Origin of the sequence: Paenibacillus sp. D9 (assembly GCF_001188365.1) — a bacterium.
Lineage (GTDB): Bacteria > Bacillota > Bacilli > Paenibacillales > Paenibacillaceae > Paenibacillus_O > Paenibacillus_O humicus.
This window is the reverse complement of the sequence record NZ_JZEJ01000001.1, coordinates 2,301,612-2,356,714: the sequence shown is the minus strand read 5'-3', so window position 1 is coordinate 2,356,714 and position 55,103 is coordinate 2,301,612. Positions and strand designations below refer to the sequence as shown.

61 protein-coding genes (1 of these 61 only partly in view) are annotated in these 55,103 nt (G+C 59.3%); 39 read left to right on the top strand and 22 right to left on the bottom strand.

Features of this window, described 5'->3' with window-relative positions; genetic code table 11:
* Positions 1–66, bottom strand: the 5' portion of a protein-coding gene (locus tag VE23_RS10830; protein ID WP_021879724.1) for a helix-turn-helix domain-containing protein. 300 nt of this gene lie to the left of the window's left edge; 66 of the gene's 366 nt are visible here — the first part of the coding sequence; the start codon lies at positions 64–66; the stop codon falls past the left edge of the window.
* Between the two features lie 494 nt (positions 67–560).
* On the opposite strand from VE23_RS10830, the gene VE23_RS10825 reads away from it, so the two are divergent.
* The 3 genes from VE23_RS10825 (at position 561) to VE23_RS10815 (ending at position 3,500) form a co-directional block, all read left to right on the top strand.
* The gene (locus VE23_RS10825) at positions 561–1,325 is read left to right on the top strand and encodes an HNH endonuclease (RefSeq protein WP_048747329.1); all 765 of its coding nucleotides are present in this window, start codon (positions 561–563) and stop codon (positions 1,323–1,325) included.
* A gap of 315 nt (positions 1,326–1,640) precedes the next feature.
* Positions 1,641–2,408: a CAP domain-containing protein gene (locus VE23_RS10820; protein ID WP_232316882.1), complete on the top strand. Its 768-nt coding sequence runs from the start codon at positions 1,641–1,643 to the stop codon at positions 2,406–2,408.
* 375 nt (positions 2,409–2,783) lie between these two features.
* Positions 2,784–3,500, top strand: a complete 717-nt coding sequence (locus VE23_RS10815; protein WP_232316880.1) for a 3D domain-containing protein — start codon at positions 2,784–2,786, stop codon at positions 3,498–3,500.
* A gap of 59 nt (positions 3,501–3,559) precedes the next feature.
* On the opposite strand, the gene VE23_RS10810 is transcribed toward VE23_RS10815, so the two are convergent.
* The gene (locus VE23_RS10810) at positions 3,560–4,471 is read right to left on the bottom strand and encodes a polysaccharide deacetylase family protein (protein ID WP_232316878.1); all 912 of its coding nucleotides are present in this window, start codon (positions 4,469–4,471) and stop codon (positions 3,560–3,562) included.
* A 154-nt stretch (positions 4,472–4,625) separates the two neighbouring features.
* Positions 4,626–5,882 (bottom strand): methyl-accepting chemotaxis protein, encoded by a 1,257-nt coding sequence (locus tag VE23_RS10805; RefSeq protein WP_048747327.1) that lies wholly within the window; start codon positions 5,880–5,882, stop codon positions 4,626–4,628.
* Between the two features lie 315 nt (positions 5,883–6,197).
* Between VE23_RS10805 and VE23_RS10800 the strand changes: the two genes are divergently transcribed.
* Complete coding sequence (locus VE23_RS10800; RefSeq protein ID WP_021879718.1) at positions 6,198–6,623, top strand: hypothetical protein; 426 nt, start codon at positions 6,198–6,200, stop codon at positions 6,621–6,623.
* A 151-nt stretch (positions 6,624–6,774) separates the two neighbouring features.
* On the opposite strand, the gene VE23_RS10795 is transcribed toward VE23_RS10800, so the two are convergent.
* The 3 genes from VE23_RS10795 to VE23_RS10785 form a co-directional block, all read right to left on the bottom strand.
* Positions 6,775–6,999, bottom strand: coding sequence for an alpha/beta-type small acid-soluble spore protein (locus tag VE23_RS10795; RefSeq protein ID WP_049867962.1), 225 nt, complete (start codon positions 6,997–6,999; stop codon positions 6,775–6,777).
* A 109-nt stretch (positions 7,000–7,108) separates the two neighbouring features.
* Positions 7,109–7,573 (bottom strand): DUF1980 domain-containing protein, encoded by a 465-nt coding sequence (locus VE23_RS10790; protein ID WP_021879716.1) that lies wholly within the window; start codon positions 7,571–7,573, stop codon positions 7,109–7,111.
* 39 nt (positions 7,574–7,612) lie between these two features.
* On the bottom strand, positions 7,613–8,617 hold the full coding sequence (locus tag VE23_RS10785; protein ID WP_049867961.1) for a permease: 1,005 nt from the start codon (positions 8,615–8,617) through the stop codon (positions 7,613–7,615).
* 382 nt (positions 8,618–8,999) lie between these two features.
* Between VE23_RS10785 and trpS the strand changes: the two genes are divergently transcribed.
* A complete protein-coding gene (gene trpS, locus VE23_RS10780; protein ID WP_048747322.1) occupies positions 9,000–9,983 on the top strand; it encodes a tryptophan--tRNA ligase in 984 nt (327 codons plus the stop codon).
* A gap of 80 nt (positions 9,984–10,063) precedes the next feature.
* Here trpS and VE23_RS26995 read toward each other — a convergent pair whose 3' ends face one another.
* The gene (locus VE23_RS26995; RefSeq protein ID WP_021879713.1) at positions 10,064–10,231 is read right to left on the bottom strand and encodes a DUF5325 family protein; all 168 of its coding nucleotides are present in this window, start codon (positions 10,229–10,231) and stop codon (positions 10,064–10,066) included.
* Between the two features lie 139 nt (positions 10,232–10,370).
* On the opposite strand from VE23_RS26995, the gene VE23_RS10775 reads away from it, so the two are divergent.
* Positions 10,371–10,595, top strand: coding sequence for an alpha/beta-type small acid-soluble spore protein (locus VE23_RS10775; protein WP_048747320.1), 225 nt, complete (start codon positions 10,371–10,373; stop codon positions 10,593–10,595).
* Positions 10,596–10,753: 158 nt separating this feature from the next.
* Here VE23_RS10775 and VE23_RS10770 read toward each other — a convergent pair whose 3' ends face one another.
* On the bottom strand, positions 10,754–11,740 hold the full coding sequence (locus tag VE23_RS10770; protein ID WP_048747341.1) for a metal-dependent hydrolase: 987 nt from the start codon (positions 11,738–11,740) through the stop codon (positions 10,754–10,756).
* A 183-nt stretch (positions 11,741–11,923) separates the two neighbouring features.
* Between VE23_RS10770 and VE23_RS10765 the strand changes: the two genes are divergently transcribed.
* Positions 11,924–12,229: a hypothetical protein gene (locus VE23_RS10765; RefSeq protein ID WP_069202456.1), complete on the top strand. Its 306-nt coding sequence runs from the start codon at positions 11,924–11,926 to the stop codon at positions 12,227–12,229.
* On the opposite strand, the gene gerQ is transcribed toward VE23_RS10765, so the two are convergent.
* Both gerQ and VE23_RS10755 read right to left on the bottom strand, forming a co-directional pair.
* Entirely contained in the window at positions 12,226–12,816 is a 591-nt protein-coding gene (gerQ, locus tag VE23_RS10760; RefSeq protein WP_084781391.1) for a spore coat protein GerQ, read from the bottom strand. The two genes, VE23_RS10765 and gerQ, sit on opposite strands and share 4 nt — an antisense overlap.
* A gap of 42 nt (positions 12,817–12,858) precedes the next feature.
* Complete coding sequence (locus tag VE23_RS10755; RefSeq protein ID WP_048749727.1) at positions 12,859–13,281, bottom strand: cell wall hydrolase; 423 nt, start codon at positions 13,279–13,281, stop codon at positions 12,859–12,861.
* A 329-nt stretch (positions 13,282–13,610) separates the two neighbouring features.
* Between VE23_RS10755 and cyoE the strand changes: the two genes are divergently transcribed.
* The 4 genes from cyoE to VE23_RS26465 all read left to right on the top strand — a co-directional run bounded on the left by cyoE (position 13,611) and on the right by VE23_RS26465 (position 16,892).
* Positions 13,611–14,510 (top strand): heme o synthase, encoded by a 900-nt coding sequence (cyoE, locus tag VE23_RS10750; protein ID WP_232313340.1) that lies wholly within the window; start codon positions 13,611–13,613, stop codon positions 14,508–14,510.
* Positions 14,511–14,569: 59 nt separating this feature from the next.
* Positions 14,570–15,211: an SCO family protein gene (locus tag VE23_RS10745; protein WP_021880871.1), complete on the top strand. Its 642-nt coding sequence runs from the start codon at positions 14,570–14,572 to the stop codon at positions 15,209–15,211.
* Between the two features lie 85 nt (positions 15,212–15,296).
* The gene (locus VE23_RS10740) at positions 15,297–16,223 is read left to right on the top strand and encodes an AEC family transporter (RefSeq protein WP_049867960.1); all 927 of its coding nucleotides are present in this window, start codon (positions 15,297–15,299) and stop codon (positions 16,221–16,223) included.
* Positions 16,224–16,754: 531 nt separating this feature from the next.
* The gene (locus VE23_RS26465) at positions 16,755–16,892 is read left to right on the top strand and encodes a hypothetical protein (RefSeq protein WP_157053939.1); all 138 of its coding nucleotides are present in this window, start codon (positions 16,755–16,757) and stop codon (positions 16,890–16,892) included.
* Between the two features lie 533 nt (positions 16,893–17,425).
* Here VE23_RS26465 and VE23_RS10720 read toward each other — a convergent pair.
* The gene (locus VE23_RS10720; protein WP_048744971.1) at positions 17,426–17,803 is read right to left on the bottom strand and encodes a toprim domain-containing protein; all 378 of its coding nucleotides are present in this window, start codon (positions 17,801–17,803) and stop codon (positions 17,426–17,428) included.
* Between the two features lie 404 nt (positions 17,804–18,207).
* Positions 18,208–19,419 (bottom strand): MFS transporter, encoded by a 1,212-nt coding sequence (locus tag VE23_RS10715; RefSeq protein ID WP_048744972.1) that lies wholly within the window; start codon positions 19,417–19,419, stop codon positions 18,208–18,210.
* 203 nt (positions 19,420–19,622) lie between these two features.
* Between VE23_RS10715 and VE23_RS10710 the strand changes: the two genes are divergently transcribed.
* The 15 genes from VE23_RS10710 to VE23_RS10640 all read left to right on the top strand — a co-directional run bounded on the left by VE23_RS10710 (position 19,623) and on the right by VE23_RS10640 (position 34,350).
* On the top strand, positions 19,623–20,048 hold the full coding sequence (locus tag VE23_RS10710) for a hypothetical protein (protein WP_048744973.1): 426 nt from the start codon (positions 19,623–19,625) through the stop codon (positions 20,046–20,048).
* Positions 20,049–20,143: 95 nt separating this feature from the next.
* On the top strand, positions 20,144–21,325 hold the full coding sequence (locus tag VE23_RS10705) for a transglutaminase domain-containing protein (protein ID WP_232316877.1): 1,182 nt from the start codon (positions 20,144–20,146) through the stop codon (positions 21,323–21,325).
* A 238-nt stretch (positions 21,326–21,563) separates the two neighbouring features.
* Positions 21,564–22,532, top strand: a complete 969-nt coding sequence (locus tag VE23_RS10700) for a metal ABC transporter solute-binding protein, Zn/Mn family (RefSeq protein WP_048744974.1) — start codon at positions 21,564–21,566, stop codon at positions 22,530–22,532.
* Positions 22,529–23,401, top strand: a complete 873-nt coding sequence (locus VE23_RS10695) for a metal ABC transporter ATP-binding protein (RefSeq protein ID WP_083436270.1) — start codon at positions 22,529–22,531, stop codon at positions 23,399–23,401. The genes VE23_RS10700 and VE23_RS10695 overlap by 4 nt, the downstream gene beginning before the upstream one ends.
* Positions 23,398–24,336 carry a metal ABC transporter permease gene (locus VE23_RS10690; RefSeq protein ID WP_049867956.1) on the top strand — a complete coding sequence of 313 codons (939 nt, stop codon included), beginning with the start codon at positions 23,398–23,400 and terminating at the stop codon, positions 24,334–24,336. Before VE23_RS10695 ends, VE23_RS10690 begins: the two co-directional genes overlap by 4 nt.
* A gap of 1 nt (position 24,337) precedes the next feature.
* Positions 24,338–25,222 carry a metal ABC transporter permease gene (locus VE23_RS10685; protein WP_021882441.1) on the top strand — a complete coding sequence of 295 codons (885 nt, stop codon included), beginning with the start codon at positions 24,338–24,340 and terminating at the stop codon, positions 25,220–25,222.
* 245 nt (positions 25,223–25,467) lie between these two features.
* Positions 25,468–26,220, top strand: a complete 753-nt coding sequence (locus VE23_RS10680) for a Cof-type HAD-IIB family hydrolase (protein WP_048744976.1) — start codon at positions 25,468–25,470, stop codon at positions 26,218–26,220.
* 7 nt (positions 26,221–26,227) lie between these two features.
* Entirely contained in the window at positions 26,228–26,743 is a 516-nt protein-coding gene (locus VE23_RS10675; RefSeq protein ID WP_021880641.1) for a DUF456 domain-containing protein, read from the top strand.
* A 41-nt stretch (positions 26,744–26,784) separates the two neighbouring features.
* Positions 26,785–27,516: a ThuA domain-containing protein gene (locus tag VE23_RS10670; protein WP_021880642.1), complete on the top strand. Its 732-nt coding sequence runs from the start codon at positions 26,785–26,787 to the stop codon at positions 27,514–27,516.
* A gap of 185 nt (positions 27,517–27,701) precedes the next feature.
* Positions 27,702–29,378, top strand: a complete 1,677-nt coding sequence (locus tag VE23_RS10665) for a putative polysaccharide biosynthesis protein (protein WP_049867955.1) — start codon at positions 27,702–27,704, stop codon at positions 29,376–29,378.
* A gap of 69 nt (positions 29,379–29,447) precedes the next feature.
* On the top strand, positions 29,448–29,810 hold the full coding sequence (locus tag VE23_RS10660) for a thioredoxin family protein (RefSeq protein ID WP_269746012.1): 363 nt from the start codon (positions 29,448–29,450) through the stop codon (positions 29,808–29,810).
* A gap of 261 nt (positions 29,811–30,071) precedes the next feature.
* Entirely contained in the window at positions 30,072–30,980 is a 909-nt protein-coding gene (locus VE23_RS10655; RefSeq protein ID WP_048744979.1) for a COX15/CtaA family protein, read from the top strand.
* Between the two features lie 9 nt (positions 30,981–30,989).
* Complete coding sequence (locus VE23_RS10650; protein WP_049867953.1) at positions 30,990–32,762, top strand: UbiD family decarboxylase; 1,773 nt, start codon at positions 30,990–30,992, stop codon at positions 32,760–32,762.
* A gap of 61 nt (positions 32,763–32,823) precedes the next feature.
* Entirely contained in the window at positions 32,824–33,540 is a 717-nt protein-coding gene (locus tag VE23_RS10645) for a Cthe_2314 family HEPN domain-containing protein (RefSeq protein ID WP_049867952.1), read from the top strand.
* A gap of 21 nt (positions 33,541–33,561) precedes the next feature.
* Positions 33,562–34,350 carry an SDR family oxidoreductase gene (locus VE23_RS10640; protein ID WP_049867951.1) on the top strand — a complete coding sequence of 263 codons (789 nt, stop codon included), beginning with the start codon at positions 33,562–33,564 and terminating at the stop codon, positions 34,348–34,350.
* Positions 34,351–34,436: 86 nt separating this feature from the next.
* Here VE23_RS10640 and VE23_RS10635 read toward each other — a convergent pair whose 3' ends face one another.
* Positions 34,437–34,682: a NifU family protein gene (locus VE23_RS10635; protein WP_048744982.1), complete on the bottom strand. Its 246-nt coding sequence runs from the start codon at positions 34,680–34,682 to the stop codon at positions 34,437–34,439.
* Positions 34,683–34,763: 81 nt separating this feature from the next.
* Here VE23_RS10635 and VE23_RS10630 point away from each other — a divergent pair, with 81 nt between their 5' ends.
* Positions 34,764–35,033 carry a YuzB family protein gene (locus VE23_RS10630; RefSeq protein WP_048744992.1) on the top strand — a complete coding sequence of 90 codons (270 nt, stop codon included), beginning with the start codon at positions 34,764–34,766 and terminating at the stop codon, positions 35,031–35,033.
* 4 nt (positions 35,034–35,037) lie between these two features.
* Here VE23_RS10630 and VE23_RS10625 read toward each other — a convergent pair whose 3' ends face one another.
* Positions 35,038–36,105: an NAD(P)/FAD-dependent oxidoreductase gene (locus VE23_RS10625; RefSeq protein ID WP_048744983.1), complete on the bottom strand. Its 1,068-nt coding sequence runs from the start codon at positions 36,103–36,105 to the stop codon at positions 35,038–35,040.
* A 66-nt stretch (positions 36,106–36,171) separates the two neighbouring features.
* A complete protein-coding gene (gene mqnE, locus VE23_RS10620) occupies positions 36,172–37,275 on the bottom strand; it encodes an aminofutalosine synthase MqnE (protein ID WP_048744984.1) in 1,104 nt (367 codons plus the stop codon).
* 416 nt (positions 37,276–37,691) lie between these two features.
* Between mqnE and erpA the strand changes: the two genes are divergently transcribed.
* Both erpA and VE23_RS10605 read left to right on the top strand, forming a co-directional pair.
* A complete protein-coding gene (erpA, locus tag VE23_RS10610; protein WP_021882070.1) occupies positions 37,692–38,051 on the top strand; it encodes an iron-sulfur cluster insertion protein ErpA in 360 nt (119 codons plus the stop codon).
* A 406-nt stretch (positions 38,052–38,457) separates the two neighbouring features.
* Positions 38,458–38,889: a hypothetical protein gene (locus VE23_RS10605; RefSeq protein ID WP_049867950.1), complete on the top strand. Its 432-nt coding sequence runs from the start codon at positions 38,458–38,460 to the stop codon at positions 38,887–38,889.
* A gap of 150 nt (positions 38,890–39,039) precedes the next feature.
* Here VE23_RS10605 and VE23_RS10600 read toward each other — a convergent pair whose 3' ends face one another.
* The 3 genes from VE23_RS10600 to VE23_RS10590 all read right to left on the bottom strand — a co-directional run bounded on the left by VE23_RS10600 (position 39,040) and on the right by VE23_RS10590 (position 40,531).
* Entirely contained in the window at positions 39,040–39,354 is a 315-nt protein-coding gene (locus VE23_RS10600; protein WP_048747654.1) for a DMT family transporter, read from the bottom strand.
* Positions 39,355–39,420: 66 nt separating this feature from the next.
* Positions 39,421–39,795: a DMT family transporter gene (locus tag VE23_RS10595; protein WP_049867949.1), complete on the bottom strand. Its 375-nt coding sequence runs from the start codon at positions 39,793–39,795 to the stop codon at positions 39,421–39,423.
* A gap of 166 nt (positions 39,796–39,961) precedes the next feature.
* Entirely contained in the window at positions 39,962–40,531 is a 570-nt protein-coding gene (locus VE23_RS10590) for a TetR family transcriptional regulator (RefSeq protein WP_049867948.1), read from the bottom strand.
* 198 nt (positions 40,532–40,729) lie between these two features.
* On the opposite strand from VE23_RS10590, the gene VE23_RS10585 reads away from it, so the two are divergent.
* Positions 40,730–41,188 (top strand): DinB family protein, encoded by a 459-nt coding sequence (locus tag VE23_RS10585; protein WP_049867947.1) that lies wholly within the window; start codon positions 40,730–40,732, stop codon positions 41,186–41,188.
* Positions 41,189–41,482: 294 nt separating this feature from the next.
* On the opposite strand, the gene VE23_RS10580 is transcribed toward VE23_RS10585, so the two are convergent.
* Complete coding sequence (locus VE23_RS10580; RefSeq protein ID WP_049867946.1) at positions 41,483–43,138, bottom strand: FAD-binding dehydrogenase; 1,656 nt, start codon at positions 43,136–43,138, stop codon at positions 41,483–41,485.
* 235 nt (positions 43,139–43,373) lie between these two features.
* Here VE23_RS10580 and VE23_RS10575 point away from each other — a divergent pair, with 235 nt between their 5' ends.
* The 4 genes from VE23_RS10575 (at position 43,374) to VE23_RS10560 (ending at position 48,014) form a co-directional block, all read left to right on the top strand.
* Positions 43,374–44,129 carry a response regulator transcription factor gene (locus VE23_RS10575; protein WP_048747645.1) on the top strand — a complete coding sequence of 252 codons (756 nt, stop codon included), beginning with the start codon at positions 43,374–43,376 and terminating at the stop codon, positions 44,127–44,129.
* The gene (locus VE23_RS10570) at positions 44,126–45,202 is read left to right on the top strand and encodes a sensor histidine kinase (RefSeq protein WP_049867945.1); all 1,077 of its coding nucleotides are present in this window, start codon (positions 44,126–44,128) and stop codon (positions 45,200–45,202) included. The genes VE23_RS10575 and VE23_RS10570 overlap by 4 nt, the downstream gene beginning before the upstream one ends.
* A gap of 114 nt (positions 45,203–45,316) precedes the next feature.
* Positions 45,317–46,093: an ABC transporter ATP-binding protein gene (locus VE23_RS10565; RefSeq protein WP_021880094.1), complete on the top strand. Its 777-nt coding sequence runs from the start codon at positions 45,317–45,319 to the stop codon at positions 46,091–46,093.
* Positions 46,068–48,014, top strand: coding sequence for an ABC transporter permease (locus VE23_RS10560; protein ID WP_048747644.1), 1,947 nt, complete (start codon positions 46,068–46,070; stop codon positions 48,012–48,014). Before VE23_RS10565 ends, VE23_RS10560 begins: the two co-directional genes overlap by 26 nt.
* A gap of 193 nt (positions 48,015–48,207) precedes the next feature.
* On the opposite strand, the gene VE23_RS10555 is transcribed toward VE23_RS10560, so the two are convergent.
* Complete coding sequence (locus tag VE23_RS10555) at positions 48,208–48,714, bottom strand: hypothetical protein (protein ID WP_048748687.1); 507 nt, start codon at positions 48,712–48,714, stop codon at positions 48,208–48,210.
* A 464-nt stretch (positions 48,715–49,178) separates the two neighbouring features.
* Here VE23_RS10555 and VE23_RS10550 point away from each other — a divergent pair, with 464 nt between their 5' ends.
* The gene (locus VE23_RS10550; RefSeq protein WP_048748686.1) at positions 49,179–49,829 is read left to right on the top strand and encodes a YheC/YheD family protein; all 651 of its coding nucleotides are present in this window, start codon (positions 49,179–49,181) and stop codon (positions 49,827–49,829) included.
* A 301-nt stretch (positions 49,830–50,130) separates the two neighbouring features.
* Complete coding sequence (locus VE23_RS10545) at positions 50,131–50,274, top strand: sporulation histidine kinase inhibitor Sda (protein ID WP_021880090.1); 144 nt, start codon at positions 50,131–50,133, stop codon at positions 50,272–50,274.
* 416 nt (positions 50,275–50,690) lie between these two features.
* Here the strand turns inward: VE23_RS10545 and VE23_RS10540 are convergent, their stop codons facing one another.
* Complete coding sequence (locus VE23_RS10540; protein WP_021880088.1) at positions 50,691–51,692, bottom strand: NAD(P)/FAD-dependent oxidoreductase; 1,002 nt, start codon at positions 51,690–51,692, stop codon at positions 50,691–50,693.
* A gap of 203 nt (positions 51,693–51,895) precedes the next feature.
* On the opposite strand from VE23_RS10540, the gene VE23_RS10535 reads away from it, so the two are divergent.
* Positions 51,896–53,089 carry an NAD(P)/FAD-dependent oxidoreductase gene (locus VE23_RS10535; RefSeq protein ID WP_048748684.1) on the top strand — a complete coding sequence of 398 codons (1,194 nt, stop codon included), beginning with the start codon at positions 51,896–51,898 and terminating at the stop codon, positions 53,087–53,089.
* Complete coding sequence (locus VE23_RS10530; protein WP_021880086.1) at positions 53,089–53,361, top strand: hypothetical protein; 273 nt, start codon at positions 53,089–53,091, stop codon at positions 53,359–53,361. Before VE23_RS10535 ends, VE23_RS10530 begins: the two co-directional genes overlap by 1 nt.
* 113 nt (positions 53,362–53,474) lie before the next feature.
* Here the strand turns inward: VE23_RS10530 and hemQ are convergent, their stop codons facing one another.
* Positions 53,475–54,221: a hydrogen peroxide-dependent heme synthase gene (gene hemQ / locus VE23_RS10525; RefSeq protein ID WP_049869691.1), complete on the bottom strand. Its 747-nt coding sequence runs from the start codon at positions 54,219–54,221 to the stop codon at positions 53,475–53,477.
* 185 nt (positions 54,222–54,406) lie between these two features.
* On the opposite strand from hemQ, the gene VE23_RS10520 reads away from it, so the two are divergent.
* Positions 54,407–54,694: a YuiB family protein gene (locus tag VE23_RS10520; RefSeq protein ID WP_083436575.1), complete on the top strand. Its 288-nt coding sequence runs from the start codon at positions 54,407–54,409 to the stop codon at positions 54,692–54,694.
* Positions 54,695–55,103 lie beyond the last annotated feature (409 nt).

Genomic DNA, 55,103 nt, shown 5'->3' with positions numbered 1-55,103 from the left:
ATCGGCTACTTCCTGCATGGTCAGCTTTCTCTTCTTGCGCAGCTGCTTCAGTCGTTTCGCGAACATTTCTCACCATCCCCCTTAAGGACAATATGACCCTGTCTAGCTGCCGAGGCTGCAAGTCGTCGCAGGCGATTATAAGTGCAGGACAATTCTATGTAATCTACTAACCTCATTATAGCACGGCATGCGGCAACATGCACCTAGAAAAATAGGTCATTGGAATCACTACAGTAAGACTATAGTCACTGTTCATAAAGCGATTATAAGATACGGAATATCGTTATCGGTTCTTTGTTTTTTCAATTTATCCTAGACAATATCCGTAATCACGGCCCTATTCGGAATGAATGAGGAGAATTGGGGCTTTGCTTCAAGGAAAGCGATTGGAAGGAATGGAAGAGTCAGTAGGTTGAAAGTCCTATTATGGAGGGCGAATGGAGCCGGAGCGAGCCAGAATATCGAAATTAAAAGCAGGCTTGCCGCCGGCATATTTAACGCAAGTGGCCGTTTATGGTATGCTTTGGTTAGATAGTTGTACGAACGGAGCGTATTCATTCATGGACACCAAACAATGCGCCGCGTGCGGCCGCGATAAACCCGAGGGGGCCTTTCCCAAGCGTACCGGCCGAAACGGCAGACGGGGCACTTGCCGCGCTTGCCAGCGCCGGCGCAAGCGCGGAACCGACGAGAGCGGCAGCGCCATGCAGGCGCCTCCCGCTTCGCTCATCCTGCCGTCCCAGCCGGTGCTGTCTCCCTCGATCGTGATGGCTCCCTCCGTGGAGATTCATGCCCCGTCGGAGACGTCTTCCGCGGCGGCGGAGCAGGCAGGCGGGCTGGCCAAGCGCAAGCGCAAGCGGCGCCGGCGGCGCAAAACCCGCAAGGCGGCGGTGACGGCACATTCCCATACTCCCGGAACACGTCTGCCGTTCAAAGCCATCAAGCCGTTCAAGGGCTCGTTCACGTACGATCCTTCGCTGCTGAACGACCGGGGCACCGGCATGATCCAGCTTCGGGGCCGGCGCGAAAGCGGCAAGCGCTGGCATACGGAGATCGACCGCGATATCGCCGTGCGCATGGTGCAGGAGGGAGCGGCCGGCATTCTCCATCCGAGGCTGATCCACAAGCTCTATACGAAGAGCGATTTCAGGCTGCTCATTCTCCAGAGGGACAATTATGTCTGCCATTACTGCGGTCGTTTCGGCGATACGATCGACCATGTTTTTCCGAAGTCGAAGGGCGGCCTCAGCACCCCGGCCAACTGCGTGTGCGCCTGCTCCGAATGCAATCTCAAAAAAGCGGACACGCTCCCCGATTATCTCTGATCCACCCATACGCTGCAGCCGCCCGGCTATTCGCCGGACGGCTTTTTTTCATGCCCTCGGCAGCGCGGCTTCCGTCGGTTAGAAATTTCTCATCCGGCTCTCATCGAGCGCTGTCGGAAAGGCCGGAAAGCCGCGCGACGGCTCGATCCGGCCGCATGAGAACGACTGCCGGAAAGGATGCGCGGAGTGCCGGTTCCCAGAATCTTACTAGCCAAACCTGAAGTGGGGCGTGCTAGGATAGGGTTGTCCGGCAAGCTCGGGACGACACCAACTAGAATCTTCGCCGACGCGGAGAAAATCAGGAGGAGAATTTACGTGAACAAACGCACTTTTCTAGCGATAACAGTAGCAGCAGGCGTCGCCCTTTCCGGTACGGCCGGTTATGCGGGCACAGCCCAGGCGGCGGCAGCCAAGCCCGCATATCAATCTTATACCCTTCAGCAAATGCTCAGCTCGTACGGGGTAGATTTCCAGGATCTTTTGAATAAACTGGAGCAAGGCGGCTTCATCGTGAAGAAGCCGGTTCCGACGGCAACCCCGGCGCCAACGGCACCGGCCAAGACACCTGCGCCGACGGCGACTCCGGCACCGGTCAAAACACCTGCGCCAACGGCGACTCCGGCACCGGTCAAGACGCCGGCTCCTACCGTGAAGCCTACACCAACACCGGCTCCTGCAACGAACCCGGGATCCGGCCAGCAGGGAGCGAGCGATACGTCCTCTTATGCGCAGCAGGTCATCAACATCGTGAACCAGGAGCGCGCCAAGGTCGGTCTTGGAGCTCTTACGAGCGACACGCAGCTGACGAAGGTTGCGCTCGACAAAGCCAAGGACATGTACGTGAACAACTACTTCTCCCACACGTCGCCTACGTACGGCTCTCCGTTCGATATGATGAAGGCTTACGGAGTCACGTACAACTATGCGGGAGAGAACATCGCCAAAGGACAGCGCACGCCTCAAGAGGTCATGACCGCATGGATGAACAGCGAAGGCCATAAGGCGAACATCCTGAAGTCGAACTACACCAAGATCGGCGTGGCGTATTACAACGGCGTCTGGGTTCAGGAATTCAAAGGCTGATTATCAGCCATCTAGAAGGCTCCCCGTTCTGACGGGGGGCCTTTTTGTGCTTGGCGGAATAGGTTTCCTGAAAAGAAGCACGGCCGGGCCGCGAGTCGTCGACGCCATCCGGAAAAGGCCCTTTTCGCCCTTCGCAGGCTCCATTAGAATTTTTTCATTCCGCCGGGAGGGCGGCCGGCGCCTCTGCGCCCATCCCCTTCTGCCGCATGGGATTCCGCTGCCTCAGGGAAAAATGAGAGCCTTTCATAATTGCTTCCTGTCAGTTTTTGGACGGTCCACGGCATTGAAGGCTGTGTTATTCTGAGTCCCAACGAGTTGCCGCGGACTCACATAACGGTTCCAAGCTGCATAGGGACCGCCGAACTGGAGGACATAATGACGATGACGATGACGATGACGATGAAAAAACGGATGACATCCCTGCTGCGCCCGATCGGAAGGACAGCTGCCGTTTTGCTGGCAGGAGCCGTGATCTGGACCAGCGCCTCGCCAGCATTTGCCGCCACGGATTATATCGCCAAGGACGGCGATACGTTCTGGAGCCTGTCGAAGCAATTCGGCGTTTCGCTGAACAAGCTGATGTCGTTCAACCAAGACGTCGAGGCCACGAACATCTATGCCGGACTTACGCTCTCGATACCTGCCACCGATGCGGCCAATGCGGCTGCCGGAGCCGCGATGAAGGCCAATGCGGCTGCCGGAGGCATCCAGCTGCTCTCCAAAGAAGACGGAGCCAAGCAAGTGATCGCACCCAACGGAGCCTCCTATCAGGTGGCGAAAACGCTGAACATCAAAGCGACGGCTTATACGTCCGCCGCATCGGAGAACGGCAAGTGGGGAGCAGTCGACTACTTCGGCAACCCGCTCAAGGTCGGAACGGTCGCCGTTGATCCGAAGCAGATTCCGCTCGGAACGAAGCTGTACATTACCGGCTACGATTACGAAGGCCTTCCAGCAGGAGGCATGATTGCGACGGCTTCGGATACCGGCGGCGCCATCAACGGCCAGCGCATCGACATCTTCGTGCCGGGGACGACGGCTCAAGCCCAGAACTTCGGCTTCCAATATGTCAAGGTTCATGTACTGAAATAGCAGCAGTTCAACCGGTTCCTTTCATGGGGCCGGTTTTTTTATGCCAATGCTCTCAGCCTTCAATCGTACAGCTTGAATTCCTCTACGGCCTCCGATTCACCGAGGAGCTCGGGCACCGTAACCAATTCGTATCCCTTCTGGCGCAGCATGGCGATTATTCGGGGCAGCGCATCCAGCGTTCCGCTCAAATCCTCTCCGGTTCCGCCTCCGGCATGCTGCAGAATGATGCTTCCCGGCACGAGTGTGCGCTTTACATTGCGGATAATGGCTTCGGCGCCGAGCCCTTTCCAATCCTCCGTGTCCACGTTCCAGTTCACGACGAAATATCCGTGTCCCTGCGCCCAGCCGAGCTGCTCCGGCTTGATCTCCCCGTAAGGCGGACGCATGAAGCGGGGAGTGAAGCCGAGCTGGGGAAGCAGGATTTTATCCGTACGGCGGATCTGCGAAATGAATTCCTCCAGGGAGAGACGGGCATAGGAAGTGTGATTGTAGGAATGGCTTCCGACCGCATGGCCTTCCATCCGGATCCGCTGCACCATATCCGGATGGGCGGCGGCGCGCTGTCCGACCAGGAAAAAGGTCGCTCTGACATGCTCTCTTGCCAGAATGTCAAGCACACGAGGCGTGTAGTAGTTGTCGGGCACGTCGTCGAAAGTAAGCGCGGCACGCTTCGGAGAAGCCGGTCCTCTAGTGGCGAAGGCTCCTGGATATCGGCTCGACAGAGCCGCCCACGATACGGTTGCGCGCCGCTGCTTCCGTTTCTTGGACGAAGAATCAGGATGGGAGAGGCTGGATTCAGCGCCTGCTGTCCATGCCGCGACGGCCTTGGTCCCGGCCGAGGAGGACATGCTGCCATCGGCCGAATTCGGCGCCTGCATCAGCAGGACGGCCGCCATGACGAGGCATGCTGCCGCGGGCCGTGCAATCAGCATCTTGCGGAACGCGTCCAAGCGGCTTTTACTGCGCTTCAAGCATCATCTCTCCTTCCGGACGGAATGGGCGGCAAGCCCGCTCAAGCATTGGGATTCCTGCCGGTACATGATTCCCTGAGGAAGGTTGAATCATTCCTGCGGACAGGGCGGAGGGACAAAAAAAGCCCCCGGATTTCCCGGAGGCTTGAGGCTGCTAAACTTTGAACACTTGAATCGTCCGCTGAAGCTGGGACGCCATCTGCTGCATCCGCCCGGTTTCCTCGACGACGGTCTGGATGGCTTCGATCTGCTCGTTCATAGCGGCGGATACTTGCTGTGTTCCAGCCGCGGATTGCTGCGTAATGGCGGATATGTTCTGGATGGCCGAGGAGATCAGGCGAGCGCTTTCCTGCATGCTTTCGCTTTCTTTGGAGAAGGTGTGGATCTGTTCGGAAATGAACTGCACGCTGGAGACGATCTCGCTGAAGATCTGTTCGGTCTCCTTGATCATCTCGGATTGAAGCTGGACGGCCTGCTCGTTGATCTTCATGTTCGACGCCGCTTCCTTTACGCCCTGCTCAATTCCTTTGACCAGATGGAAAACCTCCTTGGTCGAAGCGGTCGATTCCTCGGCCAGCTTGCGGACTTCTTGGGCGACGACCGCGAAGCCGAGTCCGTGCTCCCCTGCGCGCGCCGCTTCAATAGAAGCATTGAGGGACAGCAGGTTGGTCTGCTCCGCCAGATCCGATATCGTCCTCGTAATGGAGGAGATGCCTACGGCTGCTTCGGAGAGCTTGCTGATGGCCGCCGATACCTGGGTCGCCGCTTCTTCTGTCCGGCGGGTTCCTTCCGCCTGGGTCTCGACGGAGTGGCGTCCCTTCTCGACCAGGCGCATCGCTGCTTCCGAGCGCTCATTCATCAGGCGGCTGGATTCCGCATAAGCGGAAACCTTCGTTTCAATATCGCGGATGGAATCCGTCATGTCCCCGACCTCGCCGGAGATCTCGTTGGCTCCGGTCGCAAGCTCTCCCGCTGACGAGGCCACTTGCTCCATGACGTTTTTGACCTGGCGGTTTTTCTCGAAGATGCCGGTGCTCGTCTCGCCAACCGTACGGCTGATCTTGGAAGTGTCGACAAGAATGTCCCGGAGCTTTTCGATCATGCTGTTGAAGGAATGGCCGAGCTCGCCGAGCGAGGAGCTGGAGGCGTCGACCTTCTGCGTGAAATCTCCCTTCGCGATGCGGTAGGCGACGGCGGTCATCTCCTCGATGGAGCCCATAAGCGAGCGCTCGATGATCTGGGAGAGCGGATATGCGGCCGCAGCGCAGACGGCGATCGTGACGAGGGCCGGCCACAAGGCGGAACCCGCAACCAGCTCGAAAACAAGGCTTACAAGACTGAATGCAACGACCATGCCGTACAGGGCGTACCGGATTCTGCTTTTGACGGAAAGAGAATTGTACCATTCCATGAAAATCGCTCCTTATCGATAGGAAAAATGAAGGCTATGTATGTAAGATGGAAAGGGAAAAACAAGGGAAAATAGGTCTTTTGTATTATCCATATTATAACATTGTACAGAGGCAAGGTCTATAATTGTCGAATTTCTATTGAAAAACAGGGAATATAGACCCGGATAATCGTAGAATTTTATCATATTTTGTAAAAATTTAGTTGATGGCTGGTAATGGATGTCCTATAATGTCGCTACAGACCTCCTAGAAGCGTTTTGACCAAGATGCCCCGACAACAGGGGAACGGAATTCAAGGCAGGGAGGTGACATTAATGAATTCATATGGTTCTGCGCCGCTGGCCAGACAAGTCGACTATGTATTCCGCCAGCTGGAGACGGAGCTTACGCATGCTTCCGCAGGCACCGTGCTTATCCATATCCGTAATAATACTGTCGGCAAATACGGCATCCGGCATAACCCCATCGAGCTAAAAAATAATTCGGCCTCGTTCTCGCCGAAAGGGCTGACGGCAGCCCAGGTGCAGGAATTCCGGCATATGGCGGTCGAAGCCCTCAAGCACAAGAAGGAATGGACCCACGGAGAGATTTTGTACGACTTCTCGGTCCGTCAAGGAACGGCTTCCAGCTGGTCCGCGAGCATGCTTTGCGAATCGAACTATAATTTGGCTAGTTCCCCGTTCCGGTTCGAGCCCAAGCATCCGAAGCTGTACGAGCGCAAGGAAGCGGCCGAAGAGTAGCCGAACGGATGATTTCGCCATCCACATGATCTCTTCGTTTCTCTTCATCGCAACGCCCCCAAAAGAACAGCCTTTGTCCTCATCGGACAAAGGCTGTTCTTTTCTGATGGAGTTTGCGCCGGCATGCGGCGCCTTCGAGCCCGTACGGTTATTAGCGCATGCGTCCGGCGCTGCCGGAGAGCTGCTGCTCGGCGATTTCAACGAGGCGCTTCGTTATGTAGCCGCCGAGAGAACCGGCATCGCGGGTAGCCATATTGCCGTAGTAGCCGTCTTGCGGGATTTGGATGCCGAGTGCTTGCGCAGCTTCGAATTTCATTTGCTCAAGCGCTGCTTGGCAGCCTGGAACGACGAGGCGGTTGGTGCGGGATCCTGCCATGGAATTCACCTCCTAAGTGGTCTGGAGGTAGTATGCTCACATTGTTTCCAAATATATGCATCGGAAAATTCGCATGCGCCATTTCTCTCCATAACGAAGGAGATTTCAATTAAGAACGGGAATGCGGCGACGGCGGCAGGGCCGATTTTTCTCCGGAAACAGGAGCGGATGGGGAGGAAAGAGGCTGGCCGCCGCCGTGATCGTGAATTCCCTTCTCCTGCTGCCAGTCTGCCGGACTACCTTGATCGGGCAGCATGCCGAGCAGAAGGGGAAGGAGGAAAAGGGCGTACATGGCCCATTGAAGCGGGCCCGTCTTTCCCGGCGAATGAGCGCCGCAATCGCAGTCGGCCTGGATATCGTTGCCCTGAAGCAAGGCGATGGCGGCGTACAGCTGGCATAAGGCCATGGCATACAGCGCAATTGCCGACAGCTTGATTCCTGCGAATGCGCCGGATGCGACAAACTGATGCAGCGAGTCTGTCTTGGCCAGGCCCGTCATATAGAGTGCGAACAAACCCATGATGAAGGCGCGCGCGAGCTGGTGGAGGACTTTGGTACGGTATTCCGGCTGCAAGCGGATCAGCCTCCTCTCGCAATGGGATTTTATCAGGACTTAGGACAAGAACAGCGCTTCGACGATCCAGGAGCCGGCCAGGACCAGCAGGGCTGCGGAAGCTGCCGCCGTAAGGACGAAGCGGGCGCGGAACGAGGCCAGCAGCATCATCAGGCTTTTGAGATCGATCATCGGTCCGAAAACGAGGAAGGCCAGCAGCGCGCCATGCTCGAAGCTGCCGCCGAAGGAAGCGGCGACGAAGGCGTCGGATGTCGAGCAGAGCGACAGCAGGAAAGCAAGCCCCATCAGGAACAAATGCGAATACAGCTGGCTGCCCCCGAGCTCTTCGAGCATGGAGCGGCTGACCGCGGTCTGGAACAGGGCGGCAAGCGCGGCGCCGAAGATGAGGTATTTGCCCATATCGAAAAATTCGTCCGAGGCATGGGCCATCGTGCTGATCAGCCTGCTGCCCGCGGATGCGGGGAGCTCGTCACGCCGCGTCGGCGCAGAGCCGTACATGGAGGCGAGATCGGCTTTGAGCGGATTGCCGCGCATGGATTTCCAGACGATGACGCCTGTCAGCACGGCCACGGCAAAAGCGAGCCCGGTCCGGGCGAAGGCCATTGCCGGCGCATTCCCGAAGGCGCTGTAGGTGGAGTAGAATACGACCGGGTTCACGACCGGGCCGGCCAGGATGTACGCGATTCCTGCGCTTGCAGGCATGCCTTTGCGGATGAGGCGGCGGACGACGGGAATCATGCCGCATTCGCATAGCGGAAACAGAATGCCGGCCAGCCCGGCGATCAGAATGGCCGGAAGGGGGCGCGAAGGCATCAGGCGGCGAATCAGCTCGTCCGGCACGAACACCTGCAGGATGGCGGAGAAGAGGACTCCCAGCAGGACGAAGGGAAGAGCCTCGAGAATGATGCCGATAAATACCGTTTTGAACGGCTGGATATCGGCTCCCGATATTCCCGCATCTCTATGGATGATGGCAAAGGCGGCAGCGGCGGCTCCGATGGAGGCGGCTGCGGTCAGGAGCGGAACAAGGCGCTGAGGTGACATGCGAGGCCTTCTTTCTACGGTCCGGCATAGGGCCGATGAGGCCTGTACCAATGTATGCGCGGCTGCCGAGGAGCAGAACGGACGCTCTTGACTTTTGGGGGAAGGAGGCTATAATCGGGGTAAGCAAATGGCTGTGAACAGAAACAAGTAGGCGCTGTAAGCGAAGATTTCCCAAGAGAGCCGGCGGAAGCTGAGAAGCCGGCGGAATCGGAAGGCGCCGAATGGACTCTGGAGCCGGGAGCCAGTCTCCCCGGGCTAATCCCCGTTATCGGATCCAAGGCTGGATGTTTCAGCGAATTAGGGTGGCACCACGGTCTCTCGTCCCTTGCGGAGGAGAGGCCTTTTTGTTTTTTCCATTCCACAATAGGAAGGCTTGGTTCTAATGAAGAAAGTCCTCTCGGGCATACAGCCCAGCGGTCAGCTGACGCTCGGCAATTATATCGGAGCTTTGCAGAATTTCGTCAAGCTTCAAGAAACGCATGAATGCTACTTCATGGTCGTGGATCTCCACGCCATTACCGTACCTCAGGATCCCGAAGCGCTGCGCGAGCAGTCCAAGTCGATCGCCGCGATCTACCTCGCCGCAGGCATCGATCCAGAACGCGCGTCCATCTACATGCAGTCGCATGTGCGCGCTCACGCCGAGCTGGGCTGGATTTTGACGACGCTGACCTCGATGGGAGAGCTGGAGCGGATGACGCAGTTCAAGGACAAGGCTGCCGGGAAGGATTCCGTGGGCGCAGGCTTGTTCGTCTATCCGTCCCTGATGGCGGCGGACATCCTGGTCTACAACGCCGACCTCGTCCCGGTCGGAGACGACCAGAAGCAGCATCTGGAGCTGACCCGCGATCTGGCGCAGCGCTTCAACAGCCGCTTCGGCGATTTCTTTACCGTGCCGGAGCCCTATATCCCGAAGGTAGGCGCACGCATCATGTCGCTCGACGACGCCTCCAAAAAAATGAGCAAAAGCAATCCGAATCCGGGCAGCTTCATCGCGCTGCTGGATCCGCCCGACGTCATCCGCAAAAAAATCAGCCGCGCCACGACGGATTCGGGCAGGGAAGTCCAGTACGACCTTTCCTCCAAGCCGGAGGTCAGCAATCTGATGGGCATCTACTCGCAGATGTCGGGGCTGTCTCTGCAAGAAGTAGAGGCGAAGTTCGAAGGACAGGGCTACGGTCCGTTCAAGAAAGACTTGGCCGAGCAGATCATCGCCGTCCTGGAGCCGCTGCAGGAGCGTTACCGCGATATCCGCAGCTCCGGCCAGCTCGAGGAAGTGCTGCGCCGCGGCGCCGAGAGAGCATCGGCCGAAGCCGACGCGATCGTTGCGGGCGTCAAGGAAAGAATGGGCTTCCTGAAGCCGTAAGCTGAAAGTCAAAGGAAATGCCAAAAGGGTGCCGTTCTCGGAGCTTGTCCGGGAGGCACCCCTTTTTTATAGCCGGCCTTTCAAGAACGTTTGAGACGCGACTTGAGCATGAAGCCGAGGCCGATGAACACCGTCGTGGCGACGGCGAGCGTAATGGCCAGCCAGGCGCTGAAGCTGATGGAGATTGCGGTCGCTACCATGAGAACGCAGGACAGCAGAGAGTAAATCAAGGCAAGGGGCTTGGACATGGCGGTATGCCTCCCGATTCAGATTAGGATGAGGAAGAAAATTTGAAGAGCCGTAGAATAGAACTTTCGAAACGGAACATAATAAGCTTGCAAGCTTGCAACACACATCAAAGTGCGAACTTCGAAAGGAGCAATTACAATGGCAAGCAACAACAGCGGAAGCAACAGACTGGTCGTGCCAGGTGCAAAACAAGCCCTTGAGCAAATGAAATTCGAAGCAGCACAAGAACTGGGTGTACAAATTCCAGCAGACGGATACTACGGCAACGTAGCAACCCGCGATGCAGGATCCCTCGGCGGCTACATCACGAAGAAACTCGTGCAAATCGCCGAGCAACAACTGTCGGGCCAACAACACCGCTAATAGCGGGAAGATAAACAAGAGGAAGCCTAAGGGAAACCTTGGGCTTTCTTTTTTTGCTGCTCAGGCCTGCGGAAACAAATTAAAAAAGCCCCTCTTATTGTGAAGCAAGGGGCTTCTGCGGTCAACCGCTTCGGGATGCTCTTTTAATGGAAGCAGGCTCAGTAGGTGTTCATGCGCAGCCTCTTCTGCAGCCTTTCGTCGCTCAGCCATCCGACATAGGAGCCGAGCGTGGCGTAATCCTTGTCCATCAGAACGACCGCTACGAACGGGTACTGCTTGCGGTGGCGGTAGCGCACGTCGAACCATCGCACCTCGTAGCCGTACGAATGCTCCAGCACCTCGGAGCAGGCGAACGAGGTGAAATACAGGAACGCTTTGACGGATGCGTCGAATTTCGACTGGTCGATCGCGGGATGCTCCATGCAGCGCGCGCTCCCGGACCATTTGAGCTCGCCCTTGCGCAAGTCGCCGATCATGAAGCTTCCGTCTTCCAGCCGCTTGACGACATTCCAATTGTTCAGCGTTATCGTCGGGATGAGAATATAGGCATCCCCTTCGGCATGGGAATCGTCCAGCGTCGGCAGCTTCCGGGCCACGCTTCGATGGACCTGCGTTCTCCAGATGTAATAAGCGACGAGCAGTCCATACAGAACCGGAAAGATGAGCTGCGGCTGGAAGATTCCGAAAGCCCAAAGCAGCAAGGCGATTGCATGGCCGGCAAAAATAGTCGGATCGAAAATGTGGATGATGTTCCACGAAATCCATTTGTCCGTAAAGGGCCTTGCCGCCTGGGTGCCGTAGGTATTGAAGCAATCGGAGAAAACATGGGCGGATACCGCGAGCAGCACCCACCCGGCCAGATGCAGCCAAGGCAGCGTGCCTTGATAAGCCCAAGCGATCGCTCCCGTTATCAGCGTCGTCCAGATGAGGACGGCGGGCAGGGAATGAGAGGCGCCGCGATGGTTGCGGATGTAGACGGCATTGCTTTTGAGCCGAAGGAAGCCGTCCAGATCCGGAGCCTGCGAGCCGATGATCGTGCCCGCCATCACGGCCGCGAACAGACTCGCGTTTCCTGCGACGGCCGGATCGACGGTCGACAGCCCGGCGAGTCCCAGTCCGGCGACCAGATGCGTTCCTGTATCCAGTCCAAGCACCTCCTGAAGAGTTCAAATGGCTATGGAAGCGGCCCAGACGGCCTAGAAGGCCTTGACGCCCCCGCTTCCGGTCTTTCCATTATGCCCTCGTCGATGGTTTCTTATGTCGGGCTTGGGCTGAGGGCCCGTGTCATGCTAGGATGGAGAAACTTGATGCTACAAGGAGGAATCGGAATGAATGCCTATGCTTTGATGGTTGAATACCGCATCGAGGAGGAAGCCCGCGCGGACTATCTGGCTTTGATCGGACGGCTGGCAGAAGGCGGCGTGCCTGTATCTCTCTATGAAGGCACGGATCAGCCGAATTTGTTCGTCGAAATTTGGCCGGCAGCCTCGGAGGAGGAAGCGCGGGCATGCCAAGAAGAACGCCTCTCGGAGCGTTCTCCATGGGTTGGCATTGGCGGGATGGTCGCCGGGGGGCGTTCCCGCATCCATGCGTGGACGTTCAAGCCGTCGCTTGGACGCCGGCCATTGGCTTAGCGTTCCGTCTCGGGCGTCAGATTGGAGATCGTCTGGCCTTGGAACTGATACTCGTAGGCGATCGGGCCGTCAAAGGTGACATAGTCGAGATTCAGCGTCAGGAGCAGATAACGCATATTCGTGGCGGGATCGCGGATAATGATATGGTCGCGGCCTGCCGCCTCGATGACGCCGCGGAAAATTTTGGCGTTCCATTCCTTGTTGTTCTCATACGTCATATAGAACGTCGCCATCTTGCTGCGGTTCAAGCGCAGGATGTTCTCGACATACGATTCCTCGCGGGCCGGCACGGTTGTGATCGTTCCGGCGTTAGGCGTAATGACGGAACCGCTCGGCACGCCCGGAGGCATTTGCATGAAGGCGGCTCCCGGAATCATCATGCCGTCGTGGCTGTACATGGCGGCATTGACTCCGCCGACGCCATGCTGGCCGTAGCCCGCAGCCGCTCCGCCCACGGAAGGATGGCCGTAGCCCATGCCGGCGCCGCCGACCGAAGGATGGCCGTAGCCGGTGCCGGCGCCGCCGACGGCTGGATGGCCGTAGGCGCCATAAGAACGATAGTAATCGAAGTCATAAGTATTCGACATGAAAGGTTTCCCCGCTCTCTCTGGATAGATGCTTGATTTCGGTCAGTACACGTCCGGGCAGTCGCTGGAGGTCGGCGCGAAGAAGCAATGCGCTTTGTAGCGCCCGGTGTTGCCTTGGTTGTACCAGGTATCGGGACAATCTCCCGACGGCCTGAAAAACCACAGCGCGTTGCTGGCAGGATTCTGCCGCTCCCCGCCGATGACGCGTTTGGCGAGCCGAATTTCCTTGTCCCTGGCCTTCTGATAGAAGTAGCTCTTCTGGACCGCCTCGTATCCTCCGGGACTCTGGTACACCATGTCCGGAATGGACCTTATATTGCGGAAATCGAGGCAATTGCCGAGTACCCGGTTGACGCCGACGTTGCCCACCATCAGCATGCCGAGTTCGCCTTCGCCTTCCGCTTCCGCCCGCATCAGCCGGGCAAGCAGCTTGGTGTCCGCATCGTTGGTCTTGATGACAGCCATTATTCCTGTTCACGCTCCTTTTGCGGGAGCCTGCGGCCTGCTGTTGCTGCGGTGCCCTCCCGCCTGGGCTCCTGACCACACCTTACTGTATGCCGGGGACCGCGAGATGTGCCTGTTTTCGACTCGAAAATGAAAGCGGGGGCCAGCTCAGGGAGGCAAGACCCGGCAGCATTCGTCAACAAATAGTCTACATTGGCATGTCGAATTCATGAACTTGCCTTTCCTTACATTGTCACAAGCATTCATTTTCGGTATCATTAGTACCGTTGACTACTGAAGCCCTTAGGCGCAATGCGCTTTTGCGCTCCAAAAACAGGAGGCGCACGACTGTGTGGAAAGACTTGATTGCCCTTACCAAGCCAGGAATCGTACGCATGAACGCTTTCGCGGCTTTTGGCGGATTCTGGGTAGCTTCCCAGTGGAGCATCGACTGGCTGAAGCTTCTATGGATGCTGATCGGAACTTCTCTGACGATGGCTTCGGCCTGCGTCATTAACAATTACTGGGACCGCGAGCTCGACCTCAAGATGGAGCGGACCCGCAACCGCGCGCTGCCGACAGGCCGGCTGAAGCCGGGATTCGTCATTACTTACGGCATCATTCTCGGAATTGCCGGCCTTGCCGTGCTGTTTACCCTTGTGAACGTCCTTTCCGGCTGGCTGGGACTGCTGGGCTGGTTCGTCTATATCGTCATCTATACGATCTGGCTCAAGCGGAGCTCGACCTGGAGCACGTCCATCGGGGGCGTGTCCGGAGCGATGCCGCCGGTTATCGGCTATTGCGCCGTCACCGGGCAAGTGGATGCCGGGGCTTGGCTGCTCTTCGCCTTCCTCTTCCTCTGGCAGCCGGCCCACTTCTGGTCGCTGGCGATCCGCCGCGTAGAGGAGTACCGCGCAGCGGGCTATCCGCTGCTGCCGGTCGTGAAAGGCATCAAGCGGACCAAGCTGCAGATGATTCCTTATGTGCTGCTGCTCATTCCGACCGTAATCCTGCTCTACACGTATGGCTACACGGGCCAATGGTTCCTGTGGGTTTCCGGGCTGCTTACCGTCATCTGGTTCGCCCACACCTTGACAGGCATGCGCGCAAAAACCGAACAGGAGACCGAGAAATGGGCCAAGGTCAATTTCCTTATTTCCGTCAATTACCTGCTTGTCGTTTTCCTGCTCATGATCGCCAACACTTACAGAGAGCCTGGCGCGGCGTTCATTTCCAGCATCCTGCCTTGATGGTCTTACATGCCTGTCCGCCCGGACAGGCTTTACTTACATAAGAGGAGAGGTAAACGTTGCCATTCATCCGCAAGCATGCCTTCAAAATCGCCTTGTTCGCGCTTTGCGCCGCCATGGGCATCTATCTGCTCGTATCAAGCCGGGCCGACAGCACGCAGGCCGTCAATTTTCCGCAAAACAGCCCTGCGCCTGAGTTCACGCTTCAGAACGCTTTGGAAGACGGAAAGGAAGTCAAGCTCGCCGATTCGGACGGCAAAGTCCGCGTCGCTTATTTCTACTGGTCTCATTGCCCGGACGTCTGTCCCGCTACGACTTTCATTCTGTCCAAGGTTCAGGACAAGCTGAAGGAGGAAGGGCTGTTCGGCGACAAAGCGGAGCTGATGTCCATCACCTTCGATCCGGAGCGCGATACGCCTGAAGCCATCCGGACCTTCGCCTCCAAATTCCATGCCGACCCGGCGGGCTGGCTGTTCCTGCGCAATCCGGACGAAGCCGCCACCGCCAAGCTGGTCAAGGATTACGGCCTGTCCCTGCTTAAGGACGCCGACGGCAATTACAGCCATAACGACGTGTTCACGCTGATCGACAAAAAGGGCAATATCCGCAAATACATTACCGGCGGCATGGATCAATCGATGACGCCGGACCAAAAGGCGGATTCCATCGTGACAGCCGTCAAAAGCCTGCTGAAAAAATAAGCCTCTTCCGAGAGGCCGCTGGGTCTGTCATTCCTGCAAGAAATTGCAGGAATTTTTTTTGGACCTGAAGGAAGGAGTGGCACGCATGGCATTGCTCGGCTCGATTCTGCTGCATAACATCATTCCGCTGTGCGTCATGATCCTGATCGGGGTCGTGCTGCAGCGGATTTTCGTGCTCGACATCCGCACGCTGTCGAAGCTGAACTTTTATCTCTTTTCTCCGGCCGTCATCTTCAAGCTTTTGTATACGACCGACATTCCGTTTTCGCTGATCGGCCAGGTGCTGCTGTTTTTCGGCGTATTCATGGCGTTCCAGTACGCGCTTGTGGAGATCGTCATCCGACTGAGGGGATTTCAGGGGGGCATGAAGGCGGCAATGCGCAACAGCGTGCTGTTCTACAACAGCGCCAATTACGGCATTCCGCTCAACCAGCTGGCTTTCGCTGCGAATCCGTTCACGATGTCGATTCAGGTGCTCGTCATGATGATGCAGTCGCTGCTGCCGAACACATACGGCATCTACAGCGTCAATGCGCATAAAAGCAGCTTCCGCGACATCCGGCGCACGATTCTGTCGCAGCCGGTCATTTATGTGATTCCGCTCGCTTTTGCGCTGCGCGGCTTCGGCGTCGGCATTCCGGTCTATCTCGCGACGCCGCTCGATTATGTGGCGAATGCCTTTATCGGGACGGCTCTGCTGACGCTCGGCGTGCAGCTCGGGAGCATGAAGCGCGGCAGCGGCAAGGGGAAGACGGCGGATCTGGGGCTTTCCCTGGCGCTTCGCCTGGCGGCAGGCCCGGCGCTGGCCGCCTTGACGGTCTGGCTGCTTGGCATCGACGGCCTCGCGGCCAAGGCGCTTATCGTGAGCTCGGCGGTGCCGACTTCGCTCAGCAGCGTTCTGCTGGCGGTCGAATTCGACAACGAGCCGGAGTTTTCTTCGCAGGCGGTGCTGTTCTCGACGATATTGAGCATCGGCACGGTGACGGCGGTCATTGCTCTGCTTCAGATATAGCGGCCGCCAAAGCTTGAATGCTCCGTCCGCTGTGGCAAGCCCGCTGCGCTCAAGTGCTCAAGCCCGGCAAGCCCGCTGCGCTCAAGTGCTCAAGTCCGGCAAGTTCGCTGCGCTCAAGGCCGCTCGGCAAGCTGCCGCTCCTCCAATCGCTGTTGAACCCGTGTTCCTCTGAACTTGGCGGATACCGCGGTAGGAACCCGGCTTCAAAGGCGACCGCTGCCGCTTTTCCGGATGCGGCGGCCCGCCTTCGCTGGCTGGGCAGCGGGCAGGAGCGAGCCGGCCGTGCGGCTGGACCGCGCTGGCCGCAGGGAAAGGCAAGCCCGCTTCGCTCAAGTGTTTAAGCCCGGCAAGTTCGCTGCGCTCAAGGCCGCTCGGCAAGCCGCCGCTCCTCCAATCGCTGTTGAACCCGTGTTCCTCTGAACTTGGCGGATACCGCGGTAGGAACCCGGCTTCAAAGGCGACCGCTGCCGCTTTTCCGGATGCGGCGGCCCGCCTTCGCTGGCTGGGCAGCGGGGCAGGAGCGAGCCGGCCATGCGGCTGGACCGCGCTGGCCGCAGAGAAAGGCAAGCCCGCTGCGCTCAAGTGTTCAAGCCCGGCAAGCCCGCTGCGCTCAAGGCCGCTCGGCAAGCCGCCGCTCCTCCAATCGCTGTTGAACCCGTGTTCCTCTAAACTTGGCGGATACCGCGGTAGGAACCCGGCTTCAAAGGCGACCGCTGCCGCTTTTCCGGATGCGGCGGCCCGCCTTCGCTGGCTAAGCAGCGGGCAGGAGCGAGCCGGCCGTGCGGCTGGGCCGCGCTGGCCGCAGGGAAAGGCAAGCCCGCTGCGCTCAAGTGTTCAAGCCCGGCAAGTTCGCTGCGCCCAAGGCCGCTCGGCAAGCCGCCGCTCCTCCAATCGCTGTTGAACCCAGGTTCCTCTGAACTTGGCGGAAACCGCGGTAGGAACCCGGCTTCAAAGGCGACCGCTGCCGCTTTTCCGGATGCGGCGGCCCGCCTTCGCTGGCTGGGCAGCGGGGCAGGAGAATGCTTGCCTGCGCTGGCTGGGCAGCGCGGCAAGGGAAAGCCGGCCGCACCGTGAGTCCGGCTTAAAGAGAGCAAAAGCATAGCTGCGCCAATGGCGAGCCCGCTGGCGATGCAGGCAAGGCTGCGCCGGCAGGCCGGCGCTGCTGCAAGGAGAAGCAAGACCTGCAGCCATAGCCAAGCTCCTTAGAGCCCGTCCTCTTTGGACCAGCGGGGCTCCGGTCCCGCATCGGGGAAAATAAGCTCGGACTCGAAGCCTGCCTTGAGAAGCTGCTCCAGCAGGTATTCCTCGGGTGTTCCTTCGACGCCGGGATACCCGCGCCGGGTATAGATATGCTCGGCGTCCGGGAACTCGTCGCGCAGAATGCCGCGGATGCGTCTGCCGGAAGAATCGTTGTCGGTGAAGATGTAGACCTGGCTGCCGCCGGCCTGCTTGCGAAGCGTCTCCAGCTGCTTCGAGCCCGGAGTGCCGAAGGTGCACAGGATCGGAACTTCTTCCGACAGCACGCGCCGGAGGCGGCTCCGGTCGTTTTTGCCCTCGACGATGATGACGGCTTCTTCCACGGGAATCGCCTCCTTATCCACTAAGATTAACCTTGGAGCGCCGGTTATTCAACGCCGCCCGGTTGTCTTTGCCCCAAAAAAAGGAGGCCTGCCGAATTCGGCAGGCCTCAAGTTTTATGAGAGCGGGAAACCAGTTCTCATATCGTCATTAGAAGCAGAAGCTGCTGATGATGATAACGAGCAGAATGAACAGAACGAGGATTGCGCCAGTGGAAGTCCAGACTCCTCCCACTGCTCCGCCTACGGGAGCACAGCCTACACCTGCACCTTCGACATAAGACATTGTATTGGTCACCCCTTTGCTGCTTGGTGGGGTCATCCGGCCGCCGTCCCGCGGGCAACGAGCTGGCGGTCCGTCAGACATGGTTCAGTATATGTCCCTGCATGGTACCCGCCCTGTGCATTCACCCAGTTCTCGGCAATTGGGCGGATGGCGCTGCGGGAATCCGGTTCCGGCCTCCCCCTCCGTGGAAGGGAAGGACGGCGACAGCGAGCATGAGGAAGACGAAGGAAATGTAGTACGGCGAGACGATATGCCGGACCTGGCCGGCGATCATAGGCCCGAGGAAAGCTCCGATGGAGAAGGCGATCGACAGGATCGAGAACGTGCGGCCGTACCGCTCGCTTCCGCTCAGCTCGATAAGCAGCGTCGAGAGGGCGGGGAAGATGACGCCTTTGGCCATGCCGACGACGAGAAGCAGCGACACGAGCGGGGCATTGAATCCGGCTGCGATGCCGAAATAGGCGATGGCCAGCAGCAGGGCGCCCCAAAGCGTGCGGCGGAATGCCGGAATGCGGTTCAGGAACAGCATGCTCAAGGTGATGAGGCCGCCCGCGCTTACGACCGAGAACAGCCATCCGGTACGCATCATGCCCTCGGAAGTGGTGGACATGAGCGGGAGCTCGAAGCTGAGAATTCCTTGCGAGCAGCTGATGGCGACGGGAAGCAGGAAGACGATCCACGGGAACCCGCCGGAGTCGCCGGCAGGGACGGCCGCCGCCGAAGCGAGCGCCGCCTTTGGCGGAGCGTGGCTCAAGGACCGCGGTCCCGCCGGCAGCACGGCCGACTCCTTGCGGTCGCGGATGAACAGAAGCGCGCAGATGCTGGTGCCGATCAAGATCCAGCCCAGCAGGTAAAAGGCGCTGGAGAAGCCGATGCGGGCGACGAGAAAGGCCCCCGCCGCGGGCGAGACGACCGACGCGAGCGTGTGGACAAAGCCGCTGCCGCTCATCAGCTTGCCCTGCTGGAGAGCGTTCGCCGCCATTCTGGCCAGCAAGGCGCTGCAGGCAGGAGACAGGAAGGCCAGGACGAAACCGCTGATCGAGCGGAGAACGAGCAGCTGCCATGGATTTGCGACCTGAGCCTGAAGCAGGAGGATGACGCCGGCTCCGAGCAGGCTGAAGACGATGAACATGCGGCTGCCGAAGCGGTCGATGCCGAAGCCGGCGATGATGTTGCCCGGCAGATGGGTGAGGGAGTACATGCCCATCATCAGTCCGATGAACGAAGGCGCGGCCCCCAGCGAGACGGCGTACGGAGTCAGGATGGGGTACTGGGCATGCAGATCGAAAAAGGCGACGAATAAAAACAGGTACAGCCACATGGCGGTTCTCACGTTGTTGCCCTCCTTCAGGCTTGCGGACTCGGCTTGTTCAGGACTTTACTACTTGTACGCCCTTGCGGGACAGGATATGCTTTATCGCCGCCTCTGCGGCCGCGTTTACGCTCCCGGCAGCGTCGGTTATAATGGGACTATTGACCGCGGGGCCGGATACCGGCCCGGGGAACGCGGATATGCGACAGGGGGCATGGCGCGTCATGGACAGCTTGGGTTACGATTATGAGACATGGAGCACTTTTTTCAAGGAGAACTGGCTTGTGCTCGCGGTAGGACTCGTCATCCTGCTGCTGGTCATCGGCATTGTGCGGACCGTGGCGAAATGGGCGCTTGCGGCGGTCATCGTCATCGGCCTTGTGCTGTACAGCGGCTACAACCTGCAGGATCTAAAGGGTCTCGGAGGCAAGGTCCGCGATCAGGCGGTGACCGCCATGGCCGGGGAAGCGGGCAGCGCCCAGTACATGGACAACGGCGACGGCACCTACACGGTCAAGACCGACAATCTGGAGCTCAAAGGAAAAAAGGGCGAGGATAAGGTGAATGTATCGTTCAAGGGGGCTCCGCTCGGAACATGGAGCATCGACGGCACGATCAGGGCGCTGATCGAAGGCGCCCGGGGTAAGTAGCCTCAGAGACGCCGATGGCGGAGAGAGCGGACGCTCTTTCCGCAGCGAAGCATAGGACTTCGCCGTAAAAGGACAACAGGGGAGGGGGCATGCACATGTCTATGGCCATCATCCAGAACAGTCTCCAGCCGCTCCTTGACCTGGAGCCGGTATCGCTTGCCGTGCTGCTTGTCATCGCCGTTTCCCTGCTTCAAGGCTTCGGAAGAGGGGCGAGGAATTCCTCGCAGCGGCTGTTTCATTTCATCTGGGAAGGGGTGCTGCTGATTGCGGCGCTGGCCGGCGCGGCCAAGCTGGCGCAGCTGCTCTCCTCTCCCGCCAGCCGCTGGCTTCAAGCCCATGTCCATCTCCCGCAGAAGGAGATGGCCGGCCTGGAGCAGGCCTGGTATACTTTCCTTACGAGCGTGAGGGACCTGCCTCTGCTTCGCTTCGGCGTTTTGTTCCTGATCGGCTATGCGCTGCTCCGCCTGCTGCTGTCGACCCTGACGCCTCTTGCGTGGAGAGCGTTCGGAGCGGCGGCTTATCCTGCCCGCGAAGCAGAGGAAGGCGTCGAAGAAGCCCGCAGCGGCCGTTCAAGCAGCCGCGCCGCGGGAGCCGTCATCGGCGGCCTGCACGGGGTCGGCCGCTCGTTCGTGCTTCTCGCCCTGCTGTTTCTCTATGTATCCGTATTTCCAACGGCTCCGTTGGCCGGGAACATCGAGAGCTCCCCGGTCTACCGCCAGGCAGCGGACAAGCTGCTGCAGCCGGTTGCCGGAGGGCTGCTCGCAGGCAGCGGTCCGGTCATTACGGAAGCGGTCGGCAGCGAGTTCCAGCAGGTTCTTCAGCGGAGATACGAGATCATCGACTCCAATATTCCGGCCGATATCGGAGACGCCGCAAGGGAGGTTGCTGCCGGTGCAGGCAGCGACCGGGAAAAGGCGGAGCTTCTCTACGAATGGCTCGGCAAGCGGATCGCCTATGATTGGGACAAAGCGGACAATTACACGTCCAAAGGCATATGGAAAGAGCAGACGCCGGAGGAAACGTTCAAGTCCCGGAAGGGCGTATGCATCGATACGGCCCGCCTGTACGCTGTCATGGCCCGTTCGGCGGGACTGGAGGTCCGGGTCGTGACGGGGCTTGGAGCCGACGGCCGCGGAGGGTTCGGCAGCCATGCCTGGAATGAGGTCAAGCTGGCGGACGAAGGCGGCAAATGGATTCCGCTGGATGCGACCTGGGCTTCGACCGGCGATTGGTTCGATTCGGCTGACTTTGACAAAACCCATGTCAGAAAGATCTGAAATGGTTTGGAAGTAAACATTTTTGCATTCGTAAAATGACTTGATAGATAAAGGTTTTTTCGTATCCAAGCACTCCTCGGGAGTGCTTTTTTTATTTTCCGGAATATCTTTTGCTAGAATAAAAATATGTTGCACGATGGAAACTTTATTGTATACTATAAAAAATAAGTCATAAGACCAACTGAGGAAATGAAGGAATCTGCGGAGGCATGATTGGGCCGCCGAGGGGGAGAGGGATTTGAAGGCAGGAAGATGGAGAAGGAGATGGGAGAGGCTGGCTCTGACAGGCTTGCTGCTGTCCGTGCTCTTGCTTGCCCAGGCCTGTTCGGGCGCCGGCGATGCCGGAACCGGCGAGAGCGGGGGCGAGCTGGCCGTGACGGCGACGACGGGAATGATCGCGGATGCGGCACAGGCGGTAGGCGGCGACCGGGTGCGCGTGGCGGCGCTTATGGGACCGGGCGTAGACCCCCATCTGTACAAGGCATCGCATGGGGATATGGTCAAGCTCGACCAAGCGGACATCGTCCTGTACGGAGGTCTGCATCTCGAAGGAAAGATGACCGAGGTGCTGCATAAGCTCGGCCGCTCCCGGACGGTTGTCGCCGTCACAGACGGAATTCCGCAGGGAAAGGTGATGGAGACCCAGCCCGGCAGCCCGGATCCTCATGTCTGGTTCGATGCGGAGCTGTGGATGCATGCGGTGGAGAAGATCCGGGATACGTTTGCGGCGAAGGATCCGGAGCATGCCCAGGCTTATAAGGAGCGGGCCGACGCTTATTTGGCGGAGCTGCGGAGCCTTCATCAGTATGCGTCCGCCAAGCTCGCTTCGATTCCGGAGCAGCAGCGGGTGCTCGTGACCGCCCATGACGCCTTCGGCTATTTCGGACGGGCTTACGGGCTGGAGGTGAAGGGTCTGCAGGGCATGAGCACGGCATCGGAGTTTGGATCGAGAGATGTCGCCGCGCTGCGGGATTTTCTGGTGGACAACAACATTCCCGCCGTCTTCGTCGAATCGAGCGTTCCCCGGAAATCGATCGAATCGGTCATGGAAGGGGCCGGCCGGATGGGCCATAAGGTCGTCATCGGCGGCGAGCTGTTCTCCGACGCGCTCGGAGAGAAGGGAACTCCGGAAGGAACGTATATCGGCATGTTCCGCCACAATGTCGACACCATCGCAGAGGCTTTGAAGGGAGAGAACGGATTATGAACGCATACGAAGAGATCGCAGCCGATAATGGCATTCAAGATGCCGGCAAGCGGAAACGCAACGTCCTCGAAGTGGCAGGTCTGAGCACGGCTTACCGAAACCGTTCCGTGCTGCGGGACGTTTCGTTCGCGGTTCCGGAAGGGGAGCTTGTCGCCATCGTCGGCCCGAACGGAGCCGGCAAGTCGACGCTGATCAAGAGCGTTCTCGGCCTTACGCCGACGCTCGGAGGAGAAGCGAGAGCATTCGGCGAAACCATCGATGCCGCCCGCAGGCGGATCGGCTACGTGCCTCAGCGCGAGTCGGTCGACTGGGACTTTCCGACGCATGCGCTCGATGTCGTCATGATGGGACGGTACGGGCGGCTGGGCTGGTTCCGCCGGCCCGGCCGCAAGGAGCGGGCCCTTGCTCTGGAGTGCCTGAGGGGGGTCGGCATGGAGGCGTTCGCCGAGCGCCAGATCAGCGAGCTGTCCGGCGGACAGCAGCAGCGGGTGTTCCTGGCGAGGGCGCTGGCGCAGGACGCGGATCTCTATTTCATGGATGAGCCGTTCGCCGGCGTCGACGCTGCGACCGAGAAAGCGATTGTCCAGCTGCTCCGCAAGCTGCGCGCGGACGGGAAGACGGTCATCGTGGTCCATCACGATTTGGCGACCGTGCCGGAATATTTCGATTCCGTCCTGCTCCTGAATGTAACGGTCCAGGCTTTCGGCCCTACCGCCAAGGCATTCACGGAAGAGAACCTCCATCGCACCTACGGAGGACGGATCGGATTTGCCGGGGCAGGCGCTGCCGCAGCCGCCAGCGAAAGGCGGGCTGATCCCGCTCCGCGGCAGGATGCCGTCCATACCTTCCAGGGAGGCGCGCGTCCATGACCGGGTTATGGGCTTCCATCGAGACGCTGGCCTCCGACCCGAACCTGCGCTGGATCGCGCTCGGCTGCATGCTGCTCGGGCTGAGCAGCGGCATGATCGGCTGCTTCGCCTATTTGCGCCGGCAGAGCCTGATGGGCGATACGATCGCCCACACGGCGCTTCCCGGCATCTGCGTCGCTTTCCTGCTCACGGGGGTGAAGTCGCTGCCGGTATTCATGCTGGGCGCCGTGGCGGCCGGCATTGCCGGCACGCTGGCGATCCGGCTCATCACCTCGCGCTCGCGCATCAAGGCGGATGCGGCGATGGGCATCGTGCTTTCCTCGTTTTTCGGCATCGGCATCGTGCTGCTGACGATGATCCAGCACAGCGGAGACGGGAGCCAGAGCGGCCTCGACAAGTTCCTGTTCGGCCAGGCGGCTTCCATGGTGGGCAGCGATGTGCGGCTTATGGCGGGGGTATGCCTGCTGCTGGCGACCGTATGCACGCTGCTCTTCAAGGAGTTCAAGCTTCTTTCGTTCGATCCCGCCTTCGCCAAGGGAGCGGGATTCCCGACGGGGCTGCTCGATTTTCTGATGCAGGGACTCGTCGTCGTGGCCGTCGTCGCCGGCATCCAGGCCGTCGGCGTCGTGCTCGTCGCCGCCCTGCTCATCACCCCGGCCGTATCGGCCCGCTTCTGGACGGAGCGGCTCGGGCGGATGATCTTCCTGTCGGGGCTGTTCGGGGCTGTCAGCGGCCTGCTGGGAGCCTGGATCAGCTCGCAAGTGAGCCAGCTGCCGACCGGCCCGGTCAGCGTGCTTGCGGCAGCGGCGATCTTTCTTTTATCCGTCGCCTTCGGCAGCCGCAAGGGCCTCGTTGTCGCTTCGCTGACCCGGAGGGGCATGCGGCGAAGCCTGGAGCCGGCAACGTCCGCAAGCAAGGCAAAGGAGGCGGGCTGACATGATGGACTTCTGGATTTTGCTGACCGGCTCCCTGGCCGCCGTGAGCTGCGCCGTGCTGGGCTGCTTCCTCATCCTGCGCCGCATGGCTCTCATCGGAGATGCCATCAGCCATTCGGTACTGCCGGGAATCGTCATCGCTTATATGTTCAGCGGATCGAGGGATTCGATCCTGATGCTCATCGCCGCCGCCTTCATGGGGCTGCTGTGCGTCTTTCTCATCCAATGGTTCAACCAGCGGGGAATCCAGAGCGATGCCTCGATCGGCGTCATCTTCACGTCGCTGTTCGCGATCGGAGTCGTGCTTATCAGTCTCAACGCCCGGCAGGTCGACCTCGACCTGGACTGCGTCCTCTACGGGGAGATCGCATATGCGGCCTGGAATACGCTCGAGATCGGCGGGGTCGGCATCGGGCCGCGCTCCGTATGGCTGCTCGGGGGAGCGCTGACGCTGATCCTCGCCGTCATCGGACTGTTCTACAAGCAGTTCAAGCTGTGCGCGTTCGATCCGCTGCTGGCGGCTGCGCTCGGCATTCCGGCCGCCCTGTTCCATTACTTGCTTATGGGCCTCGTATCGATCACGACGGTGAGCTCCTTCGAAAGCGTAGGCGCGATTCTCGTCGTCGGACTGCTCGTCATCCCGCCGTCCACCGCCTATCTCCTCACCGACCGCCTCGGCAGAATGATCGCGATCAGCGCGGCGTGCGGCGTGCTCTCCACGTTGCTGGGCTTCCTGCTCGCGGTATGGCTGGACGCTTCCATCGCCGGCTGCATCGTGGCCGCTGCCGCGGCATTGTTCGCCGCTGCATTCGTCCTGTCGCCGAAGCATGGCCTGATGGCGGCGAAGCTGCGGCGGAGGCGGAGAAGTCTGGAGGGAGCCGCCTGAGCGGCTTCCGTCTTTTCCTTCCGCTCTTTCTTCATCGATGGCTGCCGGCCGGATGCCGGCTTTGCCATCGATCGGGCGCCGGAAGAGCGGCTTCGTAGCCAAAATACCATGCAGATGCGCCAAAATAGGCAGGCGCGCGGCCGCAGCGCCTGGGCGTATAATGAATCCAGCCGGCTGAATCGCATTTGGAATCCTTGTCCGATATGATAAAATATCAAGCAACACCATCTGGCAGGGAGGAACATATGAGAGATTACAAACTGCTTGCCCTCGATATGGACGGGACGCTGCTGACGGACGAGCAGACGATAAGCGAAGAGAACGCGGAGTGGATCCGCCGGGCAATGGAGGCGGGAATAACCGTCTGCTTCTCCACCGGAAGGGGCTTCCAGGGGGCTTTGCCGTTCGCGGAGCAGCTCGGGCTGGACACTCCGATGATTACGGTGAACGGAAGCGAGATCTGGAGCAAGCCCCATGTGCTCTACCGGAGGACGCTCATGAACGCCTCGGAGATCAAGCGTCTGCACAGGCTTGCCGTCCAGCATGCGGAGCCCTGGTTCTGGGGATACTCCGTCGAGGGCGTCTTCAACAAGGAAAAGTGGATCGAGCCGGCGGACGGCTACGATGATTTCCACTGGCTCAAATTCGGCTACCATACCGAGAACGACTCCATCCGCGAGGAGATCCGCCGCGAGGTCGAGAGCTGGGGCTCGATGGAGATCACCAACTCGTCTCCGTGGAACCTCGAGCTCAATCCCGCCGGAGTGAACAAGGCGACCGCCATCCGCGAGCTGTGCGGCGTTCTCGGCATCGAGATGTCCCAGGCCGTCGCTGTCGGAGACAGCCTCAACGATATCGAGGCGATCCGCCAGGCCGGACTCGGCGTCGCCATGGGCAATGCCCAAGCGGCGGTCAAGGAAGCGGCGGACGCCGTTACGCTGAGCAACAACGAGCATGGAGTCGCGCATGTCATCCGGGACATGCTGCTGAAAGGGTGAGCCGGCGATGACGCTAGCGATCATCGGCTGGATACTCGTCGTCATCCTGTTCCTTGTCGGCATGGCCGGAACGGTCTATCCCATCCTTCCGGGAGCGCTCGCCATCTACGCGGCCTTTTTCGTCTACGGCCTGTTCATCAGCTTCTCGCCGTTCGGCTGGATGTTCTGGACGATCCAGACGCTCATCGTCGTCGTCCTGTTCATCGCCGATTACGCCGTCAGCGCATGGGGCGTCAAGAAATTCGGAGGCTCCCGGGCATCCGTCGTCGGCAGCACGATCGGGCTGATTGTCGGCCCGTTCCTTATTCCGGCGTTCGGCCTCATCATCGGCCCGCTGGCTGGAGCGATGATCGGAGAGCTGTACAAGATCGTCATGGACAAGGAGCCCGTATCGGGACCGATCCTGAAGCGCACCTTCATGTCCGGCATCGGCGCCGTCGTCGGCCTGCTGTCGAGCACGGCCGTGAAGATCGTCCTGCAGCTCGCGATGATCATCCTGTTCATCCTCTGGCTTGTGTTCTGATGTCCGTTATCCCAATACCTACTTAAAGGAGCTCATTATCAATGATCAAATTGACGATCTGGAACGAATTCGTCCACGAGAAAGAACATGAGGAAGTCCGCAACGTCTATCCGGACGGAATCCACAATACGCTGGCCAAAGGGCTCGCTGACGCCAGCTTCGAGATCAAGACGGCAACGCTCGAGGAAGCGGAGCACGGCCTGACCGAGGACGTCCTGAACAACACCGACGTTCTGGTCTGGTGGGGCCATATGGCCCACGACCGTGTCGAGGACGCCATCGTGGAGCGCGTGCACAAGCGCGTCATGGAAGGCATGGGCCTCATCGTCCTCCACTCCGGCCACTTCTCCAAAATCTTCAAGAAGCTCATGGGCACGGGCTGCGACCTGAAATGGCGCGAAGCCGGCGAACGCGAGCGCATCTGGGTCGTCGATCCCGCGCATCCGATCGCAGCCGGCCTGCCGGAGCAGTTCGCACTGGAGCAGGAGGAAATGTACGGCGAGCACTTCGATATCCCGGCTCCGGACGAGCTTGTGTTCGTCAGCTGGTTCGAAGGCGGCAACGTCTTCCGCAGCGGCTGCACGTTCCACCGCGGCCAAGGCAAGATCTTCTACTTCCGTCCTGGCCACGAGACGCATCCGACCTACTACGATGCCAACGTGCTGAAGGTCATCTCCAACTCCGTCAAATGGGCGGCTCCGTCGGGCGCGGCTGTTCCGGTCCGCGGCCAAAGCGTGCCTTCGCTGGAGCCGATCTCGCCTAAAAACGTTTAATTCCATCCACTGGGCAAGCCCGCTGCGGCAAACCCCTCCGATCCCGCAGATTGCTCTGCGGGATTTTTTCGCGCCGCGGCAGCGCAGGCGCCGATTCGGGATGGACGGGTGTGGGGAGGGGCCGTTTTGTGGTACACTAGCAGGGTCATTCGTATTATTCGTGAAGGAAGAAGGAACCCGACAACATGGTCAAAAAAGACTCCCTCATCCGGGGCACTCTGATTCTGGCAGCGGCCGCGCTCATCGCTCGGGTGCTGGGACTGTTCCAGCGGGTTCCGCTGGATTATATGTTCTCCGGACCCGGCAACGGGTATTTCGGCATCGCCAATACGGTCTATCTATACCTGCTCATCATCGCCACGGCCGGCATTCCGAGCGCCATCAGCAAGATGGTTTCGGAACGCTACGCGCTCGGAAGGCCGCGCGAAGCCCAGCGGATCTACCGAGCCGCGCTGCTGTTCGGCGCCGTCACCGGCGTCCTGCTGTCGACGCTGCTGTACATATTCGCGCCTTATTACGCCTCCAGCTTCGTCCGCACGCCGGAAGCCTCCTCGTCGATCCGGGCGATCGCGCCGGCGCTGCTGCTGTTCCCGATCATCGCGATGATGCGCGGCTACTTCCAAGGCAGGCAGATGATGTCCGCAGGCGGCATTTCCCAGATCGTCGAGCAGATCGCGCGCGTGCTCGTCGGCATCGGACTTGCCCTCGTCGTGCTCAATCTCGGCTGGACGGACCGCTGGATATCCGCCGCAGCGACCTTCGGCAGCGTGTTCGGCAGCATCGGCGCCTTCCTCGTCATGCTGTATTACGCCCGCAAGCTGAAGCGCTCCGACATGGAGGAGGAGCGCTCGCTCGGACGGGCGGCCCGCGAGAGCGCGGCAGCATCCGAGGCGGCCGCTCCTCCGGTGCGGCTGCGCAGCATTTACAAGGAAATTTTCACCATGTCGGTGCCGATCGTCGTCACGGCGATGACGGTTCAGTTCATCTATCTGATCGACTCGACCTTCTTCATCCGGTGGACGGACAGCTATTACAGCGCCTACGATACGGCGAGCCGCATCCGCGATTATCTCATCTTCAACGCGCAGTCGATCGCAGGCATCCCGCCGATTCTGGCGATCGCGCTCAGCCAGTCGATCATTCCGGTGCTGTCGGCCGCCAATTCCGTCGGACGGCTGGATGAAGTGCGCAAGCAGGCTTCGCTCGTCATGCGCATCGTCGTCTTCACCGGCGTGCCTGCCGCCCTGGTGCTGACGGTAGGAGCCCATTCCGTGAACGGGCTGCTGTTCTCGGATCCCGGCGCCAGCGGCGTCGTGGCCGCTCTGACGATCGGCACGATCTTCCAGGTCACGATGATGACGAGCAACTCGATCCTGTTCGGACTCGGCAATCCCCGTCCGGCGATGATCAGCGCCATCATCGGCTACGCCGTCAAAATTATCGGCAGCCTGGCGCTCGGCCCGCTGCTGGGAGGCTACGGCTTCATCATCGCTTCCATGCTCTGCTTCATGATCATTACCTGGCTGAACATGAGGGTGATCCAGAACAAGGTGAAGCTGAACGTGCTCGGCCGCCGCTGGCCTGCCTACCTGCTGACGATCGTTATCGCCGCTGCGGCAGGCTACGGGACCGACATGACCGTCAGAGGCGTGCTCGGCTCGATTCTGCCTTCCAAGCTCGTCTTTTTTGCCGGCACCATCGCTACCGGCGTCGTGATGGGCCTGTTCTACCTGTTCCTGCTCATTGCGCTCGGCGTCATCAGGGAAGCCGACGCAAGCTCCTTCCCCGGCCCTCTGCGCAAAATTCTGCTTCCTCTTGTCCGCCGCTTCGGACGTCGGGAGACGGAAGTCCAGAGCTCCTGATCATGAGCCTCGCGGAGGCTCGGCTGCCGGACTTTTACAAAACGGTTCAAACTCGGTACGATAGAGTAAATCCATACAAAAAGGGTGATTGACATGCGCAAAGTAACGACCGACGAACAGTTCCGCGAAACCGTCGCCTCTTCCGGCGTCACGGTGGCCGTCTTCAAGACGACCTGGTGTCCCGATTGCCACTTCATCGATCCGTTCATGCCGGAGATCGAGCAGAACTACGCGGGCAGGATCGAGTTCATCGAGATCGACCGCGACGATCTGCCCGAGCTATGCTCCGAGCTGAACATTCTCGGCATTCCGAGCTTCATCGCTTTCCGCGAAGGCAAGGAAGTCATCCGCTTCGTCAGCAAGCTGCGCAAATCGAGGGAAGAGATCGAGCAGTTCCTCGGCCGCGCGATCGAAGTATCCGCCGCGCTGTAAGCCTCGGCGCAGCCGGCTTGGCAGCCAGCCCATCAGGGGCCACTCTCTGATGGGCTTTTATGCTGCATGCGTTAGTAATTCCCCGCTCAGGGTCTGCAAGCTGCCGGCCTCCGCAGGGCAAAATAACGCCGGAATGCTTGTACAAATCGTGTCTGATCCGACGTGGAAAGATGCCATTATCGTCACATTTTCAACATGGCTTTTGCATTTTTTTGCCGCTATAATGAGGGTTGTATCCATCGAAGGGGTGACAAACAAACGATGATCTCCCGCCTATACCGCCTGCTTGCATGGATGTCCAGCATCGGCATGTTCCTCGTCCTGCTTGCAGGCGCTCTCGTGACCAATACGGGCTCCGGAAGGGGCTGCGGCGATGACTGGCCGCTATGCAACGGCAAGTTCATTCCCGCTTTTACCCTCGAGACAGCCATCGAATATTCGCATCGCGTCGTAACCGGACTGGTCGGCATCATCGTCGTGGCTACCTTTGTCATGACCGTGGTGGTCTACCGCCGCTTCCGCGAGCCGCTCTGGTTCGCCGGCCTGACGCTGTTCTTCACGATCGTGCAAGCGCTCATGGGCGCTGCGGCCGTCGTCTGGTACCAAAGCCCTCCCGTCATGGCGCTTCACTTCGGCATTTCGCTGCTTGCGGTCGCCTCGACGGTGCTGCTCGTCCTGTGGGTGAGGCGAATGGACAAAGGGCATGATCCCGCCTCGGCATCGATGCTTCCCCGTTCCGTGTTCACCTGGGTATTGTCTGCGGCGATCTATTGTTACGTCGTCGTTTACCTCGGCGCCTTCATCCGCCATACCGACTCGGGAGGAGGCTGCCTCGGCTGGCCGCTGTGCAACGGCGAGCTCGTGCCGGAGATCAATGGAGCGACCGGCATCGTCTTCGCCCACCGGATCGCCGGCCTGATTCTTTTCTTCGTGCTTCTCGGCCTCTTCCTTCATGTCCGCAAGCAAGCCGGAAGCAGCGACCCGGCCGCTCGCTCTGCCCTTTGGGTTTTGATTCTGGTCATCTGCCAGATTTTCAGCGGAGCATGGCTGACCGCGACCATCGGCAACGACCAATGGTTCATCTTTACCAATATGCTCCACAATCTCATTATTACGATTTTGTTCTCCATTCTTATAGATCTGGGTGTCCAAGCCCGGAAGAGACGTTAGGAGCCGATCATGACTTTTGCAAACCTGAGGCAATTCGTAGAAGCGCTGCGCAAGGACAACGACCTCGCCGTCATCGAGGCTCCGGTGGATCCGAATCTGGAGCTCGCGGAAATTCACCGGCGCGTCATCGAAGAGGAAGGACCCGCCCTGCTGTTCACGAACGTGAAGGGCAGCACCTTCCCCGTCCTGACCAATATGTTCGGCACCGCCCGCCGCGTCGATCTGGCATTCGGCACGAAGCCCGAAGAGCTGATGAAGACGGTCGTCGGCGCGATGGACCGCCTGCTGCCGCCAACGCTCGGAGCCGTATGGGGCGAGCGCGGCATGGTGAAGGACCTGCTCAAGGTTGGACTCAAAAACGTTCCGAACAGCGCCGCGCCGGTCATGGGGGCCGTGCGCAGGGAAAATCCGCTGAAGGGGCTGCCGTTCCTGACGAGCTGGCAGGATGACGGCGGTCCTTTCGTCACGCTTCCGCTCGTGTATACGGAGCATCCGTCCCATCCGAAGAAGCATAATGTCGGCATGTACCGCATGCAGATCTTCGACGACTCCACGACCGGCATGCATTGGCAGATCCACAAGGGCGGCGGCTTCCATTATCATGAAGCCGAGAAGAACAATCAGGAGCTGCCGGTGAGCGTATTTCTCGGGGGACCACCGGCGCTGATCGCATCGGCGATCGCTCCCGTTCCGGAGCATCTGCCGGAGCTGATGATCGCTTCGCTCATTCTCGGCAGCAAGCTTCCGGTCACCCAGGATCCGCTGGGACGCCACCGCATTCCGGCGGAAGCCGAGTTCTCGATCCACGGCAGCGTGCCGCCGCATCTGCGCAGGCCCGAAGGCCCGTTCGGCGACCATTTCGGCTACTATTCCCTGCAGCATGATTTCCCGGTCTTCAATGTCAGCCATGTGCATCACCGCAAGGATGCGATCTACCCGGCGACGATCGTCGGCAAGCCCCGGCAGGAGGACTACTACCTGGGCGAGTATCTGCAGCGGCTGCTCAGCCCGGCTTTCCCGATGGCCATGCCTGGCGTGAAGGATCTGTGGGCTTATGCGGAGACCGGCGTCCACGCCTTGGCCGCCGCTGTCGTGCGGGAGAGCTATTCGAGAGAGGCGCTTGCCACCGGCTTCCGCATTCTGGGCGAAGGCCAGCTGACGCTGACCAAATTCCTGATGCTGACCGACCAGCCGATAGACCTGTCCCGGTTCGACGTGCTGCTGGAGACGATTCTGGAGCGTTTCCGTCCGGAGACCGACCTGTTCGTCTTCGACAATACCTCGCATGATACGCTCGACTATACGAGCGGCAAGCTCAACCACGGCAGCAAGGCGCTTCTGATGGGCGTCGGCGAGCCGGTGCGGCAGCTGCCGCATGAATATACGGAAGGCCCGATCGCGGAAATCAGCGACATCGCGGTTTATTGCCGCGGCTGCCTCACCGTCTCCGGAGCCGACTATGCTTCGGATCCGGAGCTGGCGTCCAAAGTATTGGAGAGGGCTGCCGAGAAAGGAACCGACTGGCCGCTGATCGTCCTGGTCGACGACGCCGGCACGGTCGCATCGGCGCAGACGCCGTTTCTGTGGACGGTATTCACCCGATTCAATCCTGCGGACGACATCTACGCCCTGTCGGAAGCAAGACGCCATCATATGGCCTACCGCCTTCCGATCGTCATCGATGCCCGCATGAAGCCGGGGTATCCGGACGAGCTGTTCCCGCGAGAGGACATCGTGTCTCTGGTCGACGGCAGATGGAAGGAATATTTCCCGAAATCCTAGATGTCTGAAGGTTTTTGGCTTTGCAGTACAGAAGCTTAGAAAATCCGGAGGAGGAAGGTCCATGCTGAGAATGTTGTTCGGGGAAGCGCCGGCCAAGCCTGAGGGCAGGATGGCCGAAGCGGTCCAGGCGATGACCGATTATGCCTCCCTTCTCCACAAGCTCGTGGAGGAAGGCAAGGACCGCAATCATAAGGCGCGGACATATGAGATTTGGACGATCGGCCTGATCGCATCCCTCGATGAGCTGGAGCAGAGCTGCTACGCAGCATCGCGCTTCTGCGCGATGGTCAAGAGCTCCAGCGTTGAGGACATGGGCCCGGATGAACGGCTGAATTACAGGCGCTACGTCTATTTCGACAAAAATGCCTTCATCCGGCTGTTCGCAATGCTGGACAAGCTGGGCACGCTGCTCAATGACATGCTGTCGCTGGAAACGGAACAATTCAAAAGGCAGTTCTCCTACTTCACGGTGCTGCATCGGATGCGGGACAAAAAGCTTCATCCAGGACTTGCAGGGCCGCTCACGGATATCAAGAACCAGTATGACGAGCCGATCGTCCGATTGCGGAAAAGGCGGAATGTGGAGATTCACAGCATGAACTCCGAGCTGCAGGACGATCTGATGCAGCTGCATCTGAACTTCGGAGACGAAGTGAAGCTGGAGGATATCAACAGCCAGATGGAGGACCTGGCCCAATGCCTGGACATGGCGGCGGGAACCGTCCATCTCGTGTTCGATTATGCTTTGTCTCTATTGAAGCCTGCCGTCAGCAAGTGAGTCGAGGCAAGGAGGAAGAGCGTGAAGCTGCAAGGAAAAACGGCGCTCATAACGGGCAGCGCCAAAGGGCTGGGCAAACGGGCGGCCGCCGAGCTGGCCCGGCTGGGATGCGATATCGTCCTGAACTACCGCTCCAGCGGGGCGGAGGCGGATGAGCTTGCTCGGCGCTTGGCGCAGCAGTACGGAGTGCGCGCGACTGCGGTCGAAGCGGACATCGCCGATCCCGGCGACACGGGCAAGCTGGCCGAGGAGGCGCTGAAGCTGAGCGGAAGCGTCGATATTCTGGTGAACAATGCCGGTCCGTTCATCCGGGAGCGGAGAGTATTCGCCGATTACAACGACGAGGAGATCATTTCCCTCCTTCACGGCAATCTGCTCGGCGCGATGCTGCTTGACCGCAAGTTGCTGCCGGGCATGCGCAGGAGCGGCTGGGGACGCATCATCCATTTCGGGTTCGGCCATGCGATGGAAGGCAGGGCTTGGCCGCATCGCGCCGTCTATGCGGCTGCGAAGACCGGCCTCGTCTCCTTCACCAAGACGCTTGCCGTCGAGGAAGGCGAGCATGGCATAACGGTCAACATGGTCTGTCCCGGCGATATCCGGGGCGACTTCAAGGAGAAGTCCATTGCGGACGTTGACGGAATGAGAGATCCGGATTCGCCGCTCGGCCGGCCCGGCACCGGAGAGGACGTGGCGAGGGTCATTTCGTTCCTCTGCCTGCCGCAATCGGACTTCCTGACCGGCAACATCATCGATGTGACGGGCGGCTTCGATCCGATCCGCACGAGCATCAAGCCGGTCCAGCCCTGAGACAAAAGCACGAGCGGCCGGATGCCTCCCAAGGAGGTATCCGGCCGCTCGTCTGTATATCGCGATGATGATGGATGCGCGGGCAATTAGAAGACTTGCATAACCTCTTGCACGCCTTCGACTTCTTCAAGCAGGGCGCGCTCGATGCCGGCCTTCAGCGTGATGGTGGAGCTGGGGCAGCTGCCGCAAGCGCCCATCAGGCGAAGCTTGACGATGCCGTCTTCCACGTCGACGAGTTCAACGTCGCCGCCGTCGCGCTGCAGGAAGGGACGGAGCTTGTCAAGAACGTCCAGTACCTCATCATACATCGTGCTTTGTGCGTTTTCGCTCATTGCAATCAACTCCTTTCTTATCTATTATAATACAAAGCCATTCAATTGAAAATGGACGGCAAAGAGGTGAATGACAACATGTTGAAACCGATCATTGAATTCTGCTCCAGCAACATGCATCACGGAACCGACCGGCTGATGGAGCAGTACGAGCTCGATCCCGATGTTGAAGTGATCGAATACGGCTGTCTCGGCAACTGCGGCGAATGTTACCTGTTCCCGTTCGCCATGGTCGACGGAGAGATCGTCAGCGCCGAAAGCGTCGAGGAGCTTGAAGCCGCCATCCGCGAAAAAATCGCCGTCAGCGCCGCCGAGCGCGCCGCGCTGGACAAGCTGATCGACGATTTATAGAAGCTTAGCCGAAATGGTTTTTGGAGCGCCACAGCACGCCGGTTTTGAGTACTCGCGGCACACGGCCCATAATGGCCGTCTTGCCCATGAGGCCGAAGCCGGCTTTTTTGCCGAGCGAACCGAGCGTGCCCTTGAGCTTGATCTGTCCAAGCTTGGGCGTGCGGCCTTTCCATACGGCCTGCATGACGTCGGCCACTTGCTTGCCCATCGCTCCCGCAAGCTGTCCGCTGGGAGAGAACGGCACCGAGGCGCAGTCGCCGATGACGAACACTTCCGGATGGTCCGGGAGCTGATGCAGCTCGTTCACGACGAGCCGGCCCTGATTGTCTTTGGGCACATTGAGATCCTGGACGACATCGACCGGCTGGATGCCGGCCGTCCAGATCGTCGCATCGGTATAGATCGGCTCCGGAGAGTTGCCGTCATGCAGAATGCCGCCCTCCAGCAGCTTGAGGGAGACGTTGCCCCTCATTTCCACATGATGCTCCAGGAACCAGGACGACACGTACGTCTTCAGCTTCGTCGGGAACGCCGAGAGGATGCTCGGTCCGCGGTCGATGATGCGGATGTTGAGATCGCCTCTGCTCTCGCGCAGCTCAGCGGCGATCTCGACGCCGCTGAGGCCTCCGCCGATGATGGATACTTGGCCGTAAGGCTTGACGTCTCCGATTCGCCGGTACGTCCTGCGAGTCGCGGAGAACGATTGGATGCTGCTGGAGTATTTCTCCGCGCCGGGAATGCCGTGGTAGTTGTCCGTGCAGCCAAGCCCGATCGACAGCCAATCGTACGACACGGGATCCTGGCCTTCCAATAGGATGTGCTTGTTCTCCAGATCGATACCCGTCACTTCGCCGTAGGTGATCAGCAGACGGGGGTCGTTAGGGAACGCGACGCGCAGCTCGATCTCCGGCGAAGTGCCGGCAGCCAGCGCATAATATTCGGTCTTGAGGCCTTGGAAAGGCATGCGGTCGATCAGGACGATGATCGTATCGGACGGAATGTCCCCGTCAAGCAGTTCCTGAGCCAGAGCCATGCCGCCGTAGCCGCCGCCCAAAATGACAAAACGTTTCATGATATCCCAACCCTTGTTTCACAATTCAGCTGATGGTGAACCTAATATGCTCGCCAGCCGTTCTTCTTACTCAAATACCTTGACTTCATTGTAGAAGGTGTCGCGTTCAACCGGAATGCGTCCCGCACCCTTTATTAACCAGATCAGATCTTCTCGTGACAGACCTTCCGGAGTGAGGGCGCCAGCCGCGTGGCTGATGCGCTCGCGGACCAGCGTTCCGTGCACATCGGATGCGCCCATCGCCAGCGATACCTGGGTCAGCTGAGGGCCGATATTGATGAAGTAGGCCTTGATGTGATTGAAGTTGTCCAGCATCAGGCGGCTGATCGCGATCGTCTTGAGGTCCTCGAAGGCCGAATTGCGGCGGCGGATGCCCGCCTTGGGGCTGGCCGGCTGCATGGAGAGAGGGATGAACACGAGGAAGCCGTTCGTCTCGTCCTGCAGCTCGCGGATCGACATCATATGCTGGATGCGCTGCTCGTGGGTTTCCACGGCTCCGTACAGCATCGTCGTATGCGTCTTGATGCCGAGGTTATGCGCGGTCCGGTGGACGTCCAGATACTGGCTCACGTCCGCCTTCTCGACCCTCATCTTCTTGCGGTACTGGTCCGACAGGATTTCAGCGCCGCCCCCTGTCAGGGATTCGAGGCCGGCGTCGCGCAGCTCTCTCAGCACGCCTTCGTAGCTGAGGCCGCTGATGCGGGAGAAGAAATCGATCTCGGCCGCCGTGTACGTCTTGAGCGTCACATGCGGATATTTTTCCTTCAGCGCCTTGAGCGAATCCACATAATATTGAAAGGGAACATGGGCATTATGGCCGCCGACGATATGGAACTCCCGCACGGTTGGCGTAATATGCTGATCGACGTATTGGATCATCTCTTCCGGCGTCAGCGTATAAGCGCCTTCGTCCCCCTCATCCTTGCGGAAGCTGCAGAAGGCGCAGTGGGCTTCGCAGACGTTGGTGAAATAAAGCGTCATCGTATCGATGAAATAAACCTTCTTGCCGTTCTTGCGCAGGTTGACCTCGTTGGCCATCTGTCCGATGCTGAGCAGATCGTCGGAGCGGTACATAAAGACGCCGTCTTCAAGCGTCAGCCGCTCGCCGGCGGCTACTTTCTCGCGGATGCCTTGCATGACGGAGGCTTCCGTCGGAGTAATGATATTCATGAATGGGACCTCCTTGTCCGTTCCGGTTCCTGCGGCCCGTGCGTCACCTCGGCGGGTCCGGCCCGCTGTTGCGGGAAGCTGCAGGTCAAGCGTCCTGCTTTGTGAAAAAAAGTACTTATTCGTGCGTCGTATGCAAACAAATCGTATTCATTATAAACCTTGAGTTGTTAAGCTTCAACAGGAAAACGGCAAAAGATCAGGGATTTCAAGGGAGCTATGGAGACAGGTTGTCCGCCTTGGGCGGACGCGGTAATGAGGTAAAGCGCCCGTGGACAGCTGTTCCGTTCAGGCTCATGCCCGTCTTGATTGCCCGCGCGCCGGACGCTCGCTTGTTTCCGCTCCAGCTTGCTTGAGACCCGGATGCAATAGGAGTATACTTAAAGCAATCGCCAGCTTTGACAGGAGGATGAAACGATATGATCGAGATCAGTGAAACGGCCTCGGATAAAATAAAAGAAATGCTCGCCGCCGAAGAAGCAGCGAACCTGTTCCTGCGCGTCGGCGTCAAGGAAGGCGGCTGCAGCGGCTTCTCCTACGGCATGGGCTTCGACGACGAGCAGAAGAGCGACGACCAGGAGCTCGACGTCAACGGAGTAAAGGTCGTCGTCGACAACGACAGCGCCAAGTACCTGCGCGGCCTCGAGATCGACTGGAAGGAAGGCGCCATGGGCGGCGGCTTCACGATCCACAACCCCAACGCCACCGTTACCTGCGGCTGCGGATCAAGCTTCCGCACGGCGAGCGACGCCGGCAAGCCGAAGCCGGACGAGTGCTGAGGCCAGCGCCTCTGAGAAGGTTTTAAGGCGGCGCAGAGTCGGGAGTTTACCTTAGGGTCCAATTCGGAATTCTTACAACCGAAATACAAGGGCTGTGAATTGGGATTAGAAAATACACAATCGTCGAATTGATTATGATCAACCGGCAATACGGCAGTTATGGGTTGTAAATCCGACCTTCCGAACGTTGTATGTTGACATACAACGTTCGGAAGGTTTTTTTGTGTTGAACAGGAAACAGCGAAAAGTTCCAACCCGAAGATGAGCTTATAGCTGCAAGTTAGATTCCGAAAAAGGAAATCCTCCGGCGTACATATTTTATTGTTCTTTCCAAGAATCCATTAATGGATATATTTATATCATTCATATATATGCTGTATACTCTTTAGGCAAAAGGGAAAGGAAGATGCGCTTGAAGAGAAAAGGAATAAATGCTCTGCTTGCTCTGCTGCTCCTGGTTGCTTTTACCGCCCAACCGCTATTGGCGGCCCCCAAAGCCACAAGCGTCAAAGTCACCTTCGTAAGCGCGAAGCTGGTCGAGAACAATCATGTCGGCAACGAGTGGCGGTATGAAGCACGGGCTGGCAGCAAGGAGATTGAGGAGGGCCATTCGGTCACGCTGACAGTAAAGGGCAGCGAAACCATCAAGCTGGAAGTGGACGTCGAGGAACAGGACAAGATTCCTGACATCGGAAAAGGAAGCTCAACAATCAAGTTGTCCGCTATCAAGGGCACCGTGACGAAAACAATGAAAGTGACCGTCGTCGAGAATCGTGGCCGCTATTCCGGAAATACTGCAACATGGGAGTTCGCTTTTAAAATCTCGAAAGCTTCATAAAATCGCATTCAAGCTTTGAGTCCCGCAACTCCGAAGTCGAATAAAAATAGGATGTTCAACCTTGATGGTAAGTAATCAGACCAGCACGGTCTCGAGAACAATTGGAGCCCCCGGAACGAGTCCTCTCGTTCCCGGTTTTTTCAATCGGTTTCAAGATACGGCCTTCAGTCCGCTCACGCCGATTACGATCAGCAGCAGGCTGAGCATCCGCATCCTGCTTTTCGATTCGCCGAAAAAGATCATGTTCGTCACGACGGCAAGAGAGGTTCCGAGACCGATCCATACCGTGTAGGCAATGCTAAGCTGGAGATATTGGAACGAAGCGTAAAGCAGGATGAACGACGCCGCGAAGCCGCCGGCGAACAGCAGGGCGTTCAGCCAGCTTTTGCGCCTGGAGAAGCGGCTGAGTCCTACGACTCCGGTCACTTCGCAGACCGCTGCGGAGAAAACAAAGATCCAACCCATGATGATAACCTCCATGTTGTCTTTCTAAATTGGTTGAACCGGCCATTGGCTGCTTGCCGGTTTATTTCAGCTGTTAGGCGAGGAATCGGCGCTTTTGCCGTCCGCCAGCTTCAGCATGACGATCCCGATCAGCAGCAGAATCATGAACAGGCTTTTGGCGATGCTGAAGGTGCCCCCGAACAGGGTGGCGTCCATCAGCGCGGTGCCGATGGTTCCCGCTGCCGCGAACAGGGCGTAGACGGTGCCGGTAGGGATGGACTGGCAGGCCCGATAAAGGAAGTAGAAGTCGATGACGATGAGAACGGCGATCAGGACGAAGTGCCAAGGGAGATTCGCGGTATGGAAGCCATACACCCAGATCCATTCCATAAGGCAGGTCAGTCCGACGAACAGCCAGCCTAATTGCGGTTTGGCGGGTTTGTTCTTTTGTTGCGCATGCATGAGAGACACACCTTTCGAGATGAAGGAAATCATATAGGAATGAAACGGTTAAACGAAAAAAGGTTAAAACGAATGAATCGTCCTATGAAATGAAGTCCTGCTAATGAATAAAATCACCTTATGAATGAACGTCAGTCATAATTAGCTGTAAAAAGACGGACAGCCGTCATTTCAATCCAAGCCCGGCGACAAGAAACGCTTTAAGCTCCGCGACATGCTCCTCCACGACTGCGCTGTCCGAAGCGGCGTACAAATAATTCTGCTCGGCGGCGGTTTCGATAAGCCCGAGCACCAGCTTGGCTGCGTAAGCGGTCGCGATGGACGGGCGTATTTCGCCGCGTTCCTGGAACTGGACCAGCCTTCCGTTGATCCACTTGTAAATCGGGTCGTAGATCGCTTCCCATTCCCGGACATGCTCCGTCTGGGTGATGCCGGAGTAGATCAGCGCGGACAAATCCCGATGCTGCTCGGTGACCTCGAAGATCGCTTCGACCATGCCGTCCAGCTGCTCTCTGGCGCTGCCGCCGTCATCGATCGCATGCAGCCGGACGAGAATGTTCTGGACCATGACTTCCGCGATCGCCGGCATGACGGACAGCTTTGAAGGGAAATACAGATAGAAGGTGCCTTGGGCGATTCCCGCCTCTTTCACGATGTCGGAGATTTTGGTTTTTTCCATGCCCTTCTCCTGCAAGACCGCAATGGCGGCATTGATAATCAGCTGTCGTTTATCCATGGGAAGCACGATCCTTTTCGCATATGAATGAATGTCAGTCATTTATCTTCAGTTTAATTGTTCCCTTGCAGGATGTCAAGATGCAGAGCCGGTGCCGCTCTGTCTGGCTCCAAGATGAAATGCCCCCTGCTGTCCGATATAATGAGGGATGCCGTTATACCTATCGGCCCATCCCATCCACCAAAGGAGAACCATGAGATGACTGACATCAATGGATTTATCGCCGAGTGGCGCAGCCACCGCAACGTTTTGCCTCAAATGCTGGAACAGGTAACAGATGAGCAGCTGGGCATGAAGCCTTGGGAGAAGGCCATGTCATTGTCCGAGCTCGTCGTCCACATCGCCGGCTCGATGGTCATGTTTGCCGCGACGGTTGCAAACGGCGCCTACATGCCGGGAGGCAAGCCGGCTTCGGTCCATACGGCCGATGAGCTCCGGGCTTTTGTCGCTTCCACGACCGAGCGGGCGGAGGAGCTGCTTCGCTCGATCGGCGGGGAGCAATTGGAGCGGCAGATCGATTTCTTTGGAAATGCGATGCCGGGTCATGTCCTGCTTCAGAACGCGAAGGACCACGAGATCCACCATAAAGGCCAGCTGTTCGTCTACTTGCGTCTGGCAGGCATCGAGCAGCTGCCTTTCTTCGTCAGCCGCGGCTAAGAGCGGACGTTCAATTGACGTTCAATGAATGAGGCTGAGGCATCCGGCTCGAGGCCGTCTGCGTGCAAGAGCACAGCAGCCTGGGCGGATTTGCAGGTTGTCCGGAAGCATAGGGAAGCCCGGTGTCGGACTCGACAGCCGGGGCTTTCTGCTTTCAGGAGGACGAATGGGAAGCCCCGGCGTCGACTTCGATCGCCGGGGCATTTTTATATTCAAGAGGATAACGGGAAATGCCAAGCCAGAGCACTGTCAGCTGAAATCCGTGCGCCAGCTTGATCTGGAGCTGCGGCTCTGTTAATGGAGCTGCTCGGAGAGCGCCCGCCCCGCCTGACGTCCGGTGAACAGGCAGCCGCCGAGGAAGGTGCCCTCCAGCGCGCGGTAGCCGTGCACGCCGCCGCCTCCGAAGCCGGCCGCTTCGCCCGCTGCGTACAGGCCGGGAACGGGAGCTCCCTCGGTGCCGAGCACCCGCCCGGAAAGATCCGTCTGGAGGCCTCCCAGCGTCTTGCGGCTGACGATCCGCAGCCGGACGGCGATGAGAGGACCATGGGCCGGGTCGAGGAATTTATGGGGAGCCGCGGTGCGGATGAGCTTGTCGCCGAGATAGCTTCTCGCTCCGCGGAGAGCTACGATCTGCAGGTCTTTGGAGAATTTGTTGTCCATTTCGCGGTCTCTGGTCAGCAGCTGCCGCTCCAGCTCGGCCGCTTGGATAAGGGAGCTGCCGGCGATCCGGTTCATGCCTGCAGCCAGCTCGGCTGCGCTGCCGGCCGTGACGAAGTCCTCGCCGCGGTCCAGGAACGCCTGGACCGGACCTGGTACGGAAGAGAAGGCCCGTCCCAGGACGCCACGGATGCTCTTGCCCGTCAGGTCCGGATTCTGCTCCGAGCCGGAGAGGGCGAATTCCTTGCCGATGACCTTACGGGTGAGAATGAACCAGGAGTAATCATAACCTGTATCCTGGATGGCCTTCAGCGTGCCCAGCGTATCGAAGCCGGGAAAGTTCGGAGCGGGAAAACGCCTGCCTTCGGCATCCAGCCATATCGAGGAAGGGCCGGGCAGAATCCGGATGCCATGGCGGTCCCAGACAGGGCTCCAGTTGCGGATGCCCTCGGTATAATGCCACATCCGGTCCCGGTTGACGATGCGGCCGCCGGCTTGCTCCGCGATGCCGAGCATCCGTCCGTCGACATGGGCCGGGACGCCGGACAGCATCGTCGCGGGCGGCCGTCCGAGCCGCTCCGGCCAGTTTTGCCGGACCAGCTCGTGGTTTGCTCCAATGCCTCCGCTGGCCACGAGCACGGCTGAGGCATGGAATTCGAACTCGCCGACCGGCTCCCGCGAGCTTGCTTCGCCGCGTCCTGCACGGCTGGGCTCGAGCACGACGCCATGCACCCCGGCGATGGAGGCGCCTTGCGTGATGAAGCCGTCGACCCGGTGGCGGGGACGATAGTCGACGAGCCCCGAGTCTATTGCAGCCCGGACGCGGGCCTCGAACGGCTTCACGATGCCAGGTCCGGTGCCCCAGACGATATGGAACCTCGGCACGGAGTTGCCGTGGCCTTCAGCCAGATAACCGCCGCGCTCGGCCCAGCCGACAACGGGAAAGAAGGAGATGCCGAGGGAGCGCAGCCATGCCCGCTTCTCTCCGGCGGCGAAGTCGACGTAGGCTTCCGCCCATCGGCGGCCCCACCGGTCTTCATCCTCCGCGCGGTCGAAGCCGGCGGATCCGAGCCAGTCCTGCCAGGCGAGCTCGCGGGAGTCCTTGATGCCCATCCTGCGCTGCTCCGGCGAGTCGACCAGAAACAGCCCTCCGAACGACCACCAGGCTTGACCCCCCAGCGACGCTTCCGGCTCTTGATCGACAAGCAGCACTTTCTTGCCGGCTGCGGCCAGCTCGGATATGGCCGCGAGTCCAGCGAGCCCGGCTCCGACCACGATGACGTCGTAATTCATGGATGGCCTCCTTTTATCGGCAAGAATATGAATATAAAAGCGCTCTCAAAAACTTGAGCGGGAGAAGGCCTGAACACGATTCGGATGCAAAATGATCTTAAATCACAAGCGGGCAAGGGTCAATCGCAAAAGAATAGGAGCGCCAAGGAATAGGAGCGCCTTTTTCTCCCGACCTAAGCCCGGCTCATGGTTTTTCCCCTTTGTGGTAAACTTTCCTTATATGGAGGGGAATTCTATGTACCGAATCACGATCGTCGAGGACGATGACAAGATCGCCGAGCAGCTGGCGGGGGCGCTGGAGCGCTACGGCTTCCAGCCGCAGCGGGCGGCCAGGTTCAAGGAGCTGAACGAGGATTTCCGCGAGCATGCGCCTCATCTGGTGCTGATGGACATCAATCTGCCGTATTTCGACGGCTTCTACTGGTGCCGCCAGTTCCGCCAGCATTCCAAAGCTCCCGTCCTATTCATCTCCGCTCGATCGGGCGAGATGGATCAGGTGATGGCGATTGAAAACGGCGGGGACGACTATATTACGAAGCCGATCCATCTGGATCTGCTCATGGCCAAAATCAAAAGCGCGCTGCGCCGCGCTTACGGTGAGTACGCGTCCACTGCGGGTTCTGCATCCCACGCTGCCGATCAAGCCGTCGCCATGGGAGCTCTCCGCCTGGATGCGAGCCGCAGCCTGCTGGAATGGCGGGGAGGCTCCGTCGAGCTGACCAAAAACGAGCGGCTGCTCGCGCAAAGCCTGCTTGAGTCGGGGGGCCGGATCGTTTCCCGGGACAACCTGCTTGAAAGCCTGTGGGACGATACGAGCTTTGTCGATGACAATACGCTCACGGTCAATGTGACCCGGCTCCGGCGCAAGCTGGAGGAGATCGGGCTAAGAGGCGTGCTGGAAACGGTGCGCGGCCAGGGCTACAGGCTGAATGAAGCTCAACTGGCCGAAGAAGGGGGCGGCCGTTCTTCGGCGCCGGAGAGCCGGGCATGAAGCGGCACTCGGCTCTGCTGCTTTATTTGCGCGGGCAGCTGTTCAGCCTTTCCGTCGTGGCTTCCTCCCTTCTGACCGGAGCGGCGATCTGGTACCTGGAAAGGGTGATGTCTTCCGCCGGCGTCGATTGGGCGGTTCTGGGCTATTTCCTGCTCTTGTCGCTCTGCATGACGGTTGCCGGATTGATGCTCGGCTACTTGCGCCAGAGGGCTTACCTGAAGCAGCTGCTCCGCATGACCGGGCAGCCGGCCGGCTGGAAGCCGCTGCTGTCGCCGGTAACGGCCGAACAGAAAAAAACGGCCGAGCTGATTTCGGTGCTCGGCCATCAGAGCCAGGACCGGCTCGAGCAGCATAACCGCGAGCGGGAGCTGCACCGGCATTTCGTGTTCCAATGGGTGCACCATATGAAGACGCCGGTATCCGTCATCGATCTGATCGCGCAGAACGCGGCCAGCAAGCCGGGCCTTGTCGGCCAGGAGCTTCAGGATGCCTCGGCCAGCCTCCGGGAGGAAACGGACAAGCTGGCCCGCGGCCTCGAGCAGATGATGCACACCGCCCGCCTGGACGAGTTCGCGATGGACTTCCATCCAAGGCGCGTCTCTCTTCACGAGGCCGCCCGCACGGCGGTCAACGCGCACAAGAGGCTCATCATCGCCGCCGGCGTCTATCCCCGCATAACGGGGGAGGGCTGGGTAGAGACCGATGAGAAATGGCTTCATTTCCTGCTTGGGCAGCTGGTGGCCAATGCCGTGAAATATTCTCGTCCCAAGCCCGGCAGCAAACAGCTGGCCATCGCGATCGTCAGCCAGACCGGCGGAGGGACAAGCATCTCCGTCCGGGATGAAGGCATCGGCATTCCGGCGCAGGATATTCCCCGAGTGTTCGATCCGTTCTTCACCGGAGAGAACGGACGCAAGACGGAGGAGTCGACGGGCATGGGCCTCTATCTGGCCCGGGAGGTCGCCTCGCGCATGGGCGTCGGCCTGGAGCTGGAATCCGCGGCGGGAGAGGGGACGACCGCGACACTGTCTTTCCACGGGAAAGCCATCCATAAGGATCTCCAAGTCAGGTGACAATGTTGTAAGGCGGGCTGTAAGCTGAATCAATGGGCCGGCCGCGGCCTCCCGGCTATACTTGGAACCAAGCCAGACAGAGAAACAAGATAGAATCGGGAGGATCCAAACGACATGAACATTCTGGAAGTCAACTCGCTGGGCAAAATCTACAGCACCAAAGGCGAGGTCAGCTATAAAGCGCTGGAAAGCATCGATCTCAACGTCGGCGCCGGAGAATTCGTCGGCATCATGGGCCCGTCGGGCAGCGGCAAGACGACCCTGCTCAATCTGCTGTCGACGATCGACAAGCCGACATCCGGCACGATCCAGGTGCGCGGCATCAATCCGGCCGGCCTGTCCGAACGCAAGCTGGCGCTGTTCCGGCGCCGCGAGCTCGGATTCGTGTTCCAGGATTTCAACCTGCTCGACACGCTCAGCCTGAAGGAGAACATCGCGCTGCCGCTCGTGCTCGACGGCGCATCCCCGTCCAAGATCGAAGCGGCGCTGGAGCCGGTGGCGGCTCTGCTCGGCATCGCTCCGATATTGGCGAAGCGCCCTTACGAAGTATCGGGCGGCCAGAAGCAGCGCGCCGCCATCGCGCGCGCCATCATCCACCAGCCGTCGCTGCTGCTGGCCGACGAGCTGACGGGCAATCTCGATTCCAAGTCGGCCAAGGACGTCATGGAGTCGCTGAAGGACCTCAATGAACGGCTCGGCGCGACCGTGCTCATGGTGACGCATGACCCGTTCAGCGCCAGCTACTGCCAGCGGATCATTTTCATCAAGGACGGCCGCTTCTTCTCGGAGATCCGCCGCGGGGACAACCGGCAGGCGTTCTTCCAGCAGATTCTGGACTCGCTCAGCGTGTTGGGAGGGAATTTCGATGACGTTCCGTTCGCTCGCGCTTAACAACATCCGGGGCAGCTGGCGCTCCTACGCCGCTTTTTTCCTCAGCAGCGTGTTCTCCGTCATGATTTTCTATTTGTACGCCTCCTTCCTCATGCATCCCGATGTGGCCAGCGGCCATATCGTCCATGCCAACGAGGTCAAGCCGATGATGAAATTCTGCGAATATCTGATCGTCATCTTCTCGTTCTTCTTCGTCCTGTACTCCAGCTCGGCCTTCCTCAAGACGAGGAAGAAGGAGTTCGGCCTGCTGTCGCTGTTCGGCACGACACGAGGCCAGCTCCGCAAGATGGTCGTCTACGAAAGCATGGCCATCGCGGTGCTCTCCATCGGGGCGGGACTCGGTCTGGGCATCCTGCTCAGCAAGCTGTTCCTGATGGCGCTGGAGGTGCTGCTGCAGAGCGATGTGCCGATCCGCTTCGCCATTCCCGGCCAGGCGGTGCTGCTCACCGGCGGAGGCTTCCTGCTGCTGTTCCTCGCGATCGCCCTCATTACGGCGATGACCGTAGGCAGGCAGCAGATCGTCGAGCTGCTCGGCGGTGCGAGGCGTCCCAAAAAAGCGCCTGCCGCATCGCCCTGGCTGTCCATTCTCGCTGCGGCATCCCTCGTGGCGGGTTATGGGCTGGCCTGCTGGATGACGCCGATGAACTTTCTGATTTTCGCGCTTCCGGTCATCGGACTGACGACGCTCGGAACGTATTTCCTTTACACGCAGCTGAGCGTGGCCGTGCTGAATCGGCTCAAGCGGAGCAAGGGCATTTTCTACAAGCGCACGAACATGCTCGTCATCTCCCAGATGTCTTACCGGATCAAGGACAACGCTCGGGTGCTGTTCGTCGTCACGATTCTGAGCGCGGTCGTCATGAGCGCGGCCAGCACGGTGTATGTGTTCCAGAAGCTGCAGCGCGATCAGATCCTGGAGCATACTCCGTTCACGGTCGGATATGTGGAGCGCGGCGACGGCCATCCGGTCATGGACCCGGCGCAGGCCCGCAAGCTGCTCGAAGACGGAGGAGGCCGCATCGCCGAGCAGGCGGAGCTCCAGGGCGTCGTGGCGAAGGGGCTAACTTCGGCGGCGGCGGGCTGGAAGCCCGAAGATTCCCGCAAGGCGATGGCGGTGTCGGCTTCCGACTACAACCTGCTGGCCAAGCGGGCCGGGCTCGATGCGGTCAATCCTGCCGAGGGCGAGGCCGTCATCAGCTTTCCTTATAAGGAAATGAAGGGAAGCAAAACGAAGCCGAACGAAACCGTCTCGGGCCAGGCTGGCGGAGCGAGCTTCGAGCTGAAGCTGCAGAAGCTCGTGTACGGCAGCGTCTTCAGCCCCGTAAATGACGCGACCTATCTGCTGGTCGTTCCCGATTCCACGCTGCAAGCATGGAAGGACGGGGCTCCATCGGCGGAGCGCCTGCGTGCGTACGGCTTCGAGCTTAGCGATTGGGAGCGTGCGCTGCCTGCCGTCCAAACTTTCGAAAAGGCGCTCGCCAAAGAGCAGAAGAGCTTTGTCCAGAGCTACAGGGTCGAGAGCTACCGCGACATGAAGCAGTCGATCGGCCTGACCATTTTCGTCGGCCTCTTCATCAGCGTCCTGTTCTTCGTCGCTGCTGGCAGCCTGCTTTACTTCAAGCAGTTCACCGAGCTGCAGGAGGATCAGAGCCAGTTCCAGGCGCTGCGCAAAATCGGCCTCACCGCCGGCGAGCTGCGCCGCACGGTAGCGGCTCAAGTCGGCATCCTGTACCTTGCGCCCTGCCTGCTCGGCATCGTCCACAGCGTATTCGCAATGTTCGCCTTGGGGACGCTGATCGGAACGCCGGTCTGGATGTACGGCCTGATCATCATGGGCATCTACATTCTGCTCCAGGGCGTGTATTTCCTGATCTCCTGCACGGCATACACGAGAAGCATTCTGAAGCTGCCTGCAAGCTGAACCCGATAGTCTATTGATCGGGAAGGGAAGGGCTGATAGGCCTTGCACGCCTTCGCAAGAATCAATAGAAGGGCGAGTGATCCCGTACGGGCAGCAGGAATCGTGCGAGGGGCAATGGAGCCATAAACTCGTCAAAAAGAGCGGACCCCCGGAAAAAGTTCCGGAGGTCCGCTTTTTTTGGATTCGGCTTTTCTCAAGCGCGGCTTCGCGAGAGCAGCAGGAACGAGCCGCCGATAATGAACAGCAAAGCAAGGAACGGGAATACGGAGGCGAAGCCGCTGAGCAGCGCGCTGATCGAGAAGACGGCGCTGAACAGCAGGCCGATCACGAGCAGGATATTGATCGGGATAAGCAGCCAGCGGTTCCGGTTTCCGAACCAATAGAATTCCCACAGGCCGAACGGAACGGCCAGGATGAAGCCGGGCCAGATCGAGCCCCAGTTGTCCAGCAGCATGGCGAACTGGCAGACGAGGCCGGCCGCCAGCAAAATCCCGCCGGGAATGAGAAGTCCAGGAGCGCGGCGTCCGAGCAAGGAGAAGTACATCCAATGGAAGAAGATGCCGAGCGGGATCACGAACAGGCTTGGCCAGAAATGGCCGAAGATGAATCCGGGACCGACGCTGCGGCCTTGCTGCAGCATCATATAGACCCCGAGGAGGATGAGCGCCGCTCCGAGGACGGCTTTTGCTTGGCGAGTCATGATTCCACCCTTTCGGCTGTAGGCCACCTGCAGAACGCGGTTGATGGCCGTTTTTTTCCACTATACCAAGGCTGCGGCCTGCTGTCCTCCTGCCGGAGGGAAATCAGATCCCGGACTTAAGTCCAGGTCGAGGCTGTCTCAGGCTCTCATCCTTCCCCGGCGTCTGCCTGGAAGGCTGCAGCGGGCAATAGAGGCCATAAGCCTCGGACAATCATCCAAGAGAACGAACGCCTGAAAGCATAGAATAGAAGAGAAAGAGGAAAGGAGAACCGATCCAAATGGAAGAATTCGCAGCAGATTCGGCCTTCCCGGCGGATGAAGCGCCTGCGGCTGCCGTTGCGGCTGCCCAGGACGCTCCCGTTCAAGGAGAGGCAGTCCCCGAGACGGCGAATGCCGAGGATGAGCTGGCCTATGTGCAGAAGGCGCTGTCGCTGCCGCTTCATGCGGGGAAGGGCGGCGGACGCATGCTCTCGAGCAAGATGGCCAAAACCGCCGCGCTTCTCTCCCATCCGTCCATCGCTCCCCATATTCCCCCGACCCGGCCTTACACGGAAGCCAATCTGAAGAGCATGCTGGAGCAGCACGGGATGGTCGTCATCAAGCCGGTTCGCGGGACCGGGGGAATCGGAGTCATCAAGATCGAGCGCAGCGGAAGCGGATACAGCTATACGCACAGCTCGAGGACCCGCTCGGCCTCGTCGGTCCCATCCCTCCACAGGGCTCTGAAGCCGCTGCAGAAGGGGCGCGCCTACATGATCCAGAAAGGCATCCAACTGGCGACAGTTGGAGGAAGGCCGATCGACTATCGGGTCAAATACGTGAAAAACGGAAGCCGCTGGGAATTCCGCTCGATGGTCGGGCGCGTCGCCAGGCCGGGATTGTTCGTCACGAATCTGTGCCGGGGCGGCAGCCAGCTGACGGCGGCCCAAGGAATAAGCCGCTCGCTGTCCTCGAAGCTGGTGAGGAGCAAAAAGCAGGAAATGCGCAGCCTGACCCGAATTTCAGCGTCGGCGCTGGAAGCCCGCTTTCCCGGCATCGGCCAGCTCGGCTTTGATTACGGCCTCGACAAAAGCGGGAAGATATGGATTTTCGAGGTCAACACCCGTCCTAAATAGGCATGCAGCCGAGCATTATCATTACCCTCCCCATCTCCCGCTCAACCTTGCTGGAGCCTGCAAAATCTTTATCGGAAATAAAGTATTCATCAAACTTTTTTATTGAATTTCCCTCCCCTCCGGTTGTGTATAACTCTGTCCACAGTAAGCATGAAGAGTTTCCTCAAGATTTTCCAAATACCCACAATTTGTGCACATCTTGTACACCGTTCCATGTGGATAACGGAACGCTTGTTCCTTGAAAACAGCCCATGCTAAGATTGGGAAGAAATAGAAATTCAATTCGAAAGGAGGCTGAAATATGGAGTTGTTGTCTGATGAGCTGCTGATCGAGACTTACTTCAGCGCGGTCCAGTTCAATCTGGATTACGATTTCATCAAGCTTTTGAAGGGTGAGCTGAAGCGCAGACAACTGAGTCCCGAATCCATACTTTTAGGCGCTTGATGACTTCTTGGCCGCGCTTGTTGTTCCACGGCCATCCGGATGGAAATCAGGGATGGACGATCACAGCTCAATGCGGACGCTGACTCCGCAGCTGCTGGAGCAGGCGGGACAATACACCATATGATAACAAGCCTGTTCCAATCCGCCGGACAGATCGTCGGTCTGTACTGGCGAGTACGGCGAATACGGGCCTGCATAATCCGCCGCGGGACCGCAGTCTTCGGCCGGTCCTGCGCAGTGCGGGCATGCCGCATAGAGAAGCCGGATTCCATTGCATACGGGACACATAAAATAGGGTACCCTCCCAAGACATCGTTTGCTGCCGCTCAATCGGAAGCATGGCGCATGTCGAGGTAGGATACCCTTATTTTTTCGGTTCTAACGGGTCTGATTCGAGGATCTTCTTCCGTTATGGCCTACAGCTTGAGATTGCTGCTATGTCCAGGCGAGAGCTTGGCGGAAGGATCGATATAGACTTTGGCGTTGTTGACGGCCGTCGGCGCTTCGCCGAAACCGACCGCGATCAGCTTCAGCTTGCCCGGATAAGTCGTGATGTCGCCGGCAGCGAAGATACCGGGCACGCTCGTCTCCATCCGGGTGTCGACGACGATGCTGCCTCCCTCGATATCGAGGCCCCACTCGGCGATCGGGCCGAGAGACGATACGAAGCCGAAGTTGACGATGACCGTATCCGTATCCAGCACGGTCTCCTCGCCGGTCTTCACATGGCGCAGAGTGACCCGCTCAATGTAGACCTCGCCCTCCAGCTTGGCGATCTCGGTCGGGACAAGCACCCGGACGGTGGATTCCTGCAGCTTGGCTACGCTGTGCTCATGAGCGCGGAATTTATCCCTTCTATGGATCAGGGTGACGCTTTCGGCGATCGGCTCGAGCATGAGCGCCCAGTCGACGGCGGAATCGCCGCCGCCGCTGATCAGCACCTTTTGGCCCTTGAACTGATGCAGATCGCTGACGAAGTAATGCAGGTTCTTCTTCTCGTACAGCGCCGCCTCCGGCAGCTCGAGCCGGCGGGGCTCGAAGGCGCCGACGCCTGCCGTGACGATGACGGCGCGGGCCCAGTGGACAGCTTTGTCGGTACGAATCTCGAACAGCCGCTCCCCGTGCTTGACGAGAGAGGTTACCTTCTCCTCCAGGCACACTTCCGGCGCGAAATGATCCAGCTGCCGCCGCAGCGAATCGACGAGCTCCTGGGCGGTAACCTTGGGAAAGCCGGCGACATCGTAGATGTGCTTCTCGGGATACAGGGCGGCGAGCTGGCCGCCCAACTGCGGCATGCTTTCAATGATCTTGACGGATGCCTGGCGCATGCCGCCGTAAAAGGCGGCGAACATGCCTGCCGGCCCGCCGCCGATAATGGCGATGTCGACCGGTTCCGCATTGGATTCCAATCCTGTCATTTCCGCACCTCCAGAACATGGGCTACAGGATCATTATACGCCTGCCCGGGCGTCCAAGGGAAACGGCGCAATTGTACGTTCTTCTAATTATTTTCGTAGGAAATGACCTTGATGTGCCAATCCTTATTTTGATATCATGGCAGGAGTATATTTGGATCATTAGATAGCAGGATGTCAAGAGATGGATTGGAAGGGAACGCCATATGAGCAATATACCGAAGATCGTCATACTGGGAGCAGGCTACGGAGGCATTCTGACCGCGCTGAAGCTCCAGAAGCAGCTGAACTACAACGAAGCGGACGTCACGCTTGTCAACAAGCACGACTACCATTATATTACGACCCATTTGCATATGCCGGCAGCGGGAACGGACAATCCCGAGAATGCCCGCGTCAATATTTCCAAGCTGATCGATGAATTCAAGATCGACTTCGTGAAGTCCACGGTCGTGCAGATCCGGACGCAGGACAAGAAGGTCATTCTGGAGGACGGAACGCTGTCCTACGACTATCTGGTCATCGGCCTCGGCGGAGAGCCGGAAACGTTCGGCATCCCGGGCCTCGCCGAGCATGCGATGAACATCCGCAGCATCAACTCGGTCCGCCTCATCCGCGAGCATATCGAGTACCAGTTCGCGAGGTACAAGCGGGAGCCGCATCGCACCGATTACCTGACGTTCGTCGTCGGGGGAGCGGGCTTCACCGGCATCGAGTTCGTCGGCGAGCTGGCCGACCGCATCCCGCAGCTATGCCGCGCGTTCGACGTGGACCGCTCGCTCGTGAAGCTCTACAACATCGAGGCGGCGCCGTCCGCGCTGCCGGGCTTCGATCCGGAGCTGGTGAAGTACGGCATGGACGTGCTGGCCAAGAAAGGCGTCATCTTCCGCATCGGGACCGCGATCAAGGAATGCTCGCCCGACGGCGTCATCGTCGGCGACGGCGAGGAGATCCGCTCCAAGACCGTCATCTGGACCGGGGGCATCCGCGGCAACCGGCTGATCGACGAGGCCGGCTTCGAGACGATGCGCGGCCGCGTCAAGGTCGACGACTACCTGCGGGCTCCGAACCAGGAGAACATCTACATCATCGGGGACAATTCCCTGATGTTCAACGAAGAGGGCCGTCCGTATCCGCCGACCGCCCAGATCGCCATGCAGCAGGGCGTCACCTGCGCCCACAACCTGGTCGCGGCGATCCGCAGCCAGCCGCTGAAGACATTCGCCTTCAGCAACAAGGGCACGGTCGCCTCGCTCGGCAAAGGCGAGGGCATCGGCGTCGCCTTCGGCAAGAAATACCAGGGCCGCAAGGCCGCCTGGCTGAAGAAGATGATCGACCTGCGCTACCTGTTCATCATCGGGGGAATCCCGCTCGTCCTGCGCAAAGGGAAGTTCTTCTAATGCGCCACTGCAGCGTGCAGGTGCGCGGCCTGCTGACGAGAGACGAGCTTGACCGGTACAACGCGCTGATGGAAGTGGGCTCCTATCTGGAGTCCCAGAACCGCCACGACTTGGCCTATACCGTCCAGAAGGAAGTGGACAGGCTCATCGAGCCGGGCATCGAGCGGCTCAAGGAGAAGGGCCGGCAGCGCGACCGGGACACCGAGGAATATCTGAATGCCAAGAGGCTGGCCGCCGAGGCCGGTCTCGAGGATGACGAAGACGAGGATTGAAGCGAAAAAGCCGCAGGCTGAAAGGGGAAAACCCTTCCGCCTGCGGCTTTACTTCTGCTGCCATGCGCCGGCTGCGCAGAGCCTGCCTCGACCGGGATATCCCGGTCAGGGCATCAAACGGACAGCAGCTGCTCCAGCTTGGCGCCGTCGAGCAGATTGCCGATGAAAAACTCGCCGAAGTCGCCGTAGCGAGCGCTCACCTCGTCGAACCGCATCTCGTAGACGAGCTTCTTGAACTGGAGGGCATCCTCCGCGAACAGCGTCACGCCCCATTCCCAGTTGTCGAAGCCGACGGAGCCGCTGATGATCTGCTTGACCTTGCCGGCGTACTGGCGGCCGATCATGCCGTGGCTGCGCATCATCGCGCGCCGCTCGTCCATGCCGAGCATATACCAGTTGTCGCCGCCGTCGCGGCGCTTGTTCATCGGATAGAAGCAGATGTGGCGGGCTTTCGGAAGCGTCGGCTTGAGGCGGGCCACGATGTCCGGGTTCTGCATCGGATCCTCGCCCGGCTTGCTCATGTAGTTGCTGAGCTCCACGATGCTGACATAGGAGTAAGCGGGCTTCGTATAGTCGCCGAGCGGACTCTTGTTGAAGCTCGTCTCCAGTTCGCTGAGCTCCTCAAGCGTCTCGCGAAGATGCATGATGACGAAGTCGGCTTTCTGGCCGACGACGGAATAGAACGCCGTGCTGCCCTTGCGGTCCTGCTCGTCGCGCGTCCACCCGGCCAGCATGGATTGGATGGAGTCCAGCGCGGAAGCGCGGTCTCCGGCGCCGGCCGCTTTCCAGGCCTGCCAGTCGATCGTGCGGAAATCATGGAGAACGTACCAGCCCTCCAGCGTTTGTGCTGCGTCACTCATTTCCGTTGTTTCTCCTTCCATAAGAAGGGCATGCCTGCACCCCTCCTGCCATGTCTCCCATTGTATCGAATCGCCTCAAGCAGAGCAACCGGAGCGGGAAGCTGCAAATTGACTTGCGGGCAGGCTTGGCATAAACTTAGAAGGAACCGCGTTTGGTATGCGAGAACGGAAGGATGATAGGCGGCATGCTTCAAATTATAATTGCGACGGTGCTCTTTTTTGTGATGATGTTTGGAATCGGATTCATCCTGAACATGCTCATGAAGACGACCTGGTTTCCGATTTATCTGTTCCTGATCGTACTGGTGCCGATCTACATATGGTCCACCTGGGACCACAGCGTCTCGGTGGCCGATAATATAGGAGAGTTCACGTTCATCGATTGGATGCCGGTCATCGGCGCCCTTGTCGGAGCCTATGTAAGCGGGTATGCCATCCGCAAGCTCCGCATCGGCGGCTTCAAGATGTTCTAGGCTTTTGCCGGAGTTTCAAAAAGGAAAGCGGCCGACATGCGGCGCTTTCGCGGCCTGCTCGTTCCATAGGCTGCGGGCGCTGCCATGTCTTTTTTTTCTCTCCCGCCCAAGGAGATCCCGGCTCGGCTCCGCATGGGGCCGGCCGATGAGGGCGGCGCCATAAAATGGTCGGGCAAGAAGGCTGGACCGGCTTCCCGAATGGTGTCGGATAGGCTCGATTCTATGATACACTAGTAGGACGAAGAAAGAAGGGGGGGAAGAAACGATGCGCATAGACAGCCGGCTGCAATTCACCGAACATCACCGGTTCTGTGTGTACCGGAGCTTCTCGCTAAGTCCGCTCGACCAGCGGATGCTGACGCTTATCTACCAGCCGATGACGGGAGCGGCAGGCGCCTCCCCCCTTCAG

Excerpts from the sequence above, each read along its gene's own strand:
- VE23_RS10765 (WP_069202456.1), top strand. The coding sequence starts at position 11,924 with ATGAATGCCTATGCTTTGATGGTTGAATACCGCATCGAGGAGGAAGCC.
- VE23_RS10635 (WP_048744982.1), bottom strand. The coding sequence starts at position 34,682 with ATGAGCGAAAACGCACAAAGCACGATGTATGATGAGGTACTGGACGTT.
- VE23_RS10585 (WP_049867947.1), top strand. The coding sequence starts at position 40,730 with ATGACTGACATCAATGGATTTATCGCCGAGTGGCGCAGCCACCGCAAC.
- VE23_RS10825 (WP_048747329.1), top strand. The coding sequence starts at position 561 with ATGGACACCAAACAATGCGCCGCGTGCGGCCGCGATAAACCCGAGGGG.
- VE23_RS10805 (WP_048747327.1), bottom strand. The coding sequence starts at position 5,882 with ATGGAATGGTACAATTCTCTTTCCGTCAAAAGCAGAATCCGGTACGCC.
- VE23_RS10800 (WP_021879718.1), top strand. The coding sequence starts at position 6,198 with ATGAATTCATATGGTTCTGCGCCGCTGGCCAGACAAGTCGACTATGTA.
- VE23_RS26995 (WP_021879713.1), bottom strand. The coding sequence starts at position 10,231 with ATGTCCAAGCCCCTTGCCTTGATTTACTCTCTGCTGTCCTGCGTTCTC.
- VE23_RS10650 (WP_049867953.1), top strand. The coding sequence starts at position 30,990 with ATGACTTTTGCAAACCTGAGGCAATTCGTAGAAGCGCTGCGCAAGGAC.
- VE23_RS10690 (WP_049867956.1), top strand. The coding sequence starts at position 23,398 with ATGACCGGGTTATGGGCTTCCATCGAGACGCTGGCCTCCGACCCGAAC.
- VE23_RS10555 (WP_048748687.1), bottom strand. The coding sequence starts at position 48,714 with ATGACTCGCCAAGCAAAAGCCGTCCTCGGAGCGGCGCTCATCCTCCTC.
- VE23_RS10680 (WP_048744976.1), top strand. The coding sequence starts at position 25,468 with ATGAGAGATTACAAACTGCTTGCCCTCGATATGGACGGGACGCTGCTG.
- VE23_RS10550 (WP_048748686.1), top strand. The coding sequence starts at position 49,179 with ATGCTCTCGAGCAAGATGGCCAAAACCGCCGCGCTTCTCTCCCATCCG.
- VE23_RS10580 (WP_049867946.1), bottom strand. The coding sequence starts at position 43,138 with ATGAATTACGACGTCATCGTGGTCGGAGCCGGGCTCGCTGGACTCGCG.
- VE23_RS10530 (WP_021880086.1), top strand. The coding sequence starts at position 53,089 with ATGCGCCACTGCAGCGTGCAGGTGCGCGGCCTGCTGACGAGAGACGAG.
- VE23_RS10670 (WP_021880642.1), top strand. The coding sequence starts at position 26,785 with ATGATCAAATTGACGATCTGGAACGAATTCGTCCACGAGAAAGAACAT.
- VE23_RS10695 (WP_083436270.1), top strand. The coding sequence starts at position 22,529 with ATGAACGCATACGAAGAGATCGCAGCCGATAATGGCATTCAAGATGCC.
- VE23_RS10655 (WP_048744979.1), top strand. The coding sequence starts at position 30,072 with ATGATCTCCCGCCTATACCGCCTGCTTGCATGGATGTCCAGCATCGGC.
- VE23_RS10675 (WP_021880641.1), top strand. The coding sequence starts at position 26,228 with ATGACGCTAGCGATCATCGGCTGGATACTCGTCGTCATCCTGTTCCTT.
- gerQ (WP_084781391.1), bottom strand. The coding sequence starts at position 12,816 with ATGTCGAATACTTATGACTTCGATTACTATCGTTCTTATGGCGCCTAC.
- VE23_RS10775 (WP_048747320.1), top strand. The coding sequence starts at position 10,371 with ATGGCAAGCAACAACAGCGGAAGCAACAGACTGGTCGTGCCAGGTGCA.
- VE23_RS10755 (WP_048749727.1), bottom strand. The coding sequence starts at position 13,281 with ATGGCTGTCATCAAGACCAACGATGCGGACACCAAGCTGCTTGCCCGG.
- erpA (WP_021882070.1), top strand. The coding sequence starts at position 37,692 with ATGATCGAGATCAGTGAAACGGCCTCGGATAAAATAAAAGAAATGCTC.
- VE23_RS10520 (WP_083436575.1), top strand. The coding sequence starts at position 54,407 with ATGCTTCAAATTATAATTGCGACGGTGCTCTTTTTTGTGATGATGTTT.
- VE23_RS10535 (WP_048748684.1), top strand. The coding sequence starts at position 51,896 with ATGAGCAATATACCGAAGATCGTCATACTGGGAGCAGGCTACGGAGGC.
- VE23_RS26465 (WP_157053939.1), top strand. The coding sequence starts at position 16,755 with ATGCGGCTGGACCGCGCTGGCCGCAGAGAAAGGCAAGCCCGCTGCGCT.
- VE23_RS10575 (WP_048747645.1), top strand. The coding sequence starts at position 43,374 with ATGTACCGAATCACGATCGTCGAGGACGATGACAAGATCGCCGAGCAG.
- VE23_RS10545 (WP_021880090.1), top strand. The coding sequence starts at position 50,131 with ATGGAGTTGTTGTCTGATGAGCTGCTGATCGAGACTTACTTCAGCGCG.
- mqnE (WP_048744984.1), bottom strand. The coding sequence starts at position 37,275 with ATGAATATCATTACTCCGACGGAAGCCTCCGTCATGCAAGGCATCCGC.
- VE23_RS10705 (WP_232316877.1), top strand. The coding sequence starts at position 20,144 with ATGTCTATGGCCATCATCCAGAACAGTCTCCAGCCGCTCCTTGACCTG.
- VE23_RS10595 (WP_049867949.1), bottom strand. The coding sequence starts at position 39,795 with ATGCATGCGCAACAAAAGAACAAACCCGCCAAACCGCAATTAGGCTGG.
- VE23_RS10795 (WP_049867962.1), bottom strand. The coding sequence starts at position 6,999 with ATGGCAGGATCCCGCACCAACCGCCTCGTCGTTCCAGGCTGCCAAGCA.
- VE23_RS10560 (WP_048747644.1), top strand. The coding sequence starts at position 46,068 with ATGACGTTCCGTTCGCTCGCGCTTAACAACATCCGGGGCAGCTGGCGC.
- VE23_RS10600 (WP_048747654.1), bottom strand. The coding sequence starts at position 39,354 with ATGGGTTGGATCTTTGTTTTCTCCGCAGCGGTCTGCGAAGTGACCGGA.
- trpS (WP_048747322.1), top strand. The coding sequence starts at position 9,000 with ATGAAGAAAGTCCTCTCGGGCATACAGCCCAGCGGTCAGCTGACGCTC.
- VE23_RS10645 (WP_049867952.1), top strand. The coding sequence starts at position 32,824 with ATGCTGAGAATGTTGTTCGGGGAAGCGCCGGCCAAGCCTGAGGGCAGG.
- hemQ (WP_049869691.1), bottom strand. The coding sequence starts at position 54,221 with ATGAGTGACGCAGCACAAACGCTGGAGGGCTGGTACGTTCTCCATGAT.
- VE23_RS10625 (WP_048744983.1), bottom strand. The coding sequence starts at position 36,105 with ATGAAACGTTTTGTCATTTTGGGCGGCGGCTACGGCGGCATGGCTCTG.
- VE23_RS10685 (WP_021882441.1), top strand. The coding sequence starts at position 24,338 with ATGATGGACTTCTGGATTTTGCTGACCGGCTCCCTGGCCGCCGTGAGC.
- VE23_RS10590 (WP_049867948.1), bottom strand. The coding sequence starts at position 40,531 with ATGGATAAACGACAGCTGATTATCAATGCCGCCATTGCGGTCTTGCAG.
- VE23_RS10665 (WP_049867955.1), top strand. The coding sequence starts at position 27,702 with ATGGTCAAAAAAGACTCCCTCATCCGGGGCACTCTGATTCTGGCAGCG.
- VE23_RS10815 (WP_232316880.1), top strand. The coding sequence starts at position 2,784 with ATGACGATGACGATGACGATGACGATGAAAAAACGGATGACATCCCTG.
- VE23_RS10565 (WP_021880094.1), top strand. The coding sequence starts at position 45,317 with ATGAACATTCTGGAAGTCAACTCGCTGGGCAAAATCTACAGCACCAAA.
- VE23_RS10710 (WP_048744973.1), top strand. The coding sequence starts at position 19,623 with ATGGACAGCTTGGGTTACGATTATGAGACATGGAGCACTTTTTTCAAG.
- VE23_RS10570 (WP_049867945.1), top strand. The coding sequence starts at position 44,126 with ATGAAGCGGCACTCGGCTCTGCTGCTTTATTTGCGCGGGCAGCTGTTC.
- VE23_RS10540 (WP_021880088.1), bottom strand. The coding sequence starts at position 51,692 with ATGACAGGATTGGAATCCAATGCGGAACCGGTCGACATCGCCATTATC.
- VE23_RS10605 (WP_049867950.1), top strand. The coding sequence starts at position 38,458 with ATGCGCTTGAAGAGAAAAGGAATAAATGCTCTGCTTGCTCTGCTGCTC.
- VE23_RS10740 (WP_049867960.1), top strand. The coding sequence starts at position 15,297 with ATGGCATTGCTCGGCTCGATTCTGCTGCATAACATCATTCCGCTGTGC.
- VE23_RS10785 (WP_049867961.1), bottom strand. The coding sequence starts at position 8,617 with ATGTCACCTCAGCGCCTTGTTCCGCTCCTGACCGCAGCCGCCTCCATC.